This is a genomic window from Streptomyces sp. NPDC059788, assembly GCF_042732265.1.
Classification (GTDB): domain Bacteria; phylum Actinomycetota; class Actinomycetes; order Streptomycetales; family Streptomycetaceae; genus Streptomyces.
The window spans coordinates 57,672-113,693 of sequence record NZ_JBHWHY010000027.1; the positions used below are offsets into that span (position 1 = coordinate 57,672).

The window sequence follows — 56,022 nt, forward strand, 5'->3', positions numbered from 1 at the left end:
CCAGCGACCCGGGCCCGCACCCCAGGTCCAGCACCAGCGACCGGTCCTGATGGGCCGTCACCTTCTCGACCGCGTCCGCGACGACCGTGAAGCGTTCCTCACGGTCGATCGCGTACCGCCGCTGCTGCCGTTCCCACCGCCGCACCCACAGCGCGGCGGTCGCCACACTCAGTCCCATCCGGTCGCGCCACCTCAGCCGTCTCGCACCTGTCCGCCGGTGCCCCTCAACCTACAGGTGAAAACGGTTTCCAATGGCGTTCTGTCACTCCAAAGGGGTCACGCACACGCTCCCAGCACGTCCAGCAGCCGGTCGATCTCCTCCGGCGAGTTGTACGCGTGCAGACTCACCCGGACCGAGTGCTGCCGCTCGCCCCCGCTGCCCTGGCACAGGCTGTCGGAACGGACCATGAAGCCGTGGTCGAAGAGCGCGAAGCCCAAGTCGCCCGAGTCGATGCCGCGGTGCCGGAAGGTCACGATGCCCTGCCGCCGCTGGACGTCCGCCCCGGACGCCAGACTGCGCTGGCAGCCCACCACCTCGTACGCGGGCAGGTGGCTCAGCCCCTCGGTCAGACGGGCGGCCAGGGCGCTGGTCCACCGCTCGACGCGGCCGGTGCCCGTGGCGTCCAGCCAGTCGAACGCGGCCCGCAGGCTGCGGATGCCGGTGGTGTTGGGACTGCCGTCCCAGCCGCCGGGCGCGAAGACCGGGCCCCGCGCGTTCCGGGCCCACACGGCACCCGAACCGGGCAGCGCCAGGGCCTTGTGCCCGGAGAAGACGGCGAAGTCCACGTCCAGCTCCGCCAGCGACACCGGGATGTGGCCCACGCTCTGCGCCGCGTCCAGGCAGATCGGCACGTCCGGCCCCACCGCGCGCCGGATGCGGTGCACATTCATGTCGCCGCCGTAGACGTGGTGGACGTGCGTGACCGCCACGAAGCGGGTCCGCGGCCCGGCCAGCGAGGCCAGCGCCGCCGCGTCGTAGTCGCCGGACCCGGCCTGGTACGGCATCGGGCGGACCCGGATGCGCAGGCCCTGCCGGGCGAGCAGGTCCCGTACCTCCAGCCACGGGGCGATGTTCGCCTGGTGATCGGCGAGCGGGACCACGATCTCGTCCCCGTCGGCCAGGTACCCGGCCAGCCAGTCCCGCGCGACCGCCCGCAGCCCCGCCGTCGCCCCGCTGACGAAGTGCACCCCGGACCGCTCCGGATCCGGGTCGCCGAGAAACTCCTTGATCCGCCGCCGGGTCTCCTCGACCAGCGCCGTGGTCCGGTTGGCCCAGGTGTAGGTGCCGCGCCCGGCGTTGGCGTTGCCGGTGAGGAGGTAGTCCTGCACGGCGTCCAGGACGGCCTGCGGTTTCTGGGTCGTCGCGGCGCTGTCCAGATAGGCGAGCCGTGGGGCGCCCGTGATGATCGGGAACTGGGCGCGTACGGCGGTGTGCCAGGCGCGCAGCTCGTCCAGGGCGGCCGTGCCGGGAGCGTCCGTCGTGGTCATCGGCCGTCACTCCCGCACCAACGGAGCGCCCGCGTCGCGCCAGGCGATGATCCCGCCGCGCAGACTGCGGACGTCGGGGTGGCCCATACGCGTGAGCAGCGCCGCGTATTTGGCGGACTGCTCGCCGACCGGGCAGGCCAGCAGCACCGGCCGGCTCTTGCTGAACGGCAGCCCGCCGCGGACCAGTTCACCGAACAGCTCGTCGACGATGTTGACGGAACCGGCGATGTGCAGGGCGGTGTAGGCGAACGGGCTCCGCAGGTCCACGACGAGCGGCTGGTCCTGCCCGAGCCACCGCACGGCGTCCTCGACGCCGATGTCCGGCGCCCGGCGCGCCTCGGCGTCGGAGAGCGTGGCGACGGAGTTCGGCTGGGGCGGCCGGCCCAGCAGCTCGGGGCGCCGCTGGCGTACGTAGCCGAGGTAGTTCTCGATGCGGTCGCACACGATGAAGACGGCGGTCCGGCGCCCGGCCGGGCGGTCCGGCTCCGACCCCGGCGCCGGACCGGTGTCCAGCTCGCGCAGGTGCCGCACGGCGCCGAAGTACGCGGCCCCGCTGGTCGGACCGGCCAGGACGCCGCACCGCCGGGCCAGGGTCAGCATGCCGTCGATCGCCTCGTCGGCGGTGACGGAGGCGATCGTGTCGTACGTCCGCGGATCGAACAGGCCGACCTCCTGCACCTCGTCGAGGGTGCGGATGCCGGGCACGAAGTCCGCCTTGTGCGAGACCAGCCCGACCACCTCCACCGCGGGGTCGTGCTCCCGCAGCACCCGGGCGACCCCGGTGGACGAACCGGCCGTGCCCACACAGGCGATGAACCAGTCCGGCGCCCGGCCGTCCAGATCCTTGACGATCTCCGGACCGGTGCCCTCGACGTGGGCCTGGGTGTTGCGGTCGTTGAAGTACTGGTCCGTGTACAGGTACGCGCTCCCGGGCTCGGTGAGCGTCTGGTGGAAGTGGGTCAGCGGGTCGTCGGTGTTGGTCGGATCGAGACACTCGGTCTGCCCCGGCAGCTCCTCGACCTCCGCACCCAGCAGCAGGAGGAGGTCCTTGACCTCCGGTATGCGCATCCGGTTCGTGACGGACTTGAAGGGCACCCCGTGCATCCCGGCGAGCACGGCCAGGGCCTTCGCGGTGTTGCCGCTGGACAGTTCGATGACGGTGCGGTCCTCGTCGGCGGCGGCGGGCAGCTGCTGCCGCACCATGTTCCACGCCGCCCGGTCCTTGACCGAGCCGAACGGATTGAGCATCTCCAGCTTGGCGTACAGATCGATGGTGCGCAGGCCGTGCACGGACGGATCGATGCGTACGAGCGGGGTGTTGCCGATGGCGTCGGTGATGCGCTCGAACCTCATGCAGGCCCTTTCGTCCGGCGGTTCACGTACGGCCAGTACTGTTCGTCCAGACACCAGTGCCAGGAGGCGTCCGCGCGGTCCGGGTCGTCCGCCGGCCCGTCCTGCCACACGGCGACCTTGCGGGCGACGGGCTGCTGCTGCGCCTCGTCGGCGCTGAAATCCATGCAGTAGCCGGCCGTGTTCGCGAAGGCGAGGAGATCGCCGGGGCGCGGCGCGGCCGGCAAGTGGACCGCGCGCCGGGTGATCATGTCCGCTTCCAGGCAGAGGTTGCCCGCGAGATAGCACGTCACCGGGCCGGCGTCCGGGCCCTGCCCGCGCGCCTCGCGCGGTACGAGGACGGGGTCGACGAGGACGCCGTGCTCCTCCAGCCCGATGTCGTCGGCGTTCGCGTCCAGGCGCACCAGGAGGTGGGCCCGCTCCGTACCGCGCACCTCCAGCACCCGCGCCAGGGTCACCCCGCACTGGTCCACCAGCGCGCGGCCCGGCTCGGTGTGCAGCTCGTACAGGTTCTCCAGCAGCAGGGTGGCCAGCGGGCGGCCCAGCGAGGGGGCGGGGAGGGACAGGAGGGCGTCCAGGTACTGGGCGCCGGCGGTCGGGCGGTGGGCGGGGTACAGGGCCAGCGCGCCGCGCAGGGTGCCGTTCTCGTTGCGCAGGCCGTAGGTGTGCCGTCGCCAGGTCATGGGCGGGCGGGTGCCCAGCGCGGCGTTGGTCAGTTCCGTCGTGTACCGCTGCCACTGCGCGCCGTCGGCGAGGTAGTCCGTACCGAAGCCGCCGCCGATGTCGACGGCGCGCGGCGCGAAGCCCCGTGCCCGGCACGTGTCCAGGGCCTTGACGCAGCCTTCGAGCGCCACCGCCTTCTCGGCCGGGCTGGTGGTGTCGAGGTGGTAGCCGACGCCCGTCAGCTCCACCGCGTCACTGTGCCGTTCCACCGACTTGAGCAGGCCGTCCAGCTCCCCCTCCGCCGTACCGAAGCGGCTCTGCCGGGTCAGCAGTTTGACGCCGGGGGTGCAGAAGCCGGAGAGGCGCAGCAGGATGCGGACGCGGGGGAGACCGTAATCCCGGACCAGGGTGGCGAGTTCGTCCAGCTCCACCGGGCTGTCGATGTTCACGGTGGTGCCCGAACGGGCCGCCAGCCACAGGAACTGCGGGTTCTTCGGCCCGGTCGCCATGATCCGGTCCGGCACGAAGCCGGAGCCCAGGACGTGCTGGAGTTCGCCGAGGGAGGCGACGTCCACGGCGGCTTCGGTGGCGGCGAGCCGCCGCACCAGGGCGCTGGAGCGGTTCGCCTTGTGCGCGAAGAAGATGCCGCCGCTGAGGTGGTGCCGCCGGTAGACGGCCCGGAAGGCGTCCAGATTCTCGGCGATCCGGTCCGGTAACACCAGGTTCAGCGGCGACCCGAGCCCGCCGGCGAGCGTATGGAGAAACGTCCTTGCGCGCAGCAGGGACGCCAGCCGGGACTCCAACCGCGGTTCGAGGTACAAGGGAACGTCCATACGGAATACTTCCCCCGGTACGGACCGAAGGCCACCTCATCCGCGGAAACGGCCGTCACGGGCCGGCCGCGGACACGACCCGCCCGCCCCCTCAGTCCGTCGCGGTCCGGGACTCCGTCAGATGCCGGACGCCGGAGCGCACCGCCCAGAAGAAGACCGCGAGCGCGAAGGCCGCCACGATCACCGAGTCGTACGGGGCCGGGAGCCGGGCGGAACCCTCGAAGCTGCCCAGCCAGGACAGCACCGTCAGCACCACCAGGTACGTCACCAGCCAGGCGCCGGTGCGCAGTTCGGCGAGCAGCGGCAGCCGCCGCCCGGCTCCGTCCCGGTCGCCGGCGGCATCCGCCTCGCTGTCGCCGGAGCGCCGCATGGCCAGGAAGATCAGCAGCCCGGCGAGGACCAGCGGCAGGGCCAGCCGCAGATTGTGCCAGCCCGACCAGTACACGAACTCGCTCGCCACCACGAAGCTGACGGGTGCGATCCAGCGCAGCCCCGGCACCCAGCCGGTCGTGGTGCTCCGCGGGTCGGCGAGGAAGACCGCGGCGGCGACCGCGGAGGCCCCGTAGATCAGCAGGTACATGTTGCCCATGACGCTGACGATGTCCTGCCAGCCGCCGAACGGCAGCAGGAAGACCACGATCACCGCGAGGTTGACCGCCAGCGCGCGGCGCGGCACACCGTAGCGCTCGTTCACCTTCATGAAGAACCGGGGGATGGTGCGGTTCTTGGCGAGCGCGTAGGTGTGCCGGGCGTTGATGGCGACACCCACGTACGCCGAGCCGCCGGGCGAGATCACCGCGTCCGCGTACAGCAGGCTGGACAGCCAGTGCAGGTTGAGGATCAGCGCCAGCTGTCCGAACGGGGACTCGAAGGACACGCCCTTCCAGCCGCCGCCGAGCACGCTCTCGGGGACGGTGAAGAGGAACGCCACCTGGAGGGCCACATACATCGCCACGGCCAGGGCGATGCCGGTGAGGACGGCGGCGGGGATGTTCTTGCGGGGGTTGCGGGCCTCGCCCGAGAAGTCCAGCGGCGCCTGGAACCCGTTGACCGAGTAGACGATGCCGCCGCCGGCCAGCGCGGTCAGACAGGCGGCGTACCCGTACGGCGCGAAGCCGCCGTGGTCCGTCAGGCGGCCCTCGTGCCAGCCGGAGGCGACGAGCGCGATCACCGTGACCACCGGCACCGCGATCTTGAACACCGAGACGAGGTTGTTCAGCTTCGCGAACATCCGCACCGCGAACCAGTTCAGCGCCGTCAGCACCACGCTGAGCGCGGCGGCGACGCCCACACCGGTCAGGGTGAGGGTGTGGCCGCTGTAGAGACCCGGCACGTAGTGCGCGGCGTACTGCATGATCGCGCTGATCTCGGCGGCGGTGCCGCCCACCGAGAGCAGCACCGACCAGCCCACCAGGGTGCCCACCAGCCGGCCGCCGGCGAGCAGCGGCCAGCGGACCGTGCCGCCGCCCTCGGGCCGCGACGCGCCCAGCTCGATCATGACCAGGGCGACCAGCCCGCACAGCAGCCCCGCGCCGATCCAGGACAGCAGCGAGGCCGGGCCCGCCGTCTGCGCCGCGTACAGGGCGGCGAACAGCCAGCCCGAGCCGACGATGTTGGAGAACCCGATCGCGGTGAGCCCCCAGAACCCCAGGTCCCGGCGCAATCGGCGCTCCTGCGCCAGCACCACCGGCGCACCGGCCCCGTCGACCTCACCCGTCACCTGACCTTCCGACACCGTGCTTCCTCCCTGATGTCCGTTACCGACGGCACGCGCCGTCCGCCGTCGGACGTGCACATGCGGATTCTGCCGGTCCGTCGCGGGGAAAACGCACGTCATGACGCGTGTCCGGGCATCAGGTGTCCGAAATGCGGAGTATGGCGCATGCCCTCCCGCGGCAACTGCGGTGGTGTGCCTGCGGGGAGGGAGGGTGATTACGGCTGTGTGAAATCTGGGATCGGCTGTTCGACCGGCGGCCGCTCACGCCGGGGGAGAGGCGGCACGGCACCGGACGGCGGGACGCGGCGGAGCCGGGCAGGTGGGACAGGGACAGGCCGGAACCGGGCAGGCAGGTGGGGGGCGCGGTCACCGACAGACCGCGCCCCGCCGCCCGCCCGGTCAGCTGCGCAGCGGCCCCTCGCACGTGAAGGACGCGCTCCCGGCCCGGCCGTCGGACCAGACGTCCACGGCCCCGAAGAAGCAGTCCATGTCGGCGAGGTTGTTGGCCGCGGCCCCGGCCCGGTCCAGCAGGAAGTAGTCGACGGTCTCCGACATGTCGCCGAACACCCGATCCGGGTCGCGGGCGTCGGTGAGGTTCGCGGTGATCCGTCCGGTGCAGGTGAAGCGGGCCCGGCCGCCGGTCTCGCCGGTGCCCGTGCAGGCGGGCGTGAGGGACGTGGCCGTGCCGAGAGCGGCCTGGACCTCGGACGCGGCGGCGAAGCGCAGCGAGCCGTTGGGGGTGAAGGTGGTGCTGGGCACGTAGAGGTCGTCGGCCTTCGCGATCTGGGCGTCGAGGAAGGCGTCGTACGCCCGCTGCAGCGTGCCGTCGGCGCCCATCCGGGCCCGCCAGGCGTCGAACCCCTTCGGATCGTCGGCCCGCTGGTAGCCGTACATCTCCCGCAGCAGCGACGGGCGCTGCTGCCACAGGAACTCGAAGAACGTCCCTGCGTAGTTGTAGAAGCGGAAGCCGTCGCCGGCGTAGGTGGCGTGCAGCAGCCGGTCGACGCTCATCCGGGGGCCGCCGCCCGCGGTGTCCGCGATGATGCCCTTGACCAGCGACTTGCGCACCTTGACCCCGTCGTCGCGGGTGCCACCGGCGAAGAACTCGGCGGTGCCCTCGTCCATGGCCGTGGTCAGATCGCCGGTGTACCAGGGCGCGTCGCCGAAGCTGCCGGGCACCGCCCAGCGGCCGTTGAGGTAGTGGGTGTACTCGTGCCGGAACAGCTCTTCGAGGGTGAGCGTGGAGTCCTGCGGCACGCGCCGCTGGTAGGTGTAGAAGGTCGCCCCGTTCTCGATGTAGACGCCGCCGTTGTCGGTGCCCATGCCGGTCAGCAGCGGGTGCATGATCTCGTACTCGGCGCGGGACGCGTACAGGTGGATGTGCAGCGTGGCGTTGGTGTCCCCGGCCAGCGGCGCTTCGGTGCCGAGCACCCGGAAGAACTGCGCCTTGACCCGCTTGCCCGCGTAGTAGAGCTGGTCGACGGTCTTCCGGTCGAGCGCGGTACGCACCTCGATGGCGCCTCGGTCGTAGGTGTACGTGTGGGGGAAGATCTCGTTCTCGATCTGCTGGAGGCAGACGTTGTGGCGCGCGCAGACGCCGTAGTGGTTGAGCCAGCCCGCCACGCCGGCCCACGGGGCGCTGCGGCGGCCGAAGTTGGTCTCCGACACGGTCAGCAGGGTGCCGAGGTCGCTGACGACGGCGGACTTGAGGGCGTCGATCTGCCCGAAGCGGCCGTACTCGCCGAGGGCGTCGCGCACCGCCCAGGCGTTCGCCGTGCCCTTCAGGTGGGTGTGCCCGGAGAAGGCGCGGAAATCGGCGCGGTACGCGGCGTCGGCGGTCACGGCGGCCCGGAAGGCGGTGTCGTTGTTGCCGGGGTACACGCCGAGGTAGTTGACGGTGAGCGCCGCCAGGGCCGCACCACCCCACATCGGGTCCGCGGCGGTCGGTGTGCCGGGCCCCATGGTGCCCAGAACCCGCCGTACGAGAGCCAGTTGGTGCTGGCGCAGGCCCGGCGCGCTCGCCGTGGTGAGGGCCTCCCGCAGCGTCTCGGCGTTGTGCCGGGTGGGTTCGAAGGTGCGGGGCGCGGTCCCGTACGCGGCGACCGCCGCCCGCATCGCCCCGACCGTGGGCGCGTCCGTCACGTCGATCTCGTCGCGCGAGAAGTCGTGGTAGACCACCGCGTGCAGGTAGGTGAACAGCTCGTACAGGTGCGTGGCGTCGGTGGCGTCGTGGCCCGGCGCGAGCGCGCCGATCCGACGGGCGACGGCCTGTACGTGCGCCCGCGACATCGCGGGGGCGAGCCGGGCGTCCCAGGTCCAGATCAGGCCGCGCAGACACCCCTCGACGGTGACGGCCGGGTCGGTGAGGAAGTCCGCGAGGGCCTCCGGGCCGAGGCGGGACAGGGCGTCGAGCGTGCAGGGGGCCGCGGCGCCCGGACGGTGGGTGCCGGGGGTGCCGCGCGACAGGTCGCCGGGGACGTGGCCCCGGGGGACGAGACCGTTGCCGGGCGGCAGATCCCGGGCCGACGGTCTGGGGGCGTCGGCGAACCGGTCGGCGCGGTCGGCCGGGTCGGTGCCGTCCGCCAGGTGGGGGGCGGGGGCCGCCGCGGGCCGGGCGGCCGACGGCCGGGCGGGTGCCGCGCCTTGGGCGGCCTGGGCCGCGGGCAGGACGAGGCCCACCGACAGGACGGCGCTGAGCAGGCCCTTGCGCACAGTGCGTAACGGAAACACCGGCAGCTCCTGTGTAGAGGCGTGTAGCGGCACGTACGCGCATGCGGCAGCAACTCGGCGCACATGGACGGAAGTTGACGCCATATCAGGCCGCGATGCGCCCCGTAACCTAGTAATGTGACATTGCACTGACAACCCGTCGGATGCGCCTTTCGGCTCCCCGGCTGCTCAGTGCACCCGCACCCGCGCCCACAGCGACCGGACGTGCCCCAGATGCCGCGCCATGCATGCCTCGGCCCCGGCGGCGTCGCCCGCCAGCGCCAGGTCCAGCAGCTCCAGATGTTCCTGCGCCGAGGGCAGCAGCTCGCCGCGCTCGTCGAGGCCGGTCAGCCCGTACAGGCGGGACCGCTTGCGCAGGTCGCCGACCGTCTCGACGAGCCGCGCGTTGCCCGAGAGCGCCAGAAAGCCCAGGTGGAAGCGGCGGTCCGCCTCCAGGTAGCCGATGAGGTCGTGCTCCCGCGCGGCGGAGACGATCTCCTCGGCCAGTGGCCGGAGCGCGGCCAGCTCGTCGAGGGGGGCCATCCGGACCACCTGTCCCACGGTCGGTACCTCGATCAGCGCGCGGATCTCCGCGAACTGGTCGAGATCCCGCTCGCTCACCTCGGTGACCCGGAACCCCTTGTTGCGCACCGGCTCCACCAGCCCTTCGCGTGTCAGGTCGAGCATCGCCTCCCGTACGGGCGTCGCCGAGATCCCGAACCCGGCGGCGAGCGCGGGGGCGGAGTGCACCGTGCCGGGGCGCAGTTCACCGGCGATCAGGGCGGCACGCAGGGCGTGGGCGGCCCGGTCGCGCAGCCGTTCCTGTCCGGTGATGGGTCCGAGGTGCTTCACATCGCCCCCTGGGTGGGCCCCTCGCGGGGTCTGCGTACCGGTGTCGGGCAGGTCTCGGGCTGGGGTTCAGCGTACAAGGTGACGTTGCGTCAGAGAGCGTGTGGAGCAGGCGGCTTGGCCGCGCCGCACATCCGATCCCTGGTCCGGTTATGAAGTGTTATGACGAGGTCAGGCGGGCGGGCGGTTCGAAGCCATCTCGCGGAGATGATCACGCCGGCATCGAGGCAGGCCGTACGCGATCTCCGGAACGCGGCGGCAGGCCCCGAGTCGGGCCCCGGAAACGCCGGCCCGCCGCGTCTCAGGGCATCGGGCGGCGGCCCCAGGCGGAGACCATCGGCGCGGTGCCCAGATCGAGGCCGCCCGCGGCGACATGGGCCAGGTGGCGGTCGATCTCCTCGTCGGTGGCCAGCCCCGCGGCGACGAGCGCGCCGCGGACCTGGCGGACGGTGGCCTCCTCCAGCACGGTGCACGCGGGCGAGGTGATCGGGAAGTAGGCGTCGGCCTCGACGTCCGTCAGCCCGGCCTCGCGCAGCAGCCGGGGCAGCTTGCGCCCGTACGACAGGTCCGCGCCGCGCTGCCGCATCAGCTCGCGGAAGCCGCGCCGCAGCCTGTTGGCCAGCTCCTGCTCGGGCCCGTACTCGTCGGGGCAGATCAGCGGCTGCAACGCCGGGTCGCCGTCCTCCAGCACCAGCCATCCACCGGGGCGCAGCGCTTCGACCATGGACCGCAGGGCCCGGTCGCGCTCGGCGAGGTGGACGAGCACGAGCCGGGCGTGGATCAGGTCGAACGGCCCCCCGGCGGGCGGTGCGTCGGCCGTCACGTCGTGGCGCAGCACCTCGAAGCCCGCTGCCCCGCGCATCCAGGAGGTGTCGATGTCGGTGGCCACCACATGCCCGCTCGGGCCGACTCGCCCGGCCAGCCACGAGGGCACGGCGGGCCCGCCGGCGCCGACCTCCCAGCACCGCCATCCCTCGCCGACCCCGACGGTCGTGAAGTGCCGGAACGTCGAAGGGTCGAAGAGTTCCGACAGTGCGGTGAACCGCCTTCCCGCCTCGGCCTGCCGATTGTCCAGGAGGTAGCCCTCGCCGGAAGGGTTCCGCGTCTCCGGTGTCATGGCCCGATCATCGCATTCCGCCGTGGGACGGCGGCTGTCCGGCCGGCTTCCGGCCCGGATCGCGACGCCCTTCACGAGGCCCTACGGCGCGCCGCTCTCCGGAGGCGTCGGCGTTTGGGGACGGCCGCCTTCCATCGGCGGACTGCCGTCCGTCGGCGAGGCACCGTCCGTCGGCGGGGTGTCGTCCGCGGCGCGGCGGCGGTCCGGGTCCGCCGGGCGGACGGTGAGTTCGGCGACGGCGCCGCCGTCGGGGGCGTTGGAGAAGCGCAGGGTCGTACCGAGGACGCGGGCCTGGCCCACGGCGATCGTCAGACCGAGGCCGTGCCCGCCGCCCTTTCTGCCGTCCCCGGGGCGGCTGCGGAAGCGCTGCGGGCCCTCGGTGAGCAGTTCGTCGGGGTAGCCGTCACCGTGGTCGCGCACCGTGACGACGGGCCCGTCCACGGTCAGGACCACCGGCGGACGGCCGTGCTTGTGCGCGTTGGCGACGAGATTGCCCAGTACGCGTTCCAGTCGGCGCTGGTCGGTCTCCACCCGGCAGTCCCGCACCACCCGCACCTCGGCGGTGAGCCCGGTGGCCCGTACCGCGCGCTCGGCCAGCGGTCCCAGCGGATGTACGTCGAGGTCGGCGCGTTCCACCTCCGCGTCCAGCCGGGAGATCTCCAGCAGGTCCTCGGTCAGCCGGCGCATCGCCTGGACGCGTTCCTGCACCATCTCCGTGGGCCGCCCCGCGGGCAGCAGCTCGGCGGCCGCGTGCAGGCCGGTCAGCGGAGTACGCAGCTCGTGGGCGACATCGGCGGTGAAGCGCTGCTCGCTGTGCAGTTTGCTCTGCAGGCTCGCGGCCATCGCGTCGAGCGCGGCGGCCACGGCGGCGGTCTCGTCCCGGGCGTACTCGGGGCGCCGCGCGCGCGGATCGTCCACCCGGGCGTCGAGGTCGCCGGTGCTGATCCGTCGCGCCACCTGCGCGGTGCGGTGCAGGCGCCGGGTGACGCTCTGGGTGGCGTAGAGGCCGACGATCAGGGTGAGGGTGATCGCGACGGCCGCGGACCCGATGATGGCCTGGTCAAGTCCGCTGATGACGGCCGCCCGCTGGCTGTAGTCCTGGGCGACGGCGAGGGCCTTTCCGTCGGCCGGTGTCACCGCCCACATGGCCGGGCGGTCCCCGTGCTCGCCGAGCTGGGTGCCGCGCTCGCCCCGGCGCGCCATGTCCCGCAGCGCGGGCGGCAGATCCGGTGGGTCCAGCCGCGCGTCGCGGCCGAGCGGTTCCCCGGCGACGTACGCCTCGGCCACCGACTCCAGCCGCGTCAGAGCCGCGCCGCGCGCCTGGTCCTCGGTCTGCCGGCTCACCAGGGCGTGCACCAGGACGCCGAGCACCGTGGCCAGGAAGCAGCACATGACCATGATGAACAGGACGGCCTTCCACCGCAGCGTCGCCGTCCAGGACGGCATGCGCAGCCGCTTGCGCGCGCGTGCCCCGGCCGTACCGGCGCTCACCGTACGCGGCCGTGAGCGGGGGAGGTGCACAGTGGTTCCAGTCGGTGGTTACGGGAGCGCGGGCCGGGAGGTAACCCTACGTCGAACATGATGTTGGCTCCCCTCCGTTGCGGCAATCCGGCGATTGCGTAACAAACGTCCATAAAATCTTGGATGAAGCCGTTACACAGGGGAGCCGATACGCAAGGGAGCCGATACGCGGCGCAGCCGGTACCGCATCGGTGGCAAGTCTTCGCCCCCGGCAGGGCGCGGCAAGCGGCCCCGCCGCGGGCGAAAGGCCCGTGGCGGGGCCGCTTCGGTCCCCGTCCCTCAGCCGAGCAGGCTCGCCTTGAGGTGGGTGTGCAGCTCCGCGGGCGGGCCTTCCAGCAGTTCGTCGGCGACTTCCACCTCGACCAGCTGCTGACCCGGTCCGGCCACCAGCGCGACCTGTTCCGGGGCGGATTCGCCGGAGGCGGCGGCCGGGCCCTGCGTGGTGCCCAATACGGCGCCGGAATCGTCGAGCAGTACCTGAATCGTGGCCATGGCTACACGCTCCCGCCGCGCCATTGGAAGGTGACGGTCAGGGGTCCGGCATTACGGACCCTGGCCCGGTAGGAAAGGTGACTGTTGCCGTCCAGTACTTCACCGATCTCCGTGGTGAACAAGAGCCCGTTGGGGTTGAGCGGGCGGGCCTGAATCAATTGCGGGCCGACGTCCCCGCTGCCGCCCCAGTTGAAAAACCATTCCTGTGTGGCACCCGGTGCGATGGTGCCTCCTCCGACGGTCCACGCCATGCCGTGCTCCTCGCTCGTAGAACTCGTGGTCGGATTTCTCCCGGCCCGTACGCGTGCGGAAGACCGCAGGCGGGGCGCGGGACGGCAAGCGTCACGGGTATGCGGCGGCCGGGCAAGAGGAAGGCGGAATTCACGCGCGAAGCGGCAGGGAAATAGCGCATCCGCGTGGACGCGGTGAATGCGGCGGGCTGCCCGGCTACGCCCGACGGAGGAATCCGTCGCTGCCGTCCGTGACGCAGTGCCGGAGGTGATACTTCGCAGAGGATGGGCGTTATGAATGGCCGGCCCGGAATCCGGATGGGGCGCGGGGCCGTACGCGTGCGGGATAAGCGGAACTTTCCCCAAAGCATGACCCCGAGGGAATGTCCCGGTCAGCCGCGTCCCGCCGCGGCCGGTATCGCCGCCGACACCAGCGTCACGGCGGCCGCGCGGGCGCGCAGGGCCGCGTCGGGGTCGCCGCCGATCGTGGCCGTGGTGATCGCGCCGTCGATCAGCAGCGCCAGCTGTCCGGCCAGCGCCGCCGGATCGGCGACGGGAATCTCCCGCACGAGAGCGGCGACGTACGCGTGCACGGCGTCCTTGTGGTCGCGTGCGGCGCGGGCGGCGCCCTCCGACACGGCGCCCAGTTCGCCGAAGGCGTTGATGAAGGCGCAGCCCCGGAAGTCCGGTGCGGCGAACCAGGTGTGCAGCCAGTCGAACACGGCGGCCGGCGCGTCCTCCGGCGTGGCGGCGTGCTCCCGTACGTAGCCGGCCAGGGCCGCGCGCCAGTTCTCGTCGCGGTGCCGCAGGTACGCCGCCACCAGCTCGTGCTTGGCGGGGAAGGACTGGTACAGCCGCTTCAGGGACACGCCGGACGCGGCGCGGATCTCGTCCATGCCCACGGCCTGGATGCCGCGTGCGTAGAACAGCTCCCCGGCGGCGTCGAGCAGCCGTACCCGGGCTTCTTCCTGCTGCACAAGGCCTCCCGCTTTCGCCGAGAACGATCGTTCTCTAGAGTAGCGGACGACACGGAGAACGGCCGTTCTCCGTGTGGTTCCCCCTGCAAGGAGTCCGCCATGGCACCACGCCCCCCGCTCCCGCCGTTCGACCGGGAGACCGCGCTGAAGAAGGTCCAGGCCGCCGAGGACGCCTGGAACACCCGCGACCCCGAGCACGTCGCGCTCGCCTACACCGAGGACTCGGTCTGGCGGAACCGGGGCACGTTCCTCACCGGCCGCGACGCGATCACGGCCTTCCTCCGCGACAAGTGGGCGCGGGAACTCGACTACGCCCTCCGCAAGGAGCTGTGGTCCTTCCAGGGCGACCGGATCGCGGTCCGGTTCCAGTACGAGTTCCACGACGCCGCGGGCCAGTGGTGGCGGGCCTACGGCAACGAGCTGTGGGAGTTCACCGACGAGGGCCTGATGCGGCGCCGGGAGGCGAGCATCAACGACGTGGCGATCGGTGCGGCCGAGCGGCGCATCTTCGGCCCGCGGCCGGCGGAGGAGGCCGGGGCGCCCATCCCGGTGTGGTGAGCTGAGCGCGGTGCCGCGGCGCCCTGGGCCCCGTGTCCCAGGGCTTCGCGACGCACTCCGCCCCGCCGGGAGTCCCGGCGGGGCGGAGCCGTGTGCTGGTTCGGCGGACCGTTGACGACGACGGGCGCGCCGGAGGCTACGTCAGGTGACGCCTACTTCACGTTGATCGCGGTCCAGGCGGCCGCGACCGTCTTGTACTCGGTGCTGTTGGCGCCGTACAGGTCGGCGGTGGCCTTCAGCGTGCCGGTACGGGCGCCCGCGTACTTCGTGGTGGAGGTGAAGTACGTGGTCAGCGCGCGGTACCAGATCTTCTCGGCCTTGTCGCGGCCGATGCCGGTGACCTTCGAGTTGTCGTAGGTCGGGCTGTTGTAGGTCACGCCGTTGATCGTCTTCGTGCCGCTGCCCTCGGACAGCAGGTAGAAGAAGTGGTTGGCCGGACCCGAGGAGTAGTGCACGTCGACGCCGCCCAGCGACGAGGACCAGTAGTCCTTGGACGCGCCGTCCTTGGAGGGCTTGTCCATGTAGCGCAGCGGCGTGCCGTCACCGTTGATGTTGATCTTCTCGCCGATGAGGTAGTCGCCCTTGTCGGCCGCGTTGTTGGCGTAGAACTCGGTCGCCGTGCCGAAGATGTCGGACGTGGCCTCGTTCAGGCCGCCGGACTCGCCGCTGTAGTTGAGCTTGGCGGTGGCGGCGGTGACGCCGTGGCTCATCTCGTGCGCGGCCACGTCCAGCGCGGTCAGCGGGTTGCTGTTGTTCTGGCCGTCGCCGTACGTCATGCAGAAGCAGGAGTCCTGCCAGAAGGCGTTGACGTAGCTGTTGCCGTAGTGGACGCGGGAGTAGGCGCCCTTGCCGTCGTTGCGGATGCCGTTGCGGCCGAGGACGTTCTTGTAGAAGTCCCAGGTGACCGCCGCGCCGTAGTGCGCGTCGACGGCCGCGGTCTGCCGGCCGCCGCCCCACTTGTCGTCGGCGTCGGTGAAGAGCGTGCCGGTGCCGGACGTGCCCTGGCGCAGGTCGTACGTCTTGTGGCCGCCCCGGGCGCCGTCGGTGAGGTTGTAGGTGCTGCCGCTCTTGGTGGTGGTGAGCGGGACGGTGCCGCTGTACGAGCTGGTGCCCGTACCGGTCTCGATCGCCTCGTCCTGGAAGAGCTTGGCGCCGGTCTTCGCGTCGGTGACGACGTGCAGCTCGCTCGGCGTGCCGTCCTTCTGGACGCCGGTGACCACGGTCTCGTAGGCGAGCACGGGCTTGCCGGAGGCGGCCCAGATCACCTTCTTGGGCGCGGCCTGGGCCTGCGTCTTGGCGTTCTTCTCGGCGGCGGACGCGGACAGCGCGCTCTTCTTGGCGGCTGCCGCCGGCTGCGCGGCGTCGGTCGTGGCGACGGCTATCTTGGCCTCGGTCGCCTTGGTGACCGTACGGGCGCCGCTCTTCTTCTCGTGTACGACCAGGTCCCCGCCGAGGACCGGCAGGCCCTCGTACGTGCGCTCGTAGCGCGTGTGCACCGTGCCGTCCGCGTCCTTGATGACGTCGCGGACGATCAGCTTCTCCTGGCCGCCGAGGCCGATCTTCTGCGCGGTGACGGCGGCGTCCGCCTGTGCGCTCTTGATCGCGGTCACGCGCTGCTGGGCGGACAGCGCGACGGCGGTGGCGCCGGTCGCGGCGTCGGGCTGGGCGGTCGCCGATCCGGTCTGGACGGCGACCGCGACCATCGCGGCGGAGGCGACGAGGGCGGCGGCACGGAGGGTGTGCTTGCGGGGGGTGGAGGTCATGCGTCTCAACTCAGTCTCCTAGCGCGGGCCGCGTGGGTACGGCCCGAATGAGGGGGAGGGCGGGCCCTGTCGGGCCGCCCGGTGGTGCAGGAGTGAATCGAGAGGAGAGTGCCATCACTTGACCGTCCTTGTCAGGTCTTCAACAAGGATTTCACATGGGGTTTGACGAAATGCGGTTGTTTGTCAGCGATTTATGGTCGCCTGGAGACCGAATTTGTGAACAGTTCTGTGAACGTGACGCGGGGTCCGACGCCCCGCCAGGGGATGTCCGGCGCACCGGCGGACAGCGTCGCCACCGCACGCCGAAGGCCCGGCACCCCCTCGGGTGCCGGGCCTTCGTACCGGAACGGGTGTGCAGCCTCAGGAGGTGGGCAGCTTCGCCGACCAGGCCGTCACGGACAGCGTGCCGTTGTCCACGTCCTGGTCGAACGGCAGCACGTTGTGCGCGTTGCCGCCCGTCGGCGAGACCTGCAGGTACTTGGCGTGCGCGGTGCCCGCGCCGGTGTGCGTCCACACCAGGTCGGCGTAGGCGCTCCCGCCCGGCTTCAGGGTCACCTGGTGCACGCCCGGGTCCTTCGCGAAGTACGTGTCACCGTGCCGCGCCGTCGTCTTGAGCGCCGTGTGACCGGCACCCTCCAGCGCCAGGCCCGGGTAGCCGGATATCGCGCAGGTGGTCTTGCCGGTGTTGCGCACCTGCAGATACGTGCCGGCGTGGTTCATCCCGGCCTGGCTCCCGCCGGCGTCCGTCGTGGTGATCTTCAGCGTCCCCGGTTGGCACGCTCCGGCACCCGCCTGCCCGGCGTCGGCGGCGGAGGCGATCCCCGCGCCCGCCCCCGCGGTCAGGGCGACGGCGGCGGCAACGGCGGCAGCGGTACGCAGACCACGCATGGTCGATCAACTCCCTCTTCCCCGGCATTCCGGGGGAAACGATCGGTAATGCACCCACCCGCCTGCCCCGTACACGTAACTCGACACGTATACGGCGCGGCGGCGGGCCGGTACGGCCATCCTCGATGTGACTCCACCCTGGGCGCGGGCGCTGATGATCGACTAACACCCGGCTAACGTCCCGGCAGGCGGTGGCCTGAAGGCGACCCGGCAGGTCTTCCCCGTACGGTCAGTGACCGCCCGCGAGTTCACCGCTGAGCGACTGGTGCATCTTCGCGCTGTTGTTGTTGAGCCCGACGATCTCGACGGTCTTGCCGCGCCGGGCGTAGCGGGCCTCCACGGCGTCCAGTGCGGCGACGGAGGAGGCGTCCCAGACATGGGCGCCGGTCAGGTCGACGACGACCTTGTCCGGGTCGCCCGCGTAGTCGAAGCGCGTGACCAGCTCGTTGGACGAGGCGAAGAAGAGTTCGCCGGTGACGGAGTAGACGACCTGGGTGCCGTCCGGGTCGGTCACCGCCGTGACGTCGACCAGGTGGGCGACGCGGCGGGCGAAGACGACCATGGCGGCCAGCGTGCCCACGACGACACCGATGGACAGATTGTCGGTGGCCAGCACGACCGCGACGGTGATCACCATGACGGCGGTCTCGCCCGGCGGCAGCCGCCTGAGCGTCGCCGGCCGGACGGAATGCCAGTCGAAGGTGCCGACCGACACCACGATCATCACGGCGACCAGCGCCGCCATCGGAATCCGGGAGACCACCGGCCCCAGAGCGATGCACAGCACGAGCAGGAAGAACCCGGCCAGAAAGGTGGACAGCCGGGTGCGCGCCCCGTTCTTCACGTTGATCATCGTCTGGCCGATCATCGCGCAGCCGCCCATGCCGCCGAAGAAGCCGGTGACGATGTTGGCGATGCCCTGGCCCACGCACTCACGCGTCTTGTCGGAGCGGGTGTCGGTCATCTCGTCCACCAGCTTGGCCGTCATCAGCGATTCCATGAGCCCCACCACGGCCATCGCCAGCGCGTACGGCGCGATGACGGTCAGCGTGTGCAGGTCGAACGGCACGTCCGGCAGGCCGGGCACGGGCAGTGAGGAGGGCAGCGTGCCCTTGTCGCCGACGGTCGGCACGGCGATCCCGGCCGCGACGGTGATGACGGTGAGGATCACGATGGACACCAGGGGAGCGGGCACCGCCCTGGTCAGCCGCGGGAAGAACACCAACAGCAGCAGCCCCGCGGCGAACAGCGGATACACCGGCCACGGCACGTCGTACAGATTCGGTATCTGGGCGGTGAACAGCAGGATGCCGAGCGCGTTGACGAAGCCGACCATCACCGAACGGGGCACGAACCGCATCAGTTTGGCCACCCCCAGCGTCCCCAGCGCGATCTGGAAGACACCGGCGAGGATCACGGTGGCGATCAGATGGCCGAGGCCGTGCTCCCGGGTGACGGGCGCGACGACCAGGGCCACGGCACCGGTCGACGCGGAGATCATCGCGGGCCGCCCGCCCGCGAACGCGATGACCATGGCCATGGTGCACGCCGCGAACAGCCCCACCTTCGGATCGACCCCGGCGATCACCGAGAACGAGATCGCCTCGGGAATCAGGGCCAGACCGACGACCAGACCGGCCAGCGCCTCGGTGCGCAGCACCTTCGGGGACAGCCACGGCGGGCGGAAGCCACGCAGCCGCGCGGCCGGGGACGGAGCGGAGGAGGACAAGAGGGGGCCCTGTCGTACTAGGGCACGCCCGGCGGCGCCGAGGCGTGCGGAGACATCGCAAAGGACTCTACTCTACCCTAACGTTAGGGTAGAGTTCCTCGTCGGGCTGGTGGATCGTTGCATGGTTGGGCGATGGGATCGGCGGCCCCGGGGTGGGGGACTGGCGCCGAAGACAACGGGCCCGGCGACGGGCGGGAAAGGGCACCTCGTGAACGGCGAGCACATGCAGATCGGCGAGGTCGCCGCGCGTACGGAACTGTCGCTGCGCACCATCCGCCATTACGAGGAGACCGGTCTCGTCATCCCCTCGGCCCGCTCCCAGGGCGGCTTCCGCCTCTACACGGAGGCCGATGTCGCCCGCCTGATGGTCATCCGCCGGATGAAGCCGCTGGGGTTCAGCCTGGAGGAGATGCGCGAGCTGCTCGCCGCCACGGACCGTCTCGATGCCGGCGCGGACCTGTCCGACGACGAGCGGCGCGAACTCCTGGCGCGGCTGCGCGGCTTCGAAGAGGCCGCCCAGCGGCGGGTTGTGGACCTGCGGACCCAACTGGCGCGGGCGGAGGAGTTCGCCGCCACGCTCCGCGACCGGCTCACGCGCGGCGCCGCCTCGTAACGGCATCGGGCCCTGGTCCCTGGGCCCTGGGGGCGCTGGGCCATGGGCCGGCCGGGATGGATACTGATCTTCATGCGTATCGACTTCGACCCCGAACAGTTCGACCGGCAGGGCTTCTACCGGCTGCTCACGGCGACCGTGGTGCCGCGGCCCATCGCCTGGGTGTCCACCGTCTCCGCCGAGGGCGTGGCCAATGTGGCCCCGCACTCGTTCTTCACCATCGCCTGCGTCGCGCCGCCCATCCTGCAGTTCTCGGCCGTCGGCCGGAAGGACACCCTCCGCAACGTCGAGGAGACCGGGCAGTTCGTGGTGAACTTCGCGCCGGAGGAACTCGCCACGAAGATCAACGAGACGGCGACCGACTTCCCGCACGGGGTGAGCGAGTTCGACGAGGTGGGCCTGACCGCCGAGCCGAGCCTGCGGGTGAAGCCGCCGCGGGTCGCCGCTTCCCCGGTGGCGTTCGAATGCGAACTGCACAGCACGACGCGGTTCGGCGACTCCACCGTCGTCTTCGGCCGGGTGGTGCACGCGGTCGTGGCGGAAGAGGTCATGGCCGACGGACACCCGGAGGTCCGGAAGCTGCGCCCGCTGTCCCGGCTGGGCAGGGACGAATGGGGAACGCTCGGCGACGTACGGGACATCTCCCGCATCCGGCACGCGGACTGGCAGGGACCGGCCGCGGGACCCGACCGGGACTGACTGCGGTTGACCGGTGTTGACTTGTCCTGACCGGTATTGGCTGGCGCTGACGGGGCTGGACCGGGCTGACCGGGGCGGCTGGTACGGGCGGGTGGTTCAGGGGAGCGGCCCGGTGGAGTAGCGCATTTCCACCCCCTCCCCCTGGCGTCCACTTCCGCATCACCCTGGTCTCCGAGACTCTTCGGTGACCCGGCCCGCAGGCGTAGCGGGCCACCGGCCACTGGAGATGCGATGACGAGATCGACGGGTTGCTCCGCCGCGGTGCCGGACCCGCTGCCGGACCCGGGTCCGGGGTCGACGGAGGTGCCGGGAGGGGACCCCACCGGCGCCGTGCGCGCCTCCGTGAGCCCGTTCAGCCGCCGCGCGGCCCTGCGCGTGGTCGCGGCCACGGCGGTCGGCACGCCCGCCCTGGCGTACGGCGGCGGCACCGCGCACGCCTCCCGGGGCGACCGGCGGCTGCGCACCATGACGTTCAACCTCCGGTACGCCTCGAACGAGCGGCCCAACTCGTGGCCCGAACGGCGCCCGGTGATGCGGGAGTTGCTGCACCGGGCCGCGCCGCACCTGCTCGGCACCCAGGAGGGCCTCTACCACCAGTTGCAGGACATCGCGGAAGACCTCGGCGACGACTACGCCTGGCTGGGCACGGGCCGGGCCGGCGGCAGCCGTGACGAGTTCGCCGCCCTTTTCTACGACATCCACCGGCTGACTCCGGTCGAGTACGACCATTTCTGGCTCTCCGACACCCCGTATCTGATCGGTTCCACGACCTGGGGCAACACGGTCATCCGGATGGCGACCTGGGTGCGTTTCCGGGACCTGCGCACCGGCGGCGAGTTCTACGCCCTCAACACCCACCTCGACCACCTGAACCAGTACTCGCGCGAGCGCTCCGCCACCCTGATCACCGACCGGCTCCGGGCGCTGGACCCGGCACTCCCGCGCATCGTGACCGGCGACTTCAACGTCCCCGCGCACCGCAACCCCGTGTACGACACGATGCTCGCCCGGGGCGGGCTGGTGGACAGCTGGGACACGGCCGACTCGCGCAGCACCCTGTACGCCACGTACCACGGCTACCGGCCGCTGGTACGGGACGGCGAACGGATCGACTGGATACTCACCTCACCGACGGTCCGGACGCACCGCGCCGTGATCGACACGTTCTCCGAGGACGGGCAGTTCCCCAGCGATCACCTGCCCGTGCGGGCCCTGCTGGAACTGCCCGCCTGAGAGCCGGGAGCGGAACGGTGGCGGCCGTCGCCGCCACCTCCGCCGCGTACCCGGAGTCCGGCCAGCAGGTCGTGCGTCGCGGCCGCCACCGCGTCCACGGCCTGCTCGAACACCTCCCGGTTGTGCGCGGCCGGCGCACGGAACCCGGAGACCTTGCGGACGTACTGGAGAGCCGCCGCCCGGATGTCGTCCTCGGTCACGTCGGGCGTGGCGGGCGGTCGGAGCGTCTTGATGCTGCGGCACATACCTCCAGTGTGCCTCCGCGCCCCGCCCGGAACGGCGCGTTCGGCTCATCCATTCGGACAAAGGTTCACCATCGGGTACGCGGCCTGCTCACTCTCGCGCCTCCTCTGATGAAATGCCGACATGAACGATCCGGACCACGCACTGCACCCCGGCGATCCGGCCGGTACGAGCCACTCACAGGACGGCACGAGCCGCCCCCGAGCCGGTACGCGCCCCCAGACCGGTACGCGCCACCCGCAGGCCCTCGACCCCGCAGTCCGTGACCGCCTGGCCACCGAGCGGATCGCCTGGCTGTGCACCCTGCGCCCGGACGGCTCCCCGCACGTCACACCCGTCTGGTTCGTCTTCCTGCGGGACACCTGGTGGATCGGCGCGGACCGCGCCTCGGTGAAGGTCCGCAACGTCGGGCACGATCCGCGGGTCTCGCTGGCCCTGGAGGGCGGCGAGGCCCCCGTCGTCGCCGAGGGACGCGCCAAGGTGTGGCACGTCCTGCCGGACGGCGGCATCTCGGACGGCTCACACACCTCGCGCACGTCGCCCGAGGTGGTCGCGGCCTTCCTCGCGAAGTACGACTGGGACGCGACCGCCACCCTCCCGTCGGCTTCGGGCCGGGTGCTGTTCGAGGTGCCGGTCGGCCGCTGGCTGCTGGCAGGCACGGCCCAGTAGCCCCCCGTAGTCCCAGCAAGCCCCGGTAGCCCCGTAGCTCTCGGCGGCCCGCGATTCCGCACCGGTGTGCCCGGACCCTGCTCCGACCTGCCCCGGGTCCCGGGCTACTCCAGGCCGGTGACCCGGAGCGTGATGTTCAGGCGCCCGCTCGTCAGCCCCGTCGCGGGGTCACCGGTCCCCGGACGTACCTTGGTCACCCCGTGATAGGCGAACCGCGACGGCCCGCCGAAGACGAACAGATCGCCGGAGGCCAGTTCGAGGTCGGTGTAGGGGCGGTTGCGGGACTCGGTGTTCCCGAAGCGGAAGACGCAGGTGTCACCGATGCTGAGGGAGACGACCGGAGCGCCGGACCGTTCGTCCTTGTCCTGGTGCATTCCCATCTTGGCCTGACCGTCATAGAAATTGATCAGAGCCGTGTCCGGTGTGTAGTCGTCTCCGGCGGCGGCGTCCTCGTACGCGTCGACCAGCGCCGCCCGGCCCAGCTCGGCCAGCCAGTCAGGGAACGCGGCGACCCGGGCACCGTTGACGTCGTCCGCGGTGCGCTTGTACGCGTACGGCTGCCAGTGCCAGCCGAGGCACACCGTCTGTACGGACATCACGCCGCCACGCGGCAGCCGGGTGTGCCGGATCGGCACCGGCCCCCGCGCCCAGCCGCGGCAGGCGGTGACCAGCTCCCGCTGCCGCTCCGGGGACAGCCAGCCGGGTACGTGCACCGCGCCCGGCGCGGGCCGGGTCCGTGCGCGCTCCGTACCTCCGAAGCCGGGCAGCGGCGTGTTCACTACAACCTCACTCCCGGTCGGCGCGCGGGGCGTGCGCTCCCGTCACGCCTCCCACCCCATTTTCCTCCCCCATCTCCCCGCGCGACTCCCGGGGCCGCTACTCCGCGGGCTGCACGGGCGCCGGGGGCCCCGGCTCCGCGATCAGCGCGACGCCGATCCGCCGGAAGCCGAGCCGCTCGTAGATCCGCGCGACATCGTCGTTGTTCGCCGACAGGAACACCGTACGGACGCCCCGCTCACGGGCGTCGGCCACCAGCGCGGCGGTGACCGCGAGGCCCAGGCCACGGCGGCGGGCGCTGGGCAGCGTGCCCACGCCGACGACCTCGCTGACCGCGCCGACCGGCTGATGCTGCCCCGCGCACAGCGCCGCGCCGTCCTCCTCCGCCACCGCCACGACGGTGAACCCGCTGCGTATGCGCTCCGCCACGAAGTCCACCGAACCGTCCTCGACGAGCCGCCGGGCCGACTCCGCGAGCTCCCGGGCGCCCGCCGCGCCGGTCCGGGTGTCCGGCTGTCCGAAGGCGACATGCGGTACGGCGACGGCGTGCGGCAACGCCGGATCGCCGTCCTCCAGCACACGGACCCGCACCGATGCCCCGGCCGCGACCGCCGCCTCGGGCGCCCGGCCGTCATCCAGGTCGAGGGCGAGCAGCGGGTGCTCGTGCACCACCAGCCCCGACTCCTCCACCGCGGAGCGCAGCAGTGGCGCGTTCTCGGCGACCCACTCGAAGCTCTCGGGCAGCCCCAGCTCCCGCTGCCGGGCCCGCACGCGCGTGACCTCGGCGGCGCTCGGCGCCTCACCCGACCGGCCCAGGGCCGGTCGCGCGTAGTACGGCCAGCCCCGGCCCTCGCGGACGAAGAGCGTCAGCGTCCCGAAGTCCTCGGCGCGCGCGGCACTGCGCGGTACGGCGTCGTAGTACTCCTCGATCCGGGCGAGCAACTGCTCCAGCAGCACGTCGGCGGGGCGGTGGTCATCGATTTCTGCGTTCACACCCGCATGGAAGCAGTGGCAAGCGGTGCACCGCCAATGGTTTGTGACCATGCGTCGGGTGCGGGTGCGGGTGCGGGCTGGGGGCTGAGGCGGTCGCCCGCTGTCGCCGGCCGCGGCCGGCTCAGACGACCTCGACGACGCCCCCGCGCACCGCCCGCGTCCATATCTCCAACAACCGCGCGTACTCCGCGCGGTCCTCAGCCGTCCACGACCGGCCACGGCGGGCGCGCACGAACTGCCGGATCGCTTCGTTCGCGTCGGCGGCCGGGGGCGTGCCCGTGGAAGGGGGAGGAGTTGGGGGCATGTCGTCCATGCTAGGGGCGGGCACTGACAACGCTCCCTCGCCGAAGTGTCCCCGTCCGCCGTACCGCTGCGCCGGCGTGGCCACATGCGCCGTACATATGCGGCTGACCTGCCATGACCGGTGCGCGCCCGCCGCGCGCAATGCTCCATATGTGTCCAGACCCACACTCTCCGTCTCCGCCCGGACCCGCCCGTGTGCCGTCCGGGCTTCCCAACGGCCGCCCCCACGCGACCACCGCCGCCGCCCGGCCCCCAACCGGCCCCGCCCGCCCACCTCCACCCACGCACCCCCTCCACCCACCCCCTTCCCCTCTCGCCTCCCCTCCGGCCTCCCACTAGGCCAACCGGGTAAATCGGGAGAAAAGCCGCGTTTCTCCTTTCATATGATCACGCGCCAAGGGTTGAATCGACGGTGTCAGTCACTCTCAGCACGCCTCAAAGGAGGATGTGGGTATGCGTTCTGTCATGCGTCCGCTCTTCGTCGGCCTCGCGGTGGTGGGCCTGTCCGCCGCCGGCGCCGTCACGTCCCAGGCCCACGGTCACGACGACGACCTCGTCAACATCAGCAAGTACACCAACGCGCCGAGCTTCGCCTCGCACAACTGGGGCAACGGCAACTGGAACTCGGCGGCCCGATTCGGGGACCTGGCGCAGGACTGATTGCCCCAGCGCCTTGGTGGTGGGCACATCCGGCATCCCACCGGGTGTGCCTACCGGCACGCGGACGGACCGGGCGAGGCGCCTCTCCCGCCTCGCCCGTCGTTCCGCGGCCCAGGACGCCGGCATCATGACGCCCAGCGACCCCCCTCCCGAGCAGCAGGTCGCCCTGCTGCAATCGCGGCTGCAGCAACTGCAGTTCGAGATCGCACAACTCGCCCGCAGGCGTGACGAACTCGAAACCGCGCTCAAGTACGTGGTCGACAAGGCGGGCGGTGCGGTGACGGTGACCCGGCAGGACCGTGACCGCCTGCGCGCCGTCGGCCGCGTACACATGAGGTTCGATCCCGCCGACGGCTGCTGGTACTACGAACTCCACTGAAGCGGCCCCTGCTCCGGCCGCGGCGCGTGAAATTCCCTTCCCCAGCTCCTTTCAACGGCTCCGAACCGGGTATCACACAGAAAACCCACCCCCATTGTGTGCCCCGGAGCCGCAGATGCAGCATGCCCTGCCCATGCCCGGCGACATAGGCCTCACCCAAATCAGCGGCAATGTGGGCCGCTTGATCCGCATCGGCCAGTGGCTGAACGGAAACGGGTTCGGTGATTACCAGCACGCCTTCCTCGTACTCCCCGACGGAATGCTCCTGGAAGCCGAACCCGGCGGTGCGACCATCCGCCCCCTGTCGTCCTACGACGGCGCGAACGTCCTGTACGTATGCCCGCAAGGGCTCACCGACAGCCAACGCGACGCGGTCTGCGCCGCCGGCCGCCGCTACGAGGGCGTCCCGTACAGCTTCCTCGACTTCCTGGCCATAGCCGTCCACCGGCTGCGCCTGCCCTTCCCCGGCCTGCGACGCTATGTCGCGGCCACCGGCCACATGATCTGCTCGCAACTCGTCGACCAGAGCTACCGCGACGCCGGAATCCACCTCTTCGACGACGGCCGCTGGCCCGGGTACGTGACGCCCATGGCCCTGTACGAACGCCTGGCCCACTGACCCGTACGTCGGCGGGACCGCGGCGGAAACCGGTCACGGTCCGGCGAAAAGCCGACCTCGCCCTGTGATCGTTCTCGGGTAATGTCATTCCGCCGTCGGGCTCCGATTCCCGCGCCCGCGTTGCCGCCGGTGCCCCGGACCGACTGGTTGTCAGGCCCGTCCCGCGATCCAGGAAAGACGTAGGCGCAATCGGTGATAGAAGCATCGGTCGGCGCGGTGCCCGGCCTTGTTCCGGCATTTGTGATCGTCGCCGTCCTGCTGGCCGCCCCCACCGGCCTCGTCGCGAAAGTACGTGGGCGCCCGGTCACTCTCCCGATGCTTCTGGCCACTGCTCTGGCGGGCGTTCTCACCGTGACACTGACGCCGGGATTCTCCGGAAACGGAAAACCCGGCACTTGCGACGAGGGCCTGCCCGGAATCGCGTTCCTCGCCTCCGAATCGGCCCGGTTGAACGTCCTGTTGTTCATCCCGGCGAGCTTTTTGGCCGTACTCGTCTTCGGGCGCCCGTTGCTCGTACTCGCCGGGACGGTGGTACTGACCACCGGTATCGAACTGGTGCAGGGCCGGCTGGACCTGGGCCGCGCGTGCAGCTACGACGACGTCAAGGCGAACGTACTGGGCGGCGTCCTCGGACTGCTCCTCGGATGCCTCGCCTCATGGGTCCGGCGACGTCGGTCGCCCTTCACGCGGCAGGACACGCTATGGGGCGCGGGCGCGCTCGTGGCGAGTACGTGTGCGGTCACGGTGGCCTGTCACTTCACCCTCACCACCGTCGACTACGAAGCCTCGCACCATCGCGCGAGCGCCGCCCTCGGTGATACCGGGGAGATGCGGGAATGGCTGCTCGACACCGTCAGCGAACTGTACGGCGGCGCCACACGCGCCGAGGCCGGTACGCAGGTCAGCAGACCACAGCCCGGCCGGTGGATTCTGCGGGCCGTGCTGCCCGGCCGTACCGTCGTGGCCACCTGGCCGGACCGCAGGCTCGTCGGCATCAGGACCGAAGGCGGCCGGGACGACGCCGGAACCCTCTCCGAGACGGAGATGCGGAAGTCGGCGGAGCGGTTCGCCCGCACCTGGTTCCCCGAGGAGACATCGCACGCCGACGCCCGTTTCCAGCACGTGGAGAACGGGCGGGGCGCGCGCCTGCTCAGCTACCGCCGTCGCGAGGGCGGCGCCGTGACGCCGATGCGGTTGGACATCGTCGTATCGACGGCGGGACGTATCGAGGGCCTGACGACCAGGCACCTGCCGGCCCCGGCGCACGCCGACGCGGTCACGGGCCACCAGGCCGGACCCGGATCGGCGCCGTCTTTGTGATCTTGGACGTTAGTGAGGTGTTAGCCGCACGACGGCACCGCATCAGCGGCGGTCGACAGTCTTGTTCTCACCAGCCCGGAGCACCACCTGAAGAGAACGAGAAGCACATGTCGCACCGCAGCAGCACCACTCTCCGCCAGGCCCGCAAGGCCGCCGCCGCCATGGTGATCGCCGCCGCCGCGTTCGGACTCACCGCCTGCCAGGACGGCGGCAACAGCGCCTCGTCCGCCGCGTCCGCATCCGCCGCGTCCTCGCCCGCCGCGTCCTCGTCCGCCTCCGCGAGCGCCCCGGAGTCCGCAGCCTCCCCGGCCAAGTCCGCCCACGGCCCTGCCGTCGGCAAGTACGCGGGCACCTCGAAGAAGACGGGCAAGAGCTGCACGAACCGGATCGACTACGCGGGCGACCCGCGGTCCAACGCCGAGATCAACACGATCGGCGACGAGACCGGCCACTGCCCGGCGCCGAAGAAGAGCGACGCGCCGTCGGGTACTCCGAAGAAGCCCGGGAAGAGCTGCACGAACCAGATCAACTACGCCGGGGACCCGCGGTCCAACGCCGAGATCAACACGATCGGCGACAAGAGTGGATACTGCCCGCCGGTCCAGCACGGGTGAGCGCTTGCGGAAACGTGCGCAGGAAACCGCACTTGCGGTTCCCGTGGACCCGCGGGCAACCGGGCGTTTACCGGGCTCCTCAGCGCTTCTCGCCAGCCGGTGATTCCGGTGATTCCGGGGACCCCTGGGATTCCGGGGACTCCTCCTGCGGCGGTGCGTTCAGGGCCGGGGCGTTCAGGATGCGGAGCAGAGGGATCAAGGTGCACGCGGTGAGCAGGGCGGACAGGGCGAAGACCGGGCGCGGGCCGCCCAGTTCGGCGAGCCCGGCGGCCAGTGCGGCGCCCACCGGCATACCGCCCCAGCCGAGGAACCTGATGGCGCCGCTGATCCGGCCCAGCCGGCCGTGCGGGATCAGACGCTGGCGCAGGGAGATGACCACCACGTTCCACAGCCCGCTGCCCAGCCCGCCGATGAACGTCGCAGCGGCGATCGCCACGACGTCGGCGCTCACGGCAGGGGTGCCGAGCATGACGACGCCGGCCACCACGTCCGCGGCCAGTATCCAGCGGACGCCCACAGTGCGGGCGAGGCGCGGGGCCAGGGCGGCGCCGATCACGGCGCCGGCGCCCAGGGCCGTCAGGAGGAGTCCGTATCCGGTCGGGGACAGGCCGACCGGGCCCTGGACGGTATAGACGACCAGTACAGCGAGCCAGGCGCTCCAGCAGCCCGCCATGACGGTGCTCATCAGCGTCAGTGTGCGCAACGGCCGGTTGCGCCAGAGGATTCTCAGGCCCGCGGTGAGCAGATGCCGTTTGCGCCCGCCGGTCTCGTCGGCCCCATTGGACTCATCGTCCCCATCGCCCCCGCCACCGCTGTGCCCGGCGCGTTGTCCGGCCCCTGTGCCACTTCGTACGCCGTGCCCGGCAGCGTCCGTATCAGGTGACGGTTCGCGGTCCGTCGGCCGGAACGTCCCGCTCAGCATCAGCATGGCCCCGGCCGCGACGAGATAGAGCCCGCCGGCCCCGCCCACCGCCCACGCGGGGCCGATGGCGATCAGCAGTCCGCCCAGCGGCAGCCCCACGAACTCGTTCAGTACCGACTCCGTACCCCGTATCCAGGAGTTCGCCCACTCCAGCCGGTGGCGCGGCACCACCGAGGGGACGATCGCGGTCGTGGCGATGTCGGCGACGGCCTCGCCGACCGCGAGACACAGCGCGACCAGGTAGAGGAACCAGAGAACGAACAGGGGAGGGGCGCCGAGAAGCAGGACGGCCAGGAGGGCGGCCAGTGCCGTCGCCCGCGACAGGTTGAAGAAGACGATCAGGCGGCGCCGGTCCATGCTGTCGACGAGCAGACCGACCAGCAGCGGCGCCACCGCCCAGGGCAGCGTGTGCGCCAGCTTCGCCCCCGCGACCAGGCCCGAGGACGCCGTCAGCTGTACGGCGAGCAGCGGGATCAGGGCCAGTACCAGTCCGTCGCCCAGGTTCGCCGAAGCCGTGGCGGCCCACAGCCGTGCGAAGACCCGGCCGCCCCTGTGCTGCTCGGGGCGGCCGGACCGGCGCTGTGCCGCCGGCGTCAGCACAGAAGGGCGAACGTGGCGCGCGTGAAGGTGTCTTCGCCGTGGGCGCGGACGGTGTGGGCGAACGCCGCACGGGCGTTGGCCGGCGCCGAGACCGTGGTGGGCGAGTCCATGGCGAACGTGGACAGCAGACCGCGTACCTGCTCCCCGACGCAGTTGACAGCCTTGTTCTTGAGGATGGTGTCGCCGAGCGCTCCGCCGACGCCGCCGAGGGACTCGCCGGTCCAGGCGGAAACCGCGTATTCCTTGCCCTTCACCTGCTCGAAGAAACGAACCTGAGCCAGGCCTTCGCTTTCGGTGAGAAGGACGAAGATGCGGCGCTCGGTGAGCTCCATGTTCTGTGCGTCCATCTTGCGCAGGATGGACTCCGGATCGCCGTACAAGTCGTGGACTTCCGGGGTCCAGGAGTACTGCCTGCAGACCGCAGCCATATCGGCGGCGTCCCGCTCGGGTGTTTTCTGCGGGGGTACCGGACTCATGGAATATCCCCTTCCTCTACTGTCGGCCGGCTGTCCAGTTGGACAACCGACCTCCAGATTTCCCCATCCGCTGCAAGAGCACAATTGCGGGTTTTGCATGGCTGCTATATCTTCCGGGTATGCGTGACCTCCAACGTCTGCGTGTACTCGTCGAGATTGCCGAACGAGGGTCGATGTCGGCCGCGGCCAGGGCGCTGTCCTTTAGCCAGCCGGCCGTCTCACGGCAGATCGAGGCACTGGAGCACGAGGTCGGCGTGCAACTCGTACAACGGCAGGGCCGCGGCGCCCGGCTGACCGAAGCGGGCCTGCTGCTGGCAGACCGGGCGCGCGGTATTCTTTCGCAGCTCGTCGCCGTAAAACAGGAGCTGCGGGCCGTGGGCGGGCTGCGCGGCGGGCGGCTGCGTATGGGCGGTTTCGCCAGCGCCAACGCGCATCTGCTGCCGCGGTCGTTGGCCCGTTTCGCCGAACGCTATCCGCAGGTGGGTCTTTCGCTGTCCGGCTCCACCACGCGCCACCACGTCGCGGACCTGCGGTCCGGCCTGATCGACCTCGCGCTGCTCACCGGCTGGGATCTCACTGGCGATCAGGTCTGTGGGCTCGACATTGTGCCGCTGCTGGAGGACGAGTTATTCGTCGCCGTGGCCCGCGACAGCCGGGGCCGACGCGGCGAGTTCTGCTCGGGTGAGCTGCCGGAGCTGGCGAAGGAATCATGGATCGAGGGTGTTCATCCGGACTGTCTGGGCCCGCAGCCGGAATTCGAGAGGGCGCTGGGGTTTGCGCCGCATGTCCATTTCCGGGTCGGTGACTGGGCCGCGGTCAACCGGCTGGTGGAAATGTCGGCCGGTGTCACACTTGTTCCGGGATTGCTAGCGGTCCGCAGCAGCGAAAAGATTGCTCTGCGTTCCCTGGCGGGAACATTCCCGCCACGTCGCGTATACATTGCGCTTCCCGAGGGGAATCACTCGCCCGCGGCGGAACCCATGATCGAAATTCTGCTGGAAGTGGCCCGCAAGGAGGGTGAACTGCTCGCCAGTACGGCCATTCATTGATCGCCCCTCCCCACTGAACTGATCTCGTCCACCGGAACCGGGGACGACAGCCGGAAGGAGCACGTGACCATGGACGCTCGATTACGCGCGGTCTGCGACCTGATGGTCGAGCAGGTACGGGAACAGGCGGGTCTGCACGAATACGACGGGCACGTTCAGGATCTCTCTCCCGGCGGCATCCGCGCCGGACTGGCCGAACTCGGCGGCCCTTCCACGGACACCCGCGAACCGACACCCCCTGCCACCCCACCCCATTACCGAGTCCCACTCAACCCGACCGACTCACCCGGCCTCCACGACTCACCCAACTCTCCCAGCCCTTCCAACTCCCACGACCTCGCCCACCTCCACATCTTCGAAACAGCCCTGCACACGGTCTACGGCGACCTGGAAATGCACCGCCGCAACCCGCTGCCCCACCTGCTCAACCTCGATCTGTGCTGTTACGACCGGGAGTACGCACCGGCCGCCGACCGGGACCGCGCCAAACGCGCCCACCTCGCGTCCTGGCCCGACGCGATCGACGCGTCCGTCCGCTCGCTCGACCGGGTCGACGCCCCCACGGCCCGCGCCGTACTCGACACGGCCGACAGCCTCACCACGGTCATCCCGCCCGAACTGGCCGACACCGACATCGCGTCCCGCGCCCGCCGTGCGCACGGGCGGCTGATGACCTGCCTCAGGCACGCGGCCGACCACGGCGACCCGGGCGCCGCCCTCGGCGAGCGGGACCTCGCCCTGCTCATGGGCGCCCCCGAAGGGCTCGACGTGAGCGTGCCCCGGCTGGCCGAACGGGCCGACCAAGAGGCGGAACGGCTGCGCCTGCTGTTGCGCGAGGCCTGTCACCGGCTGGCTCCCGGCCGCCGCCCGTACGATCTGGTGCGGGACCTCGTACGCGAACATCCGCCGGCCGACGCCGTCCTGGACGAGGCGCGAGCCGTCACCGCGGAGCTGATGGACTTCACCCGCGGCCGGGGCCTTCTCCCGCACCTGGACGGCGAGGTGCTGGTCGGCCCCACGCCGCCGTCCCGTCAGGACACCTGGGCCATGATGGCCTTCGCGGCGCCCGGGGAGCCCGATTCCCCGTCCTGGTACCACATCACCCTGCCGGGTCCCGGCTGGAAGGCGGAGGAAGCCGCGGAGTGGCTGGCCGTCTTCAGCCCGGCCATGCTGCCCGCCGTCACGGCGCACGAGGTGGTGCCCGGGCACTTCGCGCACGCCCGCTGCCTGCGCCGGGCCGCCGGCCCCGTCCGGCGTACCCTGCAGTCGCTCACCTTTATGGAAGGCTGGGCCCACTACGGTGAAGAGTTGATGATGGAGGAGGGCTACCGGGCGGCCGACCCCCGCTTCGCCATCGGCGTCTGCATGGAGGCGCTGATCAGGGTGACCCGGCTCGCCTGCGCCATCGGTGTGCACACCGGGGCCATGGACGTGCCGGAGGCCGCCCGGCGCTTCGAGGCGGACACCTACCTGTCGGGCCGTGCCGCCCGCTCGGAGGCCGAGCGCGCCACCTACGACCCCACGTACGGCCGCTACACCTGGGGCAAGCTGGCCCTACGGGACGTGCGGGACGAAGCCCGGCACCGCTGGGGCGACACCTACTCTCCCTTCCGCTTCCACAGTGCCGTACTCGCCCTCGGCTCCCCGCCGCTGGGCCTGCTGCCGGCCGCCCTCACCGACGGCGGGCCGCAGCGCTCCAGCTGAGTCGCACCACGGCCTTCTCCGACGGCCTCGGTTCCAACCGCATGGGCGGTTCCGCTGGTTGGAAATTCGGTGAACTTGTCCTCCGGGTTCCTGTGTTCGAGCGCGTGGTCGGAGTCCGGGACGGGCCGCGCGCATACGGGCCGGCCCGCCGGCGAGGGCGCTCAAGCTCCGCCCGCCGGCCGTCGGGCCGCCCAACGGCGTCGTGGAATCAGGACTCCGTCTGGTCCTGGGTGAGGATGCGCAGCATCTGCTGGGCGCGGTCGGTGCCGTAGGTGGCGGCGAGCCGGGCCTTGAAGTACGTCCACTGCCGGGCCGTATCGGCGGTGGCCACGGCGACGGCGTTGGTGAAGCTGCTGTTCGCCGCCTTCTTCTCGGCGTCGGCCTTGCTGGACGGCAGTTTGCCGGTGCTCAGGTCGGCCGCCGCCCGGTCGGTGGTGCCGGTGAGGCTGTCCTTGGCCAGCCCGGCAGCCATGGAGCTGAGGGCCCACTTGGCGTTCTTGCGGGCTGCGCTGGGGTAGCCGTAGTGGCCGAGCTGCCGGGTTTCGCGGCAGATGCGGTTGCCGATGATGGTCTGCTCGGTGTAGCAGCCGCTCTGCAGGTCCTTGTACGGTGCTTCGCTCAGTGGGTAGCGGTTGTGGTGGGCGGCCAGGTACTGCCTGCGGAACTGCTCGAAGCGTGTCAGGTAGAACGGCTGGCCCGCGGATGCGCCGGGCAGGCCAGTGGCCTTCTTGTAGGCGAGGCGGGGTGGGAGGTAGCGCCACGGTGCCACGCCCGCCCCCTGGGCCCGCCGGGCCGCGTTCTGGACCGCGTGATAGTCGACCGGGCGGACGCCGAGTCGCGCGAAGTCGAACAGCGGGAAGGGGGTCTTGTGCTTGAGCCCCTTGGGGTTGGCCCATGTGCCGATCTTCTTGCTGTACGCGAGGTCCGGTGTGTCGCTGCGGATCTCGCTGTCGGCCCAGTTGCTGTGCGCGTAGAAGTCCTGGATACCGTGCAGGCCCCGGCCGAACTGCTCGATGACGTTGCACTTCGGGTTGGGCTTGAGCTCGTCGGTGAAGAAGGGCTCCGTCTTGTAGTAGTCGCGCCACAACTGGTGCTCGCTGTGCCACGAAGGCAGCCAGTAGCGGCCCCACTTCTCGTGCCGGCCGCCGTAGCGCTGGCCGGGCACCTCGCGGCAGCGTACGTCGCGCCGGGTGGCCGGGTCCTGCTTGCCCGAGGCGTCCAGCAGGTCCTTGGACAGGTGGACGGCCAGGTTGATGCGGTCGAAGGCGTACTGGAGACAGCCCAGCAGCTGAAGATCACTTGCCTGGCGCGCGGACCGGGTGGCCTGGAAGGCGTGGTAGTGGTCCTTGGAGGCGCGCAGTTCCTCGCTGGTGTCCGGGCGGTCGTTGCCCTGCTTGTCTTCGAAGTCGCGGACCCGGTACTCGTGCTGGTAGGCGAAGTGGTCGAAGTCGTCGCAGTGCGTCTGCCCGTCGGACCAGTAGGGCCTCTTGTCCGAGGCGTCGTCGGCGTGCCAGAGCATCTCCAGCGTCTTGGGCGCGATGTGCGACTTGAGCGCGTCGTCGACGGCGTTCCAGTGGGGGCCCGGGGTGAAGGCGTGGGCCGCGCCGGCCGGCCCGGCGAATGTCGCGCACGTCAGGGTCAGTGCCATGCCGCAGGCGGTCAGGGCCGGGACACCACGACGTCGAGCAGGCGCCGGATGGCCCTGTGCTGTTCGTTTCATATGCTCTCCAGATGCGCCGCACGGCGGCAGGGGCCGTCGGAACCAGTCGCGGGCATCATGGGGGCACGATATGGGCGGCGCGCGGCGACGTGCCGCGCCAACTGGGGGTTTGTGGCCGGCGCTCCGCTTTTCACCCGTCCAGAGGGCTGTCCCGGAGGCGCCTGCCACGGCGCCGGTCCGGGCCCGCCGGGGCGGGTGCACGGGGGTACGGGTGACCGCTCCGTCAGGTCCAGGGGCTGCACGCCACGATGGCGTTACCGCTGTTCACGGTGCACGCCCTCACCTTGAGGCCTTTGATGTCCACCCCGGGCCTGGAGTGCGCGTTACTGGTCTTGGAATCGCCGTTGCCGCCCTCGGCCTTGCCGAAGATGCGCGTGGTCCACTCCCACGCGGCGCCGTTACGCCAGCTGTAGCCCACCTCGACGCGCACCCCGTAGCCGTCGGCGGCCCGGTCCCACACCGTGCCGGACAAGCTGACCTTGTAGTCCTGCCATTCCACGCGCACCGACGCCACGGCGGCGAGGTCGGGATCGGTGTCGGCGTAGCGGCTGTGGGGGTAGGGGACGTATCCGTTGTCCCAATGGTTGGGGCGTTCGGCCGCCGAAGCGGGAGCGGCGGTGAGGGCGAGAGCGAGGGCGGCAGCTCCACCGGCGGCCATGAACGTTCTTCCGGATAAAGATCTCATCGCTGACCTTCCCTTCCTGAGGGGCGGTTCCGGGGTGGTTCGAGGACGGTCCATGGGGGCCATGGGTGGTCCCAGGAGGGCCCATAGGTGGTCCGAATTGGTTCGTACCAAAGCAGGAATATAGCCGTACACTCCAGCCTTGTCATGGCTCCGCCAACCAGCAACTCCGTGTTGGTGATCGCACCCCAGGTCGTCATCAAGATCCGAAATTCCCTGGAAGGAAGTAGCGTTGAAGATCCGATCAGGAACCGGACGCGGGCTGCTGACAGCGGGAATCGGCGCTGCCTTGGCCGCCACGGCCCTCGTGGGAGGCGCACCGTCCCCCGCAGCTGACCGCGCCGGCGATCTGCGCGGGTACGTGATGTCCACTCCCGTCGCGAAAGGCGCCGGAGCAAAGGACCAAGGGTCCGAAGCCGAAGCAAAAGCCCGGGGGCCCAGAACCGGTGACCGTACCCCCCGCCAGATAGGCGATACACGCTGGGAAACGATCGAGAAGTGCCAGAAGGACGCCGACCCGGGAGAACAGGACTGGGCACACCCCAAAGTCTCCGAGCGGTACGCGCGTTACTCCTCGTGCCGAGTAGTGAGGGCCTCCTACATACTGGAGAACGCGAACCACCAGCCGCAGGCCTACGTGAAGTTCCGCGTCACCACCATCGAGAACGCGAACCGGCCCAACAAGAAGGTCACGAAGAAGGTCTTCCTCGACCAGTTCGGATTGCCCCTGCCCGCACCGGGGGCGATCGATCCCGAGGCGGTCAAGAAAATCGAGGACGCGCCCTTGACGCTGCGCGTGAAGTGCAAGGGGATCAAAGGCTCCACCTGCAACGGCAAGAGCGAGTACGAGCCGCTCAACCTCACCTACGAGGTCGCGACCTGGCGTGTCAAATCCCATCTCGGCCCTCTTGACGCGGCATTCGACATGAGCGACACCAGAGTCACCAACCCGTCGGAACCGCGCGCCGCGGGCTACTACGACATCGACACCGTCAGCATCCACGACTTCGAGGACCAGTTGATCGGCGGATCGCTCACCCCCGGTGAGGAGCCCGCCACGTTCAAGAGCGGCCTGCGTTGCGACAACGCCTTCTACGTGGCGTCCACCGGCGGCTGCGTCTGGCTGGACGCCCCACTCGTCTGGTACTTGGACCCGGCGAAGAACGAGTATGTCAACCACGTCATCAACGCGCAGGACAACCCCAGGAGCACCCATCCGCTCGGTTCCTCGTTCCCCCGGATCCAGATACCAGGAAGCAACAAACCCAACACTCCCAGTTCGCAGAAGTGGTTGAGCCGCCTGTACGTTCCCAGCGATCCGGACCCGAAGAGCACCAGATTCACGGCCGCCCTGAATTACTACGACCGAACCAACGCGGTCAAAGAATCCGGATGCGCCCCCTTGCCGGGCGGTGGAGGAACGCAGTGCGACGAGTACCCCATGGCGAGCACGTGGCAAGGCGCCTACTACGGGGTGAAGCACTACTCGGAGCATTGGCGCTACTCGCTGAAGAAGATCGACAAGAATCAGAACCGCGACGCGGGCGGCGACTTCAAGCAATGGATGCGCGATATGCGCGTGCTGTCCCCGGTCGACGAGACTCAGTTGTTCAATGACGGCTTCACCGTCGGCGTCCTCGAACCCACCCCTGCCCGTACGGCACGCATCGACGCCGAGCGTCGTGACGACCGCGCCCGCGCGAAAGCACCGATTCCCGCCGACGATATCTGCACCGACCGGATCGGCGGCCGTTACTCCTGCTCCTACGGCGAGGAATGGAACCTCTACACCACCGGCAGCATCGAGCGATGGGTGATCGGCACCGACCGCCAGGTCTGGCACACCTGGGTCACCCCGGAGGGCAAGTGGGCCTCGTGGCAGGCCATGCCAGGGGTGCAGGCAGCCTCGGGTGTGGAAATGATCAGCGAGAAGGGCGGCGACGTCACGCTCGAAGTCAAGGGAACGGACGACAGAAGCTGGTACGCGGAGCGTGACGCCCGTACGGGCAGATGGACGGCCTGGCACCACTGACGTCCGCGCCGCCCGCTGCCCCTTCGCGTGGCCCCCGTACGGTGGACGCGCCCGCCGATCAGGTGGCCGGTAGCGGGCGGGCGTAGACCTTGCCGAACGCGTCGAAGAGTGCGAGAGAACCGAGACCATCCACGGAAAGGGAATTGGGCGTCCAGGAGACCTCCGTGTCACCTCCGGTCATGCTGATGCGCTCGATCTGCCCGGTGCGCAGATCGCGCCGGAAGATGTCCACGGCCTGATTGGTGTCACCGGGCACCAGATTGTCGGCGCCCGAGCCGAAGAACAGGTGCCGGCCGTCGGCCGTCACCGTGCCGCGGTGGGAGTCGTGCACCGTCTGGGTGCCCGGCAGCGGGGAGCCGGCTTTCGTGGTGGTCTTCTCCTGCAGATCGCGTACGTAGAGTTCGGCGTGCGAGCCGTCCGTGGCCGGTGCGTTGGTTTCGAAGACCCGGAACAGGGCGTAGCGCCCGTCGGGGCTCAGCGTCGCGAACGGGTGCGCGTCGCGCAGCACTCCGGCCTGATCGACGGAGGCGCCTTGGATGCGGCCGGTGTGCGCGTCGTAGGTGAAGAAGGGGAAGGTGTGGCGCACGGGGGGCCTGGGGCCGGGGAGGGCGGGGGAGGCCGGGGCGGGCGTGGCCGAGACGAGTGAGGCCGGGGCGGCGCCGGTCTCCGGCGACGGCACGGCGTGTGCCTGGTCTGCCTTGCGTGCCTCGTGGGGCCGTACCGCAGGGGCCTGGCCGTGGGGGAGCAGGTTGGTGGCCAGCGAACGGAAGCCGATGGTGGCGCCGTCCGCACTGATCACGGGGTCGGCGGAGGCCTTGTCCGCCCGGGAGCCGTCCGGCGCGGTCGTGACCAGCCGGGTGGTGCCCTGCCGTCGGTCGGTGACGTAGATGTCGCGCCGGTCCGACGCGTACGCCACGTACCGGCCGTCCGCGCTGATGGCGGGGCTCCCGGCGTTCCAGGCCGCGGGCAGCAGCTCGGTGTGTCCGGTCCGGCGGTCCCGCACGAAGATCTTCGTACCGCCGTCCGACGGCTGCCCCGGCACGACGCCGGGCGCGTCGGAGCTGAACGCCACGTACCGGCCGTCCGCGCTGATCGCCGCCTGGCTCGTGCTCCCCTCCAGCTGCGACCCGTCATCGGCGACACTGACCCGCTCGGTACGCCCCTCGTGCAGATCCCGGACGAAGATGTCGTACAGGCGGTTGGTGTCGCCCGGCACCAGATTGGACGCCAAGGAGGTGAACAGGCCGTATCTGCCGTCCGAGCTGATCCCGCGCGCCTGCGACCAGTTGTCGGGCTGGGCGCCGTCGAAGCCGAGGTCCAGTTGGACCAAGCCGCCTTCCTGCGGGTCTGCCTGCGCCGGCAGCACCGGCCCCGCCGCCAGCAGGACGGCGCTCGCGAGCACACAGCCCCCGCGTACCCGCCACCGTCTTCCGGATCTGCCGTTCGTCCGTCTCACGTCGATCAGTCCTCCCCAGTGGTCGGGCCCGCGTGCCCCTGCTGCCGCCCGGCGGACCGGGCGAGCCAAGAGCCAACCGGTGGGAGACCTGCTTGGTCAACGACGGCGGCCGGACGCGGCCAAAATCTCGCCATCGCCCCAACGCGAAGCGGAAACCGGCGGCTTGGCCCGCGGCGCGGCACTCCGGTGCCCGACGGACGGCGAGGAGCCTCCCGGCCCGTCGTCGCGTCGTACCGGCCCCATCAGACCGGCGGGTTCAGTGGTGGGCCGGTGAGGGGTGGTTGTGTGGGGCCTCGTAGGACTCTGGCGGCCACGTTGGGGTGCATGAGGCGTTGGAGTGGGGCGGAGAGGGTCATGACGTCGAGGAGGGCTCGGGTGACGACGGGGTCGCTGGTGGCGGTCTTCACGAGCCGGTCGGTGTAGCCGCGTAGGAGGCGGGTAGCTGCGGGCGGCTGTGGGCCTGTGGCGCCGGGGTAGAGGATGTCCTGGCCGGTGGCCATGGCCCAGGGGGCCTGGGTGAGGCGGTTCATGGTGCGTTGCAGGCGCCTGGTGAGGTCGGGGGCGGTGGGGCCGTGCCGGTGGAGTGCGTCGCGCAGGGCGGCGGCTTGCTGGGCGGCGACGGACATGCCCTGGCCGTAGAGGGGGTTGTAGGTGGCGACGGCGTCGCCGAGCACGGCGAAGCCGCGGGGCCAGGCGGGCAGGAGGTCGAAGCGGCGGCGCCGGTTGACGGTGCTGCGGGAGAGGCGGACGTCGGTCAGCGGTTCGGCGTCGGCGATGAGGTCGGCGACGATGGGGTGGCGTGCGTTGCGGGCGAACGGCAGGAACTCGTCGGCCTGCCTGGTCGGTTGTCCGCCGCGGGTGCCGGAGAGGGTGACCAGCCAGCGTGCGTCTTCGATGGGTACGAGGGTGGCCGTCCGGCCGGGGACGGGGGCGCGGGCGTCGGACTGGACGTTGACGACGGGCCAGTGCGCGGTCCCGGCGGGGGCGCGGAAGATGCGGGTGGCGTAGCCCAGGCCGGAGTCGACGTGTTCCTCCGGCACGGTGGGCAGGCCGAGCGCGGCCAGCCAGGCGGTGGCCGCGGAGCCGCGGCCGGTGGCGTCGATGACGAGGTCGGCGTCGAGGCGGCGGATGTCCCCGGTGGCGGTGTCGCGTACGTGGACGCCGGTGACATGGCCGATGGTGCCGGACAGCCTGACGGGTTCGGTGCCGGGAAGGACGCGGATCTTCGGGTGGGCCAGGACCTGCCAACGTATGCCCCAGTCGAGCAGGTCGCGGGAGCAGGCGATGAGGTACTGCATTTCGGGCCACCGGCGCAGCCAGCCCTGGGCGGTGAAGGACACCAGCCCGGTGGGTAACGGGATACGGCGCGCACCCGCCGCCAGCCAGCGCCGGGTGACGCCGGGCAGCAGGCTCTCGATGGTGCGGGCACCTCCGGACCACAGCAGGTGGGCGTGCTGGGCCTGGGGCACGCCCTTGCGAGGGTCGGGTGTCGGGGGCAGGTGATCGCGTTCGATGATCCGTACGTCGGCGTGGGCGGCCAGGACGGCGGCGGCCAGCATTCCGGCGAGACCGCCGCCGAGCACCACGGCGCTGGGCGAGTGGGCGGAAGAACCGGATGGGATTCGACGGGTGGTCACAGACGGCACTCCCCGGGGCAGGTGGACGGGCGCGGTCATCGTTGCACGGGGGAGGGCAGGGGGTGGCTCGGGCAGCGTCTGGATGCATCCAGACGCATCCAGACGCCTTCCCCCGCACGTCGAAGCCCCAACGAAGATCGGCAACACGGCGATCCCGGTCGCCGACGTGGCGAGGGCCGCCCAGGTGCCCGTCCGTGTCCGACGAGTCGGCCGGGACTTGGCTGTGGCCATGGTGACTCCCTGAATTCAACGTCCGGAACATCGCGGCCAGGGCTCGCCGCGGCGGGCGTAACCGGGTTCAGTTGCGGCCGGCGTGACCCGCGAGGGTGCCCGCCCGTGGCATTGCCGTCCGGGTGGACCGCCACAGGGCGGATGCGAGGCAGGTCAAGGTGGCGCCGACCACGATGTGCAGGGCGCTGGTGAGCGCGGAGTCGGGCAGGGCGGTCAGGAACGCGAAGAGCGGGAACACGGTCGCGTACGCCCATGACGGGAGCCGCGGATACACCCGGGCACGGAGCATCGCCGCGCCGAACAGGGCACAGCCCACGGCGAAGACGGCCGCGGACCCGATGAGCGCGGGGACGGTGGGCCCCGTCAGGGCCCGCTCGACGGCCGCATCGTCGAAGTAGAACAGCACGAGGTTCGAGGCGAACGCGGCGCCGCCGAACAGCCCGATCCCGATGAGGTTGACGACGTAGGCCGTCTCCCCGAAGTGGCCTGTGACCGCGCTCTGACGCCGGTGCAGCGCGGCCAGCAGCGGCAGCGAGAACGCGGGGGACAGGGCGAGGAAGAAGCCGGTCGCCGCGGTCTCTCCGGTGAAGATCTCGACGAAGGCGGGCAGGGCGACGAGCAGGCCTGCCAGCGCGCCTGTCAGCGCGCCGGTACGGGCGGCCCGGTCGGACAAGGTCGTGGGCATGGGGCACTCCTCTGTGTCCAAGGGCGGGACCGACCCGGGGTTTCGCGGGCCGGGGCCGAGAACGTTAGGGAGCCGTCGACCGCCCGCGGCAGGTGCCGAACGGCGAGACCCTCCGCCGGATGTCACCCGACCCGCCACCGCCGTACGGCCGGCCGGCACGTACCGTCCGGCCGCACCGCCCGCGGCCGCCCGCACCCTCGCCCCCTTGCGGCCGCCCGCCTAGCCTGGACGGCAGGTAAGAGGGGGTGGGCGCATGGCGGCGTACATTCCCGTGCCGTGGGTGTCGCCTCTGCTGTACGCCGCGGTGCTGGTCGGCGGCCTCTACTACGCGTTGGCCGGCCTGGCTCCCGGTCCCGGCCCGCCGCTGTGGCGCACGGTGGGCTTCGCCGCGGGGCTCGCGGCGCTGGTCGCCCTGGAGGTCGTGGAGCGGCGCGGGACCGTGGTCCGGGCGTGCCTGCCGATGCTCGCACGGGGCGGTCTGATCGCGGTGGTGGCCGCCCTCGATGTGTCGGGGCTGGCCCAGGTCCTCTTCGTACTCCTGCCGTGCACCGCCTACTTCGCCTTCGGCCGCGGCGCCGCGCTCGCGCTGGCGGCGTTGTGCGTGGCCGGTCTCCTCACCGGCTACGTGGTGGCCGCGCCCGGCTGGTACCGCGACGTGGAGCGCGTGTCCGACCTGCTGATGCTCTGCGTCGGCCTGATCCTCGCGCTCTCCATGGCGGCCGTCGCCATAGGCGAACAGCGCGGACGGCGCGCCCTGGAGCGGTACGCCGAGCAGGTCGCGGAGCTGTCCGCCGCGGCCGAGCGCAACCGTCTCGCGCGCGACATCCACGACAGCCTCGGTCACCATCTGACCGCTGTTTCGGTTCAGTTGGAGATCGCCTCTGAGTTCCGGGCGCTGGAGCCCGGCTGCGCCCAGCGGGCGGTCGACGAGGCGCGGCTGTCGGTGAAGCGCGCGCTGGGCGACGTACGGCAGTCCGTGCGGGCGCTGCGGGGCGAGGTGACGCACGTGTCGCTGACTTCGATGCTCGCGGGCCTGGCCTGCGACGACGAGGCCGGGCCCCGGGTCACCGTGCAGGTGGACGGGTCCGAGGACGGCTACGGACCGGCGGAGCTGACCGCGCTCTACCGGGCGGCGCAGGAAGGTGTGACCAACGCGCGCCGCCATGCGCGGGCTTCGCGGGTGGCGGTGGCGGTGCGCCTGACGGAACACGCGGCACGCCTGGAGGTGTCCGACGACGGCCGCGGCTTCACCCCGGACGGGGCCGCCACCGGGTGCGGGCTGGTCGGGATGCGGGAGCGGGTGCACCTGGTGGGCGGGAGCGTGCAGATCGACAGCGGGCCGGGCACGGGAGCCCGGCTGGCGGTGACGGTGCCGCGCGGGCACAGCCGGGAAGGCATGCCATGAGCGAGGCGGCGGCTTCGGTACGCGTACTCGTCGTGGACGACCAGCGGCTCATACGGGACGGCATCGCGTCGCTGCTGTCCATCCGGCCGGGCATCACGGTCGTCGGCACGGCGGTGGACGGCAGCGAAGCCGTCGCGAAGGTGCTCGAACTGCGCCCGGACGTCGCGCTGATGGATGTCCGGATGCCGGGGATGGACGGCGTCGAGGCGGTCGCCGTCCTGCGCCGCGAGGCACCGGAGTGCCGGGCGGTGATGCTGACGACGTTCGACGACGAGGCGTACGTGGTCCAGGCGCTGCGCGCGGGCGCCTGCGGATATCTGCTCAAGGACCTGCCGGCCGACGAACTCGCCCACGCGGTCCGGCTCGCGCACGCGGGCGTCACCCAGCTCGACGCCTCCGTGACCCGCCAGCTCGCCGCCTCCCTGCCGCCCCCGGGCCCGGGGACGGGCCCGGCCGTCGCCCTCAGCCCGCGCGAGATCGACATCCTGCGGCTCGTGGCGCAGGGCAGGACCAACCGGGAGATCGCCGCGCACCTCTACCTCAGCGAGGGCACCGTGAAGAACCACGTCTCCCGCATCCTCGGCCGCTTGGCCCTGCGCGACCGCACCCAGGCCGCACTGCACGCCCGGGACCTGGGGCTGCTGTGAGCCGTCGAACCAGGCGTCGAACCGGGCGCCGGTACGGAGGGCGGCAGCCCGGGAAGCGCATCCGGCGGGCCGCGCGGATGACATGCGTTGCCCTGGAGCGATCGGGGCAACTCGGAACGGAGTACGGATGACGCCGCTACGACACCGCGAGGCCCGAGCGGCACGGCGGGCGTGGGCCTCGGGAGACGTCGAGGAGACCGCGCGCCGCGCGGCCGAGGCGGGAGACGACCGCCTGCTCATCCTGGCCGACCTCGTACGCGGCCGGTTCGATCGGGCCCTGGCCCGCTACGGGACCCTCGCCGAAACGGGCCGGTTCCGGGTTCGCGCGCTCGACGAGCCGGTGGGGCATGCCTGGCTGCACCTGGACCAGGTGGACAGAGCCTGCGAGCACTTGCGCCGCCGTGGCCGGCGCATCCCGCCCGACCTCGCCCTGCGGCGCGATCACCCGATGACGGTCGAGGCCGCCGAACCCGTCACGCTTGCGTTCCAGGACCACGCGCTGGCCCCGTATCTGCCCGCTGTCGAAGGCACCTTGAACGGCCGCCGAACCCTGCTCCACCTGGACACGGGAGGCAGGTTCCTGGTGATGGGCACTCGGCGGGCGACGGAGACGGGCATCGCGACCCTGCCGAACGGCCGTCGCTTCCAAGGCGTCACACGTACGCGGGCCCGCATCGGCACGGTTCGTGAACTGGGCCTCGGCGGCGCGACACTGACGAACGTACCCGTAGACGTCATCCCCACGCTGACCGGCCCACAGGACATCGTCATCATGGGCACCAGCCTGTTGCAGCGCTTCCTGGCCACCATCGACACCCCGGCAGGCCGCCTGCTTCTCACCCCGCGCGGCCACCATGCCCCCCTGGACGGGGTACGTGTCCCCTTCTGCCTGTGGGCCGATCACTACATGTTCGCCAGGGGCGGCTACGGCCCGCGCCGCGATCTCACCTTCTTCGTCGACTCGGGAATGGTCCAGCTTCTGGAGGACGAGCACGGCACGCTCAGGCAAGCGGGCGTACTGGCAACCAGGTCCCAGTACCGCTCTTGGGGCATTCCCCGCGCCGGCCTCGGCACCACCCACCTGAAGGCCGTTCACCCCCTGCGCCTGGGGCCACTGGAGCAACCCGGCCACCTCCTGTCCGTCGCCCCGGCCAGAACCGTGCCGTGGTCCCGCTTCGGCGGCATCACGGTCGACGGACTGCTCTCGCAGGCGTTCTTCGCCCCGTACGCCTGGACCCTCGACTTCGACCGCTTCGAATACACTTTCCGCCCGGCGAAGCGCCCTTGAACGACCCGCCCGGCCCGCGCACCCCACCGTCACGCACGGTGCCGTCCCGGCCCTCGGTGGCCCCGATGTTGCGGGTGCAGTCCAGAGTGACGCTGCCATTCTGTACGTGCTGCCACGAGAGATCCGGAATTCACGCCCAGCCCAAGGGGCGAACCGTCACCGCCGCCTCGCGTTCAGCTGTCCAACAACGGCAGGCCTGGCAGCACCTTCTCCAGAGTGACGGGGAAGTCGCGCACGCGGACTCCGGTGGCGTTGTACACCGCGTTCGCGACCGCCGCTCCGGCCCCGCAGATGCCCAGTTCACCGACGCCCTTCGCGCCCAGCGCGTTCGCCTTGGCGTCGTAGCCGTCGAGGATGACGGCGTCGACGTCGGGGATGTCGGCGTGCACCGGCACCAGGTAGTGCGCGAGGTCCCGGCCCACGAAGGCGCCGGTCCGCGGGTCGACGACGGCCTCTTCTTCGAGGGCGGCACCGACACCCCAGATCATGCCGCCGATCAGCTGCGAGCGGGCTGTCTTCGGGTTGAGGACCCGGCCCACCGAGAACACGCCGAGCATCCGCCGCAGCCGGATTTCGGCGGTGTCCGCGTCGACCCCCACTTCGGCGAAGTGGGCCCCGTAGGTGTGAATCGAGTAGGCCGTGTAGTTCGGGTCGTCGCCCATGAAGGGGGTGGCGCCCACTGCCTCCAGCCCCTCGGGGTGGTGGCGCAGGACGAGGTCGCTCAGGGCTTCGGACACGCCACCGACCCGCACCCGGCCCTCGGCGAACAAGGCGTCCGCCGGGTCCAGGCCGTACAGCGGAGAGCGGGCGTCGGCGCGTGCCGCGTCCAGCAGCTTCGCGCGCAGGGCCGCGCAGGCGCGGTCCGTCGCGGTGCCGGAGTTGGTGGCGCCCCACGAGCCGCCGGAGCCCCAGCTGCGGGGGAACTCGGAACGTCCCAGTTCGGTGCGGACCCGCTCGGGCGGCAGTCCGAGCCCGTCGGCCGCGACCTGGGTGAGGATGGTGTACGTGCCGGTGCCGAGGTCGGTCATGTCCGTCCGGACGACGGCGGTGCCGTCCGCGTCCAGCCGTACCCGCACCGCCGTCGGCGTCTGGAAGTGCCCGCGGATGGCGGCCGACATGCCGTGACCGATCAGCCACCGCCCTTCGCGCGCGCTCGCCACAGCGGCGGGCCGGTGCTCCCAGCCGAACCGGCGCGCGCCTTCCCGCAGGCACTCGACCAGGTGCCGGTCGCTGTACGGCACGCCGCGCTCGGGGTCGACGGCGGGCTCGTTACGGATGCGCAGCTCGACCGGGTCCATGCCGAGCGCGTCGGCCAGTTCGTCCATCGCCGACTCGACCGCCAGCAGACCCGGCGCCTCGCCGGGCGCGCGGACGTCCGCCCCGCGCGGCAGGTCGAGCGGCGTCAGCCGGTGACTCGTCGAGCGGTGGGGCGCGGCGTAGAGGCTGCGGGTCGTGGCGGCGGTCTGCTCCGCGTACTCCACGGCGGGATTGGTGTGCATCGTGACGTCGTGGGCGATCGCGGTGAGCCGCCCGTCGCGCTCCGCGCCCAGCCGGACCCGCTGACTCGATGTGGGCCGCATGCCGACGAGCTGGAAGACCTGCTGCCGGGTCAGCGCGACCTTGACCGGCCGCCGCAGCGCACGGGCGGCGAGCGCCGCGAGGACCGTCTCGCAGTGGATGCCCAGCTTGGAGCCGAAGCCCCCGCCGACGAAGGGGGAGACGATGTGGACCCGCGCCGGGTCGATGCCCAGGGTCCCGGCGATCGAGGCCCGCGCCGCGTCCACGATCTGACAGCTGACGTGGACGACCAGGTCCTCGCCCCGCGGCACCGCCAGACACGCGTGCGGTTCCATGGGCATCGAGAACTCGTACGGCGTCGTGTAGCGCTGGTCGATCTTCACCGGTGCGCTGTCGAACCCGGCGGCGAAGTCACCCACCGCCGTGTCGGTGGGGAGCCCGGCGTTGACCTCCTTCGGGACGTACGCCTCGGCTTGGTGCGCGGCGAAGTCGAAGCGTCCCCGCCCGTCGGCGTAGTCCACGTGTACGAGGCCGGCCGCCGCGCGGGCCTGCTCGAAGGCCGTGGCGACGACGAGTGCCACCGCCTCGCCGTGGTGGTGGACGTCCGGGCCGGTCAGCACCGGCTGCGCGCGCCAGAACTCGAACGGGGCCGGCGCGTCGCGGGAGCCCTGCGCCGGGGCGTTGAGGTGGGTCATCACCATGCGTACGCCGGGGGCGCGTTCGGCGCTCGCGGTGTCGATCCGGGTGATGCGGCCCTTGCCGATCGTCGCGCCGACGACGACCCCGTAGAGCGGTGCGCCGGCCTCCCACTGCTCGTAGGCGTAGGTGGCCCGGCCGGTGACCTTCGACGGGCCGTCCACGCGGTTCAACGCTCGCCCGATCATCTCGTCCCCTCAGCCCGACCGGGCCGCTTGCGCCAGAGTCCGGCACAGCGTGCGCCCGGCCAGGTCGATCTTGAAGTCGTTGTGTCCCCGGCCCACGGCGTCGCGCATCGCCGCCTCGGCCGCGGCGCGGTACGTGGCCATCGTGGCCGGCCGCCCACGCAGCGCGGCCTCCGCCTCGACGGACCGCCACGGCCTGGGCGCCACACCGCCGAACGCCACCCGTGCCGCGTCGATCGGGCCCTCGCCGGCCGAGAGGACGACGGCCACGGCGACCAGCGCGAACTCGTAGGACGCCCGGTCGCGCACCTTGCGGTAGAGCTGCCGCCCCGGCGGGGGCGGCGGCAGGACCACGCCCGTGATCATCTCGGCGGGCCGCAGCACCGTCTCGATGTGCGGGGTGTCGCCCGGCAGCCGGTAGAAGTCCGTGATGCCGACGCGGCGTACGGACGCGTCGGGGCCGAGCAGCTCGATCTCCGCCGCCAGCGCGGTCATCGCGACGGCCATGTCCGAGGGGTGGGCGGCGATGCACGAGTCGCTGGTGCCGAGGACCGCGTGCATCCGGTTGAAGCCGCCGATCGCCGAACATCCGGACCCTGGACAGCGCTTGTTGCAGTCCGCTGCGGTGTCGTAGAAGTACGGGCAGCGCGTCCGCTGCAACAGGTTGCCCCCGGTGGACGCCTTGTTGCGCAACTGGCCCGAAGCGCCGGACACCAGGGCCTGCGACAGCACCGGATAGCGGGTGCGCACCCGGGCGTCGGCGGCCACGTCGGAGTTCGTCGCCTGGGCCCCGATGCGCAGACCGCCGTCCGGCAGTTCCTCGATCTCGCGCAGCGGAAGCCGGCTGATGTCGACGAGATGGCTGGGACGCTCGATGCCGAGCTTCATCAGGTCGAGCAGGTTGGTGCCGCCGCTGATGAACTTGGCGCCGTCCTTGGACACCGCGGCGACGGCGGCCGGCGCCTCCCTCGCCCGCTCGTACGTGAAGGGTTTCATCGGGGGCCTCCGTCCGCCGCCGCGCGGATGGCCGCGACGATGTTCGGATAGGCGGCGCAGCGGCAGAGGTTGCCGCTCATCCGCTCGCGGATCTCCTCCTCGGTCAGCGTGATGCGCGGGGAGGCCACGTCGGCGGTGGCGTGGCTGGGCCAGCCCGCCGCCACCTCGGCGAGCACGCCTACGGCGGAACAGACCTGGCCGGGCGTGCAATAGCCGCACTGGAAGCCGTCACACTCGACGAAGGCGGCCTGGAGGGGATGCAGCCCGTCGGGGGTGCCGAGCCCTTCGATCGTCACCACCTCGTCGCCCTCGTGCATCACGGCGAGCGTCAGACAGGAATTGATCCGCCGGCCGTTGACCAGCACCGTGCAGGCGCCGCACTGCCCGTGATCACATCCCTTCTTGGTCCCGCTCAGACGCAAGTGTTCGCGCAGCGCGTCGAGCAGTGTGGTCCGCGGGTCCACCGCAAGTCGCCGTGCCCGACCGTTGACGTGCAACATGACCGTCGAGAGCCGGGCCGTCCCGTCCCGGCCCGACCCCACGGCCTCCGAAACCGCATCGCTCATCGCAGCCCGCCTTCCTCGCCAGGTGCGGGTGTTGCCCGGATGTGCGCCGCCGCTTTCGTGCGCGACCCTGTTCCCAGGCTGCCGCAACGATGGGCCCACGGCGAGGGTCCGTTCGGCGTATGTGCCTGCGCCTGCCACGGCGAGGGTCCGGTCGACGCGCGTGCGCGTCTGCCACGGCGAGCGCGGCACTCCGCTCGACGGCCTGGCCGCCGGCGAGACGCCCACGGCCTCGGAGACGCAGCAGATCTCCGGACACCGGCGAGGCGGCTCAGGCCCGGGGGTCCCTCTCGTTCAGCGCGTCGAATTTGCGCACCTCGTTGCGCATGTGCGGGACCCACTTGGCGAAGAGCGCCATGACCTCCGGTGTGCTCAGGTGCCGATCGAGCGCCTCCTGGGACGCCCATTGCTCAAGTACCGTGACGGCTCCGGCCGCCGCGTCCTCCACGCAGAACGAGATCAGCACGTTTCCCGGGTTCGCCGCGGCGACCGGATAGGTCGCCCGCGCCTCGGTGACGAACGTTTCGACGTCACCGGAAGGGACGAAGACCCGGCCGGCGATGATGACGGCCGTCGGGGCGGCCTCCTGTTCCGTGCCCGCGGTGGTGGCGTTGTCCTGGAGTGAATCCATGTGCTAACCCATCGTTACCGTTGTGCGCTGTGCAAGGGGCCCGGTCCTGGCTCTGGCTCTGGCTCTGGCTCTGGAGGTTAGCCCCTGACGTTGACGTCAGGGGCAAGTGTGGGCCTCCGGCTCGTCATCGGCAGCTGCGTTATCCGTATGCGCCACGACCAGCGGGCCGATGGCGCTGCGCGACAAGCCCCGGGCGGATGATCACGGTGTGCGACAGAGTTCGGCCAGGCCGCGCAGTCCGGCTGCGAAGATGTCGGACCGGAAGGTTTCCGACAGCTCCTCGGCGTCGGACCGGTCGCAGTCGAAGTCCACCGACCAGCCGACGAACGTCTCATCGGTAGCGGTGACAGGCAGAACCCGCATGGTGGCCCGGTAGGACTGCACCGGGTACGGGGAGCTGACGATGCCGTAAGTCAGGGACCGCGTGTGGTCGTCCAACGCCAGGAGGGACTCCACGACGGTCTCCCCGTCGGCCATGGACAGCGTGCGGACACAACCGACGCGGTCGGGCGCTTCCGCGTCCGACAGGACGCAGCCCGCGACGGCCGGCTGCCAGGTGGCCAGGCCACCGAAGTCGCGGACCACGCGCCACACCGTGGTGGCCCGGGCCGGGATGACTGCGCCGGCGAATGCTTCGGGCATGAAAGGACTCCGGTTTCTGAGAGGGGGCCGGGGGAGGGCCGCTGTGGCGGAGTCCTCGACCGGCCCGGGGAAGGACCGCAGGGACCGCTGGTGTGCGGTCGGCGGCGCGGTGACGGGGGATGGCGATGGTGACCGGTGGACCGATGGACCGGACCGGTGACAGGCCCGACGCTACGAGCGCGGCCGCGAGCGTGGGAGGGTGCGCCGCGGCTACCCGAGAGGCGGCCACCCGGGACACGGCAGTCCGGGATGCGACTACGCGACGTACGAATACTCGCCATTCGACTCCCTTGCACCCACCCGGGCCCGGCTGTCACACCCGGGTGGGTGCAGCGCACCCACGCCCCGCCGCCCGCCCGCGATTAGCGTGGCTGCCATGGAAAGCGAGAACGAACTCGGTGACTACCTGCGCGTCCGTCGTGCGGCGGTCGCACCGGCGGCGGTCGGCCTGCCCGACGACGGCCCCCGGCGGGTGCCGGGGCTGCGGCGCGATGAAGTGGCGCTGCTGGCCGGGATGAGCACGGACTACTACATCCGGCTGGAGCAGGGCCGCGAACGGCACCCGTCCGAGCAGGTGCTGCGGGCGATCGCCGGGGCACTGCGGCTGGACGACGCGGCGGCCGCCCATCTCTTCCGGCTGGGCCTGTCCGTCTTCGGGACGGCGGCCGCCGCGACGACCGTCGCTCCGGAGCTGCTGCGGCTGATGGACGGCATGCGTGAGGTGCCGGCCTTCGTGGTCGGCTCGGCGCAGGACGTGCTGGCGGCCAACGCGATGGCGCGTGAGCTGTACCGCGGTTTCGCCCGGTACGACAACCTGCTGCGGATGATCTTCCTGGACCCCTTCGCGCGCGAGTTCTACGGCGACTGGGACCGCGCGGCGCGTATCGCGGTCGGCAACCTGCGGGCGTCCTCCTCGCAGTTCCCGCAGGACGAGCGGATCGAGCGGATCGTCGGCGAGCTGAGCGTGCGCAGCCCCGCCTTCACGGGCCTGTGGGCGCGCTACGAGGTCCGCCCCCGTACGCACGAGGACAAGCACTTCCGGCACCCACGGGTGGGGGAGCTGCGTCTGCACTTCGAGGCGCTCGCCGTCACCAGCGCCCCCGGACAGCACCTGTCCGTCTACAGCGCGGAACCCGGCAGTGCCGCCGCCGACGCCCTGGTCCTGCTCGGCCGGCCGGCCGAGCAGGAAGTGGTCCCGACGGACCGGACCACTCCCGTGGAGGAAGGAGAATTCCGCCCATGACCGCGTCGCTGTCCGACGCCGCGGGCACCTTCGAGGTAGCGGGCAAGAAGGTCGCCCGTCTCGGTTTCGGCGCCATGCGCCTGACCGGGCTCGGGGTCTGGGGCGAGCCCGATGACCGTGCGGAGTGCGTCCGTGTGGTGCGCCGCGCCGTCGAACTCGGCGTGCAGCTGATCGACACCGCTGACTCCTACGGCCCGTACGTCAGCGAGGAGATCATCCGGGAGGCGATCCACCCCTACCGAGACGACGTGCTGATCGCGACCAAGGCCGGACTGACGCGCAACGGGCCCGATGTGATCCGGACCGACGGGGCACCGGTACGCCTCGGTCCGGCGGCGTGGCCGCCGGTCGGACGCCCGGAGTACCTGCGCCAGCAGGCCCTGATGAGCCTGCGCCGGCTCGGCGTGGACCAGATCGACCTGTTCCAGCTGCACCGCGTCGATCCGAAGGTCCCGCTGGCGGACCAGGTCGGCGAACTGAAGAGGCTCCAGGACGAGGGCAAGATCGTCGCGATCGGGCTGTCCCAGGTCACCGTCGACCAGATCGAGCAGGCCCGTACGATCGCGGAGATCGCCACCGTCCAGAACCGCTACAACCTCACCGACCGCGGCTCCGCCGACGTCCTGGAACACTGCACCCGCCACGGCATCGGCTTCATCCCCTGGGCGCCGGTGGCCGCGGGCGAACTCGCCCGCCCGGGTGGCCCGGTCGACCGGATCGCGACCGCCCACCACGTCGGCCCGTCACAGGTGGCGCTGGCCTGGCTGCTGGCCCGCTCCGGGGTCGTCCTGCCCATCCCCGGCACCTCCAAGGTCGCTCACCTGGAGGAGAACCTCACCGCGGCGACCGTGCGACTGAGCGACGCGGAAATCGACGAACTGACCGCCACGGCGTGATGGCCGCCCCGGGAAGGCAGCTGCCCCACCCCTTTGCCCCGTGAGCCGCCTGCCTTCCCACCTCCGCCCCCATTCCCACCCCCACCACCATCTCCCCCCATCTCCACCGAAGAAAAGATGCTGACCATGCTGCTTCCCTCCGACGAGGCGGGCCGAGGACGTCCCGTCGTCCTGCTGCACGCCCGTCCCACCGACCGCACCATGTGGCGCGCCCACCTTCCCCTGCTCGCCGATGCGGGCGTGCGGGCCATCGCCCTGGACCTGCCCGGCCACGGCGACGCTGTCGTACCCGCCGGCCGTGAGGCGGCCCCCTGGACGGATGTGCTCGACACGCTCGACCACCTCGGGGCCGACCGCTTCGTCCTGGCCGGAAACTCCCTCGGCGCCCTGACGGCGCTCCAGGCCGCCGTCACGGCTCCCGAGCGGGTCGAGGGCCTGGTGCTCGTCGGGTACCGGCCCCACGAGCAGCCGGCCTCCCCACGCTTGCAAGCCGCTTGGGACGCCGAAAGGACGGCGCTCGCCGCCGGCGATCTGGACGCAGCGGTGGCAGCCGGCGTCGAGGCGTGGACCTCGGCCGACGCGACCGACGAAGTACGGGCTCACGCGGCCCGTATGCTCCGCGCCCAGCTCACCGCACAACTCGCCAACGGCGAGCCGTCGTTGGCGGCGGACCCGCTCGGCGAAGGAACGGCAGCGCTGCGCACCCTGACCGCTCCCGCCCTGGTCGGCGTCGGCGAACACGACATGCCCGACTTCTTCGAGGGCGGCGAGGAACTGTCCCGCGCCCTCGACGCAGGCCGGACCGTGGTCATTCCCGCCGCAGGACACCTCGCTCCGCTGGAACAGCCCGCGGCTTTCTGCACCTTGCTGCTGGACTTCATCCGCCGTATTCCGGAGCGCACCGGGCAACCCTCAGGTTCTCGGTCCGGTGGAGCGCGCTGACATGCTCGTCGGCTCCGGAGGCCATCGAGATGGAGCCGCACGGCGTAGATGCCGTCCGGGCTGCCGACTGTCAGGTCCCCACCGGGGTTGAGGAAGCCCGCGGTGCGCGCACCGCTCTGTGGCCGCGCCCCGACGTCGTTGTCGAAGACGCGGCCTGCGCTGGGCATGCCCTACTGGATGTGGTGCGCTCCGCGGGGGCGCCGTACGCCGGGGCGTGCGGTCGCCTTACGGTGTGTATACGGCGTCACTGCCGTACAACTCCTTGGTGAACGCGGAGACGTCGGCGCTGCGGTCGGTGCCGTCGAGGTTGTACGTGAGATATACGCCGTACCCTCCGCGGACGGTGCGGCGAGCGAGGTCGGCGGCCGTGCTCTGCGGGGTCCGGCCGATCTCGACAGCCGCCGGTGAGAGCTTCGACTTGGGCAGTGCGATGCCGGGGACCTGCCAGCTGCCGTAGTACGGGTTCCAGGCGTAGTCGAACTTGGAGGAGATGTTGACGCCGCCGTAGGAGAGGCTCGACGCGGACGGGCCGATGTTGTAGAGGCTGATGATCTTGTTCGGCATGTTCGCGCGCAGCGCCGTCACCAAGTGCACGAACGAGCTGCTGTTGGGCTGGCCGGTGCCGTTGGTGCCGTACTTGGCGTACTCGTCGTCGAAGTCTATGCCGTCCAGGCCGTACTTGCCGACGGTGTCCGACAGCTGCTTCGCGAACGCCGAAGCCGCCTGCTGCGCCGGGAAGTTGGCGAATCCCGCGCCCTGGTGGTTGCCGAGCACCGAGAGGACGACCTTGATGCCCTTCCGTTGCAGTGGCCGCACTTCGGTGGCAACGTTGTCAAGGACGCGCTGCACGTTCTCGTTGAAGTGCAGATACGCCGTCTTCGTGTCCGTGTTGTAATTGATGTTCGCTGCGAAGATCACGGCGACGTCGAAGACGTTGCCGCCGCCCTTGGCGAGGGTGTACTTGCCTACGTTGAGCATGCTGTGGTTGTTCACCTCGACGTAGGCCACCGAGGTCGGGCCCTGCTTCTTGGGAGCGGGGGCGGGGGCCGCTGCCGCGCCGGCCGGGGCGGTCGCGCCGAGGGCGAGGGCCGCGATGGCCGAGAGCGTGAGCGCGGCCGTCCGCACTCTGCGCCGTACCAGATTCAACATGGGTGATCGGTCTCCCGTCGTGAGGGCCGGCGCCGGACCTGTTCGACAGCGCCGGTTGATCCCCGCGAGTTTTACACTCCCGCCGATGTTGCGGAAGAGGACCACAGTTGTCCAAAGACCGGTGAGGCCGTCGATGGAGCGGAAGTAGTCGTACGGGGCCGCCGGAGCCGAGGTGGCTTCGGCGGCAGGCGGGGCGTCTGTGCCGAAAAGCCGGCAGCCCACCCGAACGTTCTCCCGCCCCCGCAGACCTACAAGGCGAGGTTGCGGGCCGCGGTGAGGATGCCGACCACGCGCGGGAAGTCTTTGAGCTGTTTGAGGAGCGAGTCCAGCGCGGGGATCAGGCATCGCGGCGGGACATCACGGGCCGCCAGGATGTCCGCGGTCCAGGTGATGAACGTGGTGAACAGGTCGACGTCGTCGACGTAGAGGGCGGTGGCGAGGTAGCTGACGATGAAGTCGATGTCCTCGATGGTGCGCTCCCGCTGGTACTCGCTGTACCGGTGCGTTGCGGGAAAGTTGTCCTCGACGTCGATGAAGGTCTGCTTGACCAACTGCAGACTGGACCGGCGGAGCATGGTGTACTCCTGGTCGCCCAGGTGCGGCAGGTCCGCCTCTGTCGAACGGGCCGTGTGTTCCCGGGGCCGCGGCAGGTCCCGGCCGAGAACGGCGGCCGCGTCGGTCGCGTCCTCGGCCCACTCGGCCTGCATCAGCCGTGCGTAGCGCCCCTGTGGGCCGAACGCGGCACCTCCGGCGAGTACCCGGACACCGGCCCCCTTGCATGAGGTGATCGCGTTGTGGGCGCCGGGCAGCAGAGGCGGGATGGACGAGGACAGCAGCACCGCCTGTGCACGCGTGCGGCGCACGTGGTCGACCAGATGCCGGGTGGGGACCTGCGCCCCGAGATAGTCGACACGCCAGCCCCGTAGCCGCAGCACTTCGCTGAGCAGGCGTGCGGGCAGGGCGTGCCACTCACCGGCGGCACACGCCACCGTGACCCTGCCCGCATACGTACCGGAAGGGGTGGGAACGGTGGCGTCGGCAACAGCCGCGATACACCGCTCGCTGATGGCCGTGGCGGCGTGTTCCTGCGACACCGTGATGTCATTGGCCGCCCAGGCCAGGCCCACGCGCTCCTGAGTCGGTGCGATCAGTTCGAGCAGGACCCGTTCTCCCGCGTCACGTTTCCGGTCGGCAGCCGAACGGCCCGTGGTATGTGCCTGCTCGGGCTCTGCCGCGTCGAGCGCCTGACGTACGACGGCGACAGCGCGTGTCTCGTCGCACTCGCCGAGCGCCTCCCACAGTTGATCACGTAGCTCGCCGAGGCTGTAAGCCTCGTCAACACCGGTCACGCGGTTCACCTTCTCCGAGCGGTATCGCTCACGATTGTCGGACGGTTGTCATGGGGCGGAGCCGATCGCCAGAACGGCCATGTCGTCGTGCCGGCCTTCCCTCACCCACTGGGCGACGACCATCTGCACGCGTTCGGTGACTGCTTCGACCGGCATCCCGGCGCACTGGGCCAGCACGGTGCGCAGCCTGTCTTCACTGAACATCACATCGCCCAGTGGCCCACCGCGCGCTTCGGTGATCCCGTCGGAGTACAGCAGACAGGTCTCACCGGGGCCCAGAGCGACCTCGGCGGTCTCGAACTCAAGGTCGGCGAAGGCGCCGACCAGTGTGCCGACCGTCCGGGTCTCTTCGACCTGGCCGGTGGCGCGCACGACGAGCGGGGCGGGGTGGCCCGCGCTCGTGATGCGCAGCCGTACCTCCGCGTGGTGGCGCACCACGGTGACCAGGACCATGGTCACGAAGGGCGCCTGTTGGGACGCGAGCAGCGCACGGTTGAGGAGAGTCAGTACACGGGTGTGGTCGGCGGCGAACGGCACCAGCGCCTGCAGTGTGGTGCGCACCTTGCCGGCCGTGACCGCGGCCTCCAGGCCCTTGCCGCACACGTCACCGAGCACCGCGACCGTCTCGGCTTCCGGTGTGTCGGCGGGATACAGATCGTAGAAGTCGCCGCC

General features: G+C 71.1%; 53 protein-coding genes (2 of these 53 running past the window's edge). 19 read left to right on the plus strand and 34 right to left on the minus strand.

Annotation, left to right across the window (positions count from 1 at the left end; genetic code table 11):
* From ACFV57_RS23730 to ACFV57_RS23785, 12 genes are all read right to left on the minus strand, one after another.
* Positions 1 to 178, minus strand: partial view of a class I SAM-dependent methyltransferase gene (locus ACFV57_RS23730; RefSeq protein WP_385235662.1) — the start only. Its footprint begins 581 nt before the window's first position; the window shows 178 of its 759 coding nt (coding positions 1-178); its start codon is at positions 176 to 178; the stop codon falls past the left edge of the window.
* Positions 179 to 276: 98 nt separating this feature from the next.
* Complete coding sequence (locus ACFV57_RS23735) at positions 277 to 1,488, minus strand: aminotransferase class V-fold PLP-dependent enzyme (protein WP_385235665.1); 1,212 nt, start codon at positions 1,486 to 1,488, stop codon at positions 277 to 279.
* A 6-nt stretch (positions 1,489 to 1,494) separates the two neighbouring features.
* Positions 1,495 to 2,841 carry a pyridoxal-phosphate dependent enzyme gene (locus ACFV57_RS23740; RefSeq protein WP_385235668.1) on the minus strand — a complete coding sequence of 449 codons (1,347 nt, stop codon included), beginning with the start codon at positions 2,839 to 2,841 and terminating at the stop codon, positions 1,495 to 1,497.
* Positions 2,838 to 4,334, minus strand: coding sequence for a Y4yA family PLP-dependent enzyme (locus ACFV57_RS23745; RefSeq protein WP_385235671.1), 1,497 nt, complete (start codon positions 4,332 to 4,334; stop codon positions 2,838 to 2,840). The genes ACFV57_RS23740 and ACFV57_RS23745 overlap by 4 nt, the downstream gene beginning before the upstream one ends.
* Positions 4,335 to 4,425: 91 nt before the next feature.
* A complete protein-coding gene (locus tag ACFV57_RS23750) occupies positions 4,426 to 6,069 on the minus strand; it encodes an APC family permease (RefSeq protein WP_385235674.1) in 1,644 nt (547 codons plus the stop codon).
* Between the two features lie 381 nt (positions 6,070 to 6,450).
* Positions 6,451 to 8,781, minus strand: a complete 2,331-nt coding sequence (locus ACFV57_RS23755; protein WP_385235677.1) for a collagenase — start codon at positions 8,779 to 8,781, stop codon at positions 6,451 to 6,453.
* 168 nt (positions 8,782 to 8,949) lie between these two features.
* A complete protein-coding gene (locus ACFV57_RS23760) occupies positions 8,950 to 9,612 on the minus strand; it encodes a GntR family transcriptional regulator (protein ID WP_385235680.1) in 663 nt (220 codons plus the stop codon).
* 298 nt (positions 9,613 to 9,910) lie between these two features.
* A complete protein-coding gene (locus ACFV57_RS23765; RefSeq protein ID WP_385235683.1) occupies positions 9,911 to 10,726 on the minus strand; it encodes a methyltransferase domain-containing protein in 816 nt (271 codons plus the stop codon).
* A gap of 81 nt (positions 10,727 to 10,807) precedes the next feature.
* Positions 10,808 to 12,172, minus strand: coding sequence for an ATP-binding protein (locus ACFV57_RS23770; RefSeq protein ID WP_385235916.1), 1,365 nt, complete (start codon positions 12,170 to 12,172; stop codon positions 10,808 to 10,810).
* Positions 12,173 to 12,526: 354 nt separating this feature from the next.
* On the minus strand, positions 12,527 to 12,739 hold the full coding sequence (locus ACFV57_RS23775; protein ID WP_385235686.1) for a hypothetical protein: 213 nt from the start codon (positions 12,737 to 12,739) through the stop codon (positions 12,527 to 12,529).
* 2 nt (positions 12,740 to 12,741) lie between these two features.
* Positions 12,742 to 12,990 carry a hypothetical protein gene (locus tag ACFV57_RS23780; RefSeq protein ID WP_385235689.1) on the minus strand — a complete coding sequence of 83 codons (249 nt, stop codon included), beginning with the start codon at positions 12,988 to 12,990 and terminating at the stop codon, positions 12,742 to 12,744.
* A gap of 371 nt (positions 12,991 to 13,361) precedes the next feature.
* Complete coding sequence (locus ACFV57_RS23785) at positions 13,362 to 13,946, minus strand: TetR/AcrR family transcriptional regulator (RefSeq protein ID WP_385235692.1); 585 nt, start codon at positions 13,944 to 13,946, stop codon at positions 13,362 to 13,364.
* Between the two features lie 99 nt (positions 13,947 to 14,045).
* On the opposite strand from ACFV57_RS23785, the gene ACFV57_RS23790 reads away from it, so the two are divergent.
* A complete protein-coding gene (locus tag ACFV57_RS23790) occupies positions 14,046 to 14,504 on the plus strand; it encodes an SgcJ/EcaC family oxidoreductase (RefSeq protein WP_385235695.1) in 459 nt (152 codons plus the stop codon).
* Positions 14,505 to 14,656: 152 nt separating this feature from the next.
* On the opposite strand, the gene ACFV57_RS23795 is transcribed toward ACFV57_RS23790, so the two are convergent.
* The 3 genes from ACFV57_RS23795 to ACFV57_RS23805 all read right to left on the minus strand — a co-directional run bounded on the left by ACFV57_RS23795 (position 14,657) and on the right by ACFV57_RS23805 (position 18,884).
* Positions 14,657 to 16,267, minus strand: a complete 1,611-nt coding sequence (locus ACFV57_RS23795; RefSeq protein WP_385235698.1) for a M4 family metallopeptidase — start codon at positions 16,265 to 16,267, stop codon at positions 14,657 to 14,659.
* 360 nt (positions 16,268 to 16,627) lie between these two features.
* Positions 16,628 to 17,155, minus strand: a complete 528-nt coding sequence (locus ACFV57_RS23800; RefSeq protein ID WP_385235701.1) for a DUF4232 domain-containing protein — start codon at positions 17,153 to 17,155, stop codon at positions 16,628 to 16,630.
* 229 nt (positions 17,156 to 17,384) lie between these two features.
* Positions 17,385 to 18,884 (minus strand): SulP family inorganic anion transporter, encoded by a 1,500-nt coding sequence (locus ACFV57_RS23805; protein ID WP_385235704.1) that lies wholly within the window; start codon positions 18,882 to 18,884, stop codon positions 17,385 to 17,387.
* Positions 18,885 to 19,092: 208 nt separating this feature from the next.
* On the opposite strand from ACFV57_RS23805, the gene ACFV57_RS23810 reads away from it, so the two are divergent.
* The 3 genes from ACFV57_RS23810 (at position 19,093) to ACFV57_RS23820 (ending at position 21,429) form a co-directional block, all read left to right on the plus strand.
* A complete protein-coding gene (locus tag ACFV57_RS23810; RefSeq protein WP_385235707.1) occupies positions 19,093 to 19,497 on the plus strand; it encodes a MerR family transcriptional regulator in 405 nt (134 codons plus the stop codon).
* 72 nt (positions 19,498 to 19,569) lie between these two features.
* Entirely contained in the window at positions 19,570 to 20,196 is a 627-nt protein-coding gene (locus ACFV57_RS23815; RefSeq protein ID WP_385235710.1) for a flavin reductase family protein, read from the plus strand.
* 231 nt (positions 20,197 to 20,427) lie between these two features.
* Entirely contained in the window at positions 20,428 to 21,429 is a 1,002-nt protein-coding gene (locus ACFV57_RS23820) for an endonuclease/exonuclease/phosphatase family protein (RefSeq protein WP_385235713.1), read from the plus strand.
* Here ACFV57_RS23820 and ACFV57_RS23825 read toward each other — a convergent pair.
* Positions 21,390 to 21,674, minus strand: a complete 285-nt coding sequence (locus tag ACFV57_RS23825; RefSeq protein ID WP_385235716.1) for a DUF2277 domain-containing protein — start codon at positions 21,672 to 21,674, stop codon at positions 21,390 to 21,392. The two genes, ACFV57_RS23820 and ACFV57_RS23825, sit on opposite strands and share 40 nt — an antisense overlap.
* 121 nt (positions 21,675 to 21,795) lie before the next feature.
* Between ACFV57_RS23825 and ACFV57_RS23830 the strand changes: the two genes are divergently transcribed.
* On the plus strand, positions 21,796 to 22,341 hold the full coding sequence (locus ACFV57_RS23830) for a pyridoxamine 5'-phosphate oxidase family protein (protein ID WP_385235719.1): 546 nt from the start codon (positions 21,796 to 21,798) through the stop codon (positions 22,339 to 22,341).
* Positions 22,342 to 22,445: 104 nt separating this feature from the next.
* Here ACFV57_RS23830 and ACFV57_RS23835 read toward each other — a convergent pair whose 3' ends face one another.
* From ACFV57_RS23835 to ACFV57_RS23845, 3 genes are all read right to left on the minus strand, one after another.
* Positions 22,446 to 23,120 (minus strand): alpha-ketoglutarate-dependent dioxygenase AlkB family protein, encoded by a 675-nt coding sequence (locus ACFV57_RS23835; protein ID WP_385235722.1) that lies wholly within the window; start codon positions 23,118 to 23,120, stop codon positions 22,446 to 22,448.
* A gap of 97 nt (positions 23,121 to 23,217) precedes the next feature.
* Positions 23,218 to 24,111, minus strand: coding sequence for a GNAT family N-acetyltransferase (locus ACFV57_RS23840; protein ID WP_385235725.1), 894 nt, complete (start codon positions 24,109 to 24,111; stop codon positions 23,218 to 23,220).
* Positions 24,112 to 24,232: 121 nt separating this feature from the next.
* The gene (locus ACFV57_RS23845) at positions 24,233 to 24,415 is read right to left on the minus strand and encodes a hypothetical protein (RefSeq protein WP_385235729.1); all 183 of its coding nucleotides are present in this window, start codon (positions 24,413 to 24,415) and stop codon (positions 24,233 to 24,235) included.
* Between the two features lie 452 nt (positions 24,416 to 24,867).
* Here ACFV57_RS23845 and ACFV57_RS23850 point away from each other — a divergent pair, with 452 nt between their 5' ends.
* The 5 genes from ACFV57_RS23850 to ACFV57_RS23870 all read left to right on the plus strand — a co-directional run bounded on the left by ACFV57_RS23850 (position 24,868) and on the right by ACFV57_RS23870 (position 28,006).
* Entirely contained in the window at positions 24,868 to 25,074 is a 207-nt protein-coding gene (locus ACFV57_RS23850; protein WP_385235732.1) for a hypothetical protein, read from the plus strand.
* 127 nt (positions 25,075 to 25,201) lie between these two features.
* On the plus strand, positions 25,202 to 25,453 hold the full coding sequence (locus tag ACFV57_RS23855; protein WP_385235735.1) for a hypothetical protein: 252 nt from the start codon (positions 25,202 to 25,204) through the stop codon (positions 25,451 to 25,453).
* A gap of 115 nt (positions 25,454 to 25,568) precedes the next feature.
* Entirely contained in the window at positions 25,569 to 26,072 is a 504-nt protein-coding gene (locus ACFV57_RS23860) for a hypothetical protein (protein WP_385235738.1), read from the plus strand.
* Between the two features lie 192 nt (positions 26,073 to 26,264).
* Positions 26,265 to 27,392 (plus strand): VanZ family protein, encoded by a 1,128-nt coding sequence (locus ACFV57_RS23865; protein WP_385235741.1) that lies wholly within the window; start codon positions 26,265 to 26,267, stop codon positions 27,390 to 27,392.
* A gap of 107 nt (positions 27,393 to 27,499) precedes the next feature.
* Entirely contained in the window at positions 27,500 to 28,006 is a 507-nt protein-coding gene (locus ACFV57_RS23870; RefSeq protein ID WP_385235744.1) for a hypothetical protein, read from the plus strand.
* 79 nt (positions 28,007 to 28,085) lie between these two features.
* On the opposite strand, the gene ACFV57_RS23875 is transcribed toward ACFV57_RS23870, so the two are convergent.
* Entirely contained in the window at positions 28,086 to 29,528 is a 1,443-nt protein-coding gene (locus ACFV57_RS23875) for an MFS transporter (protein ID WP_385235747.1), read from the minus strand.
* Positions 29,522 to 30,004: a hypothetical protein gene (locus ACFV57_RS23880; RefSeq protein ID WP_385235750.1), complete on the minus strand. Its 483-nt coding sequence runs from the start codon at positions 30,002 to 30,004 to the stop codon at positions 29,522 to 29,524. The genes ACFV57_RS23875 and ACFV57_RS23880 overlap by 7 nt, the downstream gene beginning before the upstream one ends.
* A gap of 119 nt (positions 30,005 to 30,123) precedes the next feature.
* Here ACFV57_RS23880 and ACFV57_RS23885 point away from each other — a divergent pair, with 119 nt between their 5' ends.
* Positions 30,124 to 31,053, plus strand: a complete 930-nt coding sequence (locus ACFV57_RS23885; RefSeq protein WP_385235753.1) for a LysR family transcriptional regulator — start codon at positions 30,124 to 30,126, stop codon at positions 31,051 to 31,053.
* 69 nt (positions 31,054 to 31,122) lie between these two features.
* Positions 31,123 to 32,757: a DUF885 family protein gene (locus ACFV57_RS23890; RefSeq protein WP_385235756.1), complete on the plus strand. Its 1,635-nt coding sequence runs from the start codon at positions 31,123 to 31,125 to the stop codon at positions 32,755 to 32,757.
* A 208-nt stretch (positions 32,758 to 32,965) separates the two neighbouring features.
* Here ACFV57_RS23890 and ACFV57_RS23895 read toward each other — a convergent pair whose 3' ends face one another.
* Positions 32,966 to 34,405: a hypothetical protein gene (locus ACFV57_RS23895; RefSeq protein ID WP_385235759.1), complete on the minus strand. Its 1,440-nt coding sequence runs from the start codon at positions 34,403 to 34,405 to the stop codon at positions 32,966 to 32,968.
* Positions 34,406 to 34,700: 295 nt separating this feature from the next.
* The gene (locus tag ACFV57_RS23900) at positions 34,701 to 35,135 is read right to left on the minus strand and encodes a hypothetical protein (RefSeq protein ID WP_385235762.1); all 435 of its coding nucleotides are present in this window, start codon (positions 35,133 to 35,135) and stop codon (positions 34,701 to 34,703) included.
* 256 nt (positions 35,136 to 35,391) lie between these two features.
* Here ACFV57_RS23900 and ACFV57_RS23905 point away from each other — a divergent pair, with 256 nt between their 5' ends.
* Positions 35,392 to 37,191, plus strand: a complete 1,800-nt coding sequence (locus ACFV57_RS23905) for a hypothetical protein (protein WP_385235764.1) — start codon at positions 35,392 to 35,394, stop codon at positions 37,189 to 37,191.
* Between the two features lie 58 nt (positions 37,192 to 37,249).
* Here ACFV57_RS23905 and ACFV57_RS23910 read toward each other — a convergent pair whose 3' ends face one another.
* From ACFV57_RS23910 to ACFV57_RS23920, 3 genes are all read right to left on the minus strand, one after another.
* Positions 37,250 to 38,593, minus strand: a complete 1,344-nt coding sequence (locus ACFV57_RS23910) for a hypothetical protein (RefSeq protein ID WP_385235767.1) — start codon at positions 38,591 to 38,593, stop codon at positions 37,250 to 37,252.
* 296 nt (positions 38,594 to 38,889) lie between these two features.
* A complete protein-coding gene (locus ACFV57_RS23915; protein ID WP_385235770.1) occupies positions 38,890 to 40,323 on the minus strand; it encodes a pyridine nucleotide-disulfide oxidoreductase in 1,434 nt (477 codons plus the stop codon).
* A gap of 259 nt (positions 40,324 to 40,582) precedes the next feature.
* Entirely contained in the window at positions 40,583 to 41,200 is a 618-nt protein-coding gene (locus ACFV57_RS23920) for a hypothetical protein (protein ID WP_385235773.1), read from the minus strand.
* A gap of 280 nt (positions 41,201 to 41,480) precedes the next feature.
* Between ACFV57_RS23920 and ACFV57_RS23925 the strand changes: the two genes are divergently transcribed.
* From ACFV57_RS23925 to ACFV57_RS23935, 3 genes are all read left to right on the plus strand, one after another.
* The gene (locus ACFV57_RS23925) at positions 41,481 to 42,605 is read left to right on the plus strand and encodes a sensor histidine kinase (protein WP_385235776.1); all 1,125 of its coding nucleotides are present in this window, start codon (positions 41,481 to 41,483) and stop codon (positions 42,603 to 42,605) included.
* Positions 42,602 to 43,252: a response regulator gene (locus tag ACFV57_RS23930; protein ID WP_385235779.1), complete on the plus strand. Its 651-nt coding sequence runs from the start codon at positions 42,602 to 42,604 to the stop codon at positions 43,250 to 43,252. The genes ACFV57_RS23925 and ACFV57_RS23930 overlap by 4 nt, the downstream gene beginning before the upstream one ends.
* A 127-nt stretch (positions 43,253 to 43,379) precedes the next feature.
* Positions 43,380 to 44,540, plus strand: coding sequence for an aspartyl protease family protein (locus ACFV57_RS23935; protein ID WP_385235782.1), 1,161 nt, complete (start codon positions 43,380 to 43,382; stop codon positions 44,538 to 44,540).
* A 173-nt stretch (positions 44,541 to 44,713) separates the two neighbouring features.
* On the opposite strand, the gene ACFV57_RS23940 is transcribed toward ACFV57_RS23935, so the two are convergent.
* From ACFV57_RS23940 to ACFV57_RS23960, 5 genes are all read right to left on the minus strand, one after another.
* A complete protein-coding gene (locus ACFV57_RS23940) occupies positions 44,714 to 46,942 on the minus strand; it encodes a molybdopterin cofactor-binding domain-containing protein (RefSeq protein ID WP_385235785.1) in 2,229 nt (742 codons plus the stop codon).
* A 9-nt stretch (positions 46,943 to 46,951) separates the two neighbouring features.
* Entirely contained in the window at positions 46,952 to 47,935 is a 984-nt protein-coding gene (locus ACFV57_RS23945) for an FAD binding domain-containing protein (protein WP_385235788.1), read from the minus strand.
* On the minus strand, positions 47,932 to 48,501 hold the full coding sequence (locus tag ACFV57_RS23950) for a 2Fe-2S iron-sulfur cluster-binding protein (RefSeq protein ID WP_385235791.1): 570 nt from the start codon (positions 48,499 to 48,501) through the stop codon (positions 47,932 to 47,934). The genes ACFV57_RS23945 and ACFV57_RS23950 overlap by 4 nt, the downstream gene beginning before the upstream one ends.
* Before the next feature lie 268 nt (positions 48,502 to 48,769).
* The gene (locus ACFV57_RS23955; protein WP_385235794.1) at positions 48,770 to 49,129 is read right to left on the minus strand and encodes a putative quinol monooxygenase; all 360 of its coding nucleotides are present in this window, start codon (positions 49,127 to 49,129) and stop codon (positions 48,770 to 48,772) included.
* Positions 49,130 to 49,330: 201 nt separating this feature from the next.
* On the minus strand, positions 49,331 to 49,771 hold the full coding sequence (locus tag ACFV57_RS23960) for an SRPBCC family protein (protein ID WP_385235797.1): 441 nt from the start codon (positions 49,769 to 49,771) through the stop codon (positions 49,331 to 49,333).
* Positions 49,772 to 50,147: 376 nt separating this feature from the next.
* Here ACFV57_RS23960 and ACFV57_RS23965 point away from each other — a divergent pair, with 376 nt between their 5' ends.
* From ACFV57_RS23965 to ACFV57_RS23975, 3 genes are all read left to right on the plus strand, one after another.
* A complete protein-coding gene (locus ACFV57_RS23965) occupies positions 50,148 to 51,014 on the plus strand; it encodes a helix-turn-helix domain-containing protein (RefSeq protein WP_385235800.1) in 867 nt (288 codons plus the stop codon).
* Positions 51,011 to 51,910 carry an aldo/keto reductase gene (locus tag ACFV57_RS23970; RefSeq protein WP_385235803.1) on the plus strand — a complete coding sequence of 300 codons (900 nt, stop codon included), beginning with the start codon at positions 51,011 to 51,013 and terminating at the stop codon, positions 51,908 to 51,910. Before ACFV57_RS23965 ends, ACFV57_RS23970 begins: the two co-directional genes overlap by 4 nt.
* A gap of 126 nt (positions 51,911 to 52,036) precedes the next feature.
* Entirely contained in the window at positions 52,037 to 52,852 is an 816-nt protein-coding gene (locus ACFV57_RS23975; RefSeq protein ID WP_385235806.1) for an alpha/beta fold hydrolase, read from the plus strand.
* Between the two features lie 225 nt (positions 52,853 to 53,077).
* On the opposite strand, the gene ACFV57_RS23980 is transcribed toward ACFV57_RS23975, so the two are convergent.
* From ACFV57_RS23980 to ACFV57_RS23990, 3 genes are all read right to left on the minus strand, one after another.
* A complete protein-coding gene (locus tag ACFV57_RS23980; RefSeq protein WP_385235809.1) occupies positions 53,078 to 54,001 on the minus strand; it encodes an endo-beta-N-acetylglucosaminidase H in 924 nt (307 codons plus the stop codon).
* Positions 54,002 to 54,249: 248 nt separating this feature from the next.
* Positions 54,250 to 55,350: a B12-binding domain-containing protein gene (locus ACFV57_RS23985; protein ID WP_385235811.1), complete on the minus strand. Its 1,101-nt coding sequence runs from the start codon at positions 55,348 to 55,350 to the stop codon at positions 54,250 to 54,252.
* A 48-nt stretch (positions 55,351 to 55,398) separates the two neighbouring features.
* Positions 55,399 to 56,022, minus strand: the 3' end of a protein-coding gene (locus tag ACFV57_RS23990) for a PP2C family protein-serine/threonine phosphatase (protein WP_385235814.1). The gene runs 897 nt beyond the window's last position; only the last 624 of its 1,521 coding nucleotides appear in the window; its start codon lies off the right edge, out of view; it ends in the stop codon at positions 55,399 to 55,401.

Excerpts from the sequence above, each read along its gene's own strand:
- ACFV57_RS23735 (WP_385235665.1), bottom strand. The coding sequence starts at position 1,488 with ATGACCACGACGGACGCTCCCGGCACGGCCGCCCTGGACGAGCTGCGC.
- ACFV57_RS23740 (WP_385235668.1), bottom strand. The coding sequence starts at position 2,841 with ATGAGGTTCGAGCGCATCACCGACGCCATCGGCAACACCCCGCTCGTA.
- ACFV57_RS23745 (WP_385235671.1), bottom strand. The coding sequence starts at position 4,334 with ATGGACGTTCCCTTGTACCTCGAACCGCGGTTGGAGTCCCGGCTGGCG.
- ACFV57_RS23765 (WP_385235683.1), bottom strand. The coding sequence starts at position 10,726 with ATGACACCGGAGACGCGGAACCCTTCCGGCGAGGGCTACCTCCTGGAC.
- ACFV57_RS23770 (WP_385235916.1), bottom strand. The coding sequence starts at position 12,172 with ATGCCGTCCTGGACGGCGACGCTGCGGTGGAAGGCCGTCCTGTTCATC.
- ACFV57_RS23775 (WP_385235686.1), bottom strand. The coding sequence starts at position 12,739 with ATGGCCACGATTCAGGTACTGCTCGACGATTCCGGCGCCGTATTGGGC.
- ACFV57_RS23780 (WP_385235689.1), bottom strand. The coding sequence starts at position 12,990 with ATGGCGTGGACCGTCGGAGGAGGCACCATCGCACCGGGTGCCACACAG.
- ACFV57_RS23790 (WP_385235695.1), top strand. The coding sequence starts at position 14,046 with ATGGCACCACGCCCCCCGCTCCCGCCGTTCGACCGGGAGACCGCGCTG.
- ACFV57_RS23795 (WP_385235698.1), bottom strand. The coding sequence starts at position 16,267 with ATGACCTCCACCCCCCGCAAGCACACCCTCCGTGCCGCCGCCCTCGTC.
- ACFV57_RS23800 (WP_385235701.1), bottom strand. The coding sequence starts at position 17,155 with ATGCGTGGTCTGCGTACCGCTGCCGCCGTTGCCGCCGCCGTCGCCCTG.
- ACFV57_RS23815 (WP_385235710.1), top strand. The coding sequence starts at position 19,570 with ATGCGTATCGACTTCGACCCCGAACAGTTCGACCGGCAGGGCTTCTAC.
- ACFV57_RS23820 (WP_385235713.1), top strand. The coding sequence starts at position 20,428 with ATGACGAGATCGACGGGTTGCTCCGCCGCGGTGCCGGACCCGCTGCCG.
- ACFV57_RS23825 (WP_385235716.1), bottom strand. The coding sequence starts at position 21,674 with ATGTGCCGCAGCATCAAGACGCTCCGACCGCCCGCCACGCCCGACGTG.
- ACFV57_RS23830 (WP_385235719.1), top strand. The coding sequence starts at position 21,796 with ATGAACGATCCGGACCACGCACTGCACCCCGGCGATCCGGCCGGTACG.
- ACFV57_RS23845 (WP_385235729.1), bottom strand. The coding sequence starts at position 24,415 with ATGCCCCCAACTCCTCCCCCTTCCACGGGCACGCCCCCGGCCGCCGAC.
- ACFV57_RS23850 (WP_385235732.1), top strand. The coding sequence starts at position 24,868 with ATGCGTTCTGTCATGCGTCCGCTCTTCGTCGGCCTCGCGGTGGTGGGC.
- ACFV57_RS23855 (WP_385235735.1), top strand. The coding sequence starts at position 25,202 with ATGACGCCCAGCGACCCCCCTCCCGAGCAGCAGGTCGCCCTGCTGCAA.
- ACFV57_RS23860 (WP_385235738.1), top strand. The coding sequence starts at position 25,569 with ATGCAGCATGCCCTGCCCATGCCCGGCGACATAGGCCTCACCCAAATC.
- ACFV57_RS23870 (WP_385235744.1), top strand. The coding sequence starts at position 27,500 with ATGTCGCACCGCAGCAGCACCACTCTCCGCCAGGCCCGCAAGGCCGCC.
- ACFV57_RS23880 (WP_385235750.1), bottom strand. The coding sequence starts at position 30,004 with ATGAGTCCGGTACCCCCGCAGAAAACACCCGAGCGGGACGCCGCCGAT.
- ACFV57_RS23885 (WP_385235753.1), top strand. The coding sequence starts at position 30,124 with ATGCGTGACCTCCAACGTCTGCGTGTACTCGTCGAGATTGCCGAACGA.
- ACFV57_RS23890 (WP_385235756.1), top strand. The coding sequence starts at position 31,123 with ATGGACGCTCGATTACGCGCGGTCTGCGACCTGATGGTCGAGCAGGTA.
- ACFV57_RS23895 (WP_385235759.1), bottom strand. The coding sequence starts at position 34,405 with ATGGCACTGACCCTGACGTGCGCGACATTCGCCGGGCCGGCCGGCGCG.
- ACFV57_RS23900 (WP_385235762.1), bottom strand. The coding sequence starts at position 35,135 with ATGGCCGCCGGTGGAGCTGCCGCCCTCGCTCTCGCCCTCACCGCCGCT.
- ACFV57_RS23915 (WP_385235770.1), bottom strand. The coding sequence starts at position 40,323 with ATGACCGCGCCCGTCCACCTGCCCCGGGGAGTGCCGTCTGTGACCACC.
- ACFV57_RS23920 (WP_385235773.1), bottom strand. The coding sequence starts at position 41,200 with ATGCCCACGACCTTGTCCGACCGGGCCGCCCGTACCGGCGCGCTGACA.
- ACFV57_RS23930 (WP_385235779.1), top strand. The coding sequence starts at position 42,602 with ATGAGCGAGGCGGCGGCTTCGGTACGCGTACTCGTCGTGGACGACCAG.
- ACFV57_RS23935 (WP_385235782.1), top strand. The coding sequence starts at position 43,380 with ATGACGCCGCTACGACACCGCGAGGCCCGAGCGGCACGGCGGGCGTGG.
- ACFV57_RS23940 (WP_385235785.1), bottom strand. The coding sequence starts at position 46,942 with ATGATCGGGCGAGCGTTGAACCGCGTGGACGGCCCGTCGAAGGTCACC.
- ACFV57_RS23945 (WP_385235788.1), bottom strand. The coding sequence starts at position 47,935 with ATGAAACCCTTCACGTACGAGCGGGCGAGGGAGGCGCCGGCCGCCGTC.
- ACFV57_RS23950 (WP_385235791.1), bottom strand. The coding sequence starts at position 48,501 with ATGAGCGATGCGGTTTCGGAGGCCGTGGGGTCGGGCCGGGACGGGACG.
- ACFV57_RS23955 (WP_385235794.1), bottom strand. The coding sequence starts at position 49,129 with ATGGATTCACTCCAGGACAACGCCACCACCGCGGGCACGGAACAGGAG.
- ACFV57_RS23960 (WP_385235797.1), bottom strand. The coding sequence starts at position 49,771 with ATGCCCGAAGCATTCGCCGGCGCAGTCATCCCGGCCCGGGCCACCACG.
- ACFV57_RS23965 (WP_385235800.1), top strand. The coding sequence starts at position 50,148 with ATGGAAAGCGAGAACGAACTCGGTGACTACCTGCGCGTCCGTCGTGCG.
- ACFV57_RS23970 (WP_385235803.1), top strand. The coding sequence starts at position 51,011 with ATGACCGCGTCGCTGTCCGACGCCGCGGGCACCTTCGAGGTAGCGGGC.
- ACFV57_RS23975 (WP_385235806.1), top strand. The coding sequence starts at position 52,037 with ATGCTGCTTCCCTCCGACGAGGCGGGCCGAGGACGTCCCGTCGTCCTG.
- ACFV57_RS23980 (WP_385235809.1), bottom strand. The coding sequence starts at position 54,001 with ATGTTGAATCTGGTACGGCGCAGAGTGCGGACGGCCGCGCTCACGCTC.